Genomic DNA, 57,671 nt, shown 5'->3' with positions numbered 1-57,671 from the left:
CGGGCCAGCCCGGGTCGTTCACGAGGACGTAGACCGAGCCGTCGGGCTGCACGTCGACGCCGGTGACCCACACCGAGCCCATGACGGACGGGTTCTGCTCGATGGGCTCGCCGGTCACCACGTCGCGCATCGGGATGCCGGTCTCGTTGACGTCGACCACCGCCATGACCGGGTCGCCGCTCTCCAGCGCGTTCATGATGGTGTCCATGTCGGCGTCGTAGACCGTCTCGGTCTCGATGCCGTGCAGCTCCAGCAGGCTGCCGACGTCGGTGTTCGTCATGCCCAGCTCGGGGTCGAAGAAGCCGGCGTTCTCGGCCTGCGCGGCCAGCGCCTCCTCGTTGAACGGGGTGCCGGTCAGCTTCTCGATGATCTGGCCCTCGGTCACCAGCGGGGTGTTGACCGGGTTCTCCGCCTCGTGGAAGTACGCGGCGTCGGCCAGCGGGTCGCCCACGCCGTCGAAGTCCGTGACGTTCCAGTCCGGCGTGTAGTGCGCGATCTCCATCGGGCCGTAGGACTCGTACGGCGGGGCCGAGTCGCCGTCCCAGCCCTCGTAGTACACGACCTCTTCCTGGACCACGGTGGTCTCGGTGTAGTCGACGTCCACGTGGGTGTCGGAGGAGTTGTCCACGTAGGTCGTCGAGTTGTCGACGTACGTCGTGGAGTTGTCGGAGTTGTCGATGTAGGTGTCCGAGTCGTCGACCACGTACACGTCCGCGGTCTGGTCGCCGACGACGTACACGTCGCCCTCGACCGTGACGTTGACCTCGACGAAGATCTGCTGGTACGGGTCGTAGCCGAAGTCGCCCCAGCACGGGTCGTACACCACGTCGTAGCCGCCGCCGTACGGGCCGTCCGCGTACGGGTCGTAGCCCGCCTCGCCGTACGGGTCGTAGCCCTCGTCGTAGCCCGGGTAGGCGAACGGGTCGTCGTACGAGTAGTCGGTCGGCGTGTACGCGTCGGGGTCGTAGCCCGTGTAGTCGTCGACCGGCAGCGGGTCGCTCGGCGCCTCGCTGTTGTCGTCCTCGACCGCGGCGTCCGAGACGTCGCTCGGGCCGTCGTACGGGTAGCCGTGCTCGGCGTAGTAGTGGTCGTAGTTCGGGTCGGACGGGTCCAGGCCGACGTTCGGGTCGTTCGGGTCGACCGCGTACGGGTCCTCGGAACCGGCGTCCGCGTACGGGTCGGTGCCGGTCTCGCCGTACGGGTCCTCGCCGGTGCCCTCCGCGTACGGGTCCTCGGCGCCCGGCATGTACGGGTCGAGCTCCTGCTGCGCGCCGGGCTCGATCGGGTCGCCGGTGCCGGTCCCGGTGTAGGGGGGCTCCTCGGTGGGGATGTCGCCGCCCTGCGGCACGTCCAGCGGGTCGGTGTAGTCGGGCAGATCGGGGGCCGGCGCGTCGAGCGCCGGGTCGGCGACCGCGTCCAGCGTCTCGATGCCGTCCGGCGCGGTCTCCCACAGCAGGTCGGTGCTGCCCGCGTCGTCCGCGAGCGTGGTGTCCAGCGACATGTCGTCCAGGCCGTCGGCCGGGAGCTCCGTGTACAGGTCGTCGCCGTAGGGCTCGGTCATATTCGGGTTCCCCCCCGAGTAGAGAGGCGCTCGCGTTGGGAGTTGACCGTCGCGCGTCGCCGTTCCGTCTGCCTGCTTGCGTCCTGCAGCAGGGTCCTGCGCGCCGCGAGGATGGCCTCGCGCCGGTGGTGCTCGGTGACCATGTCGGCGACCGTCTGCTCGTACGCGGCCCGGTACTGCTCCACGTGCTCGCGGACGGTTCCCGCGTAGTGCCCGGTGGCGGACTCGATCGCCTCGTCGATCTGGACGGCGAGGCCGGTCGCGACCGTCTGGAGTGTCTGATGCATTTCGGCCCGTGCGTGGTTCCGCAGCAGATTCATGTCCGTCGAGGAAAGCGAGTCGGCCACGCGCGCCGCGAAACCGCCCAGCCCACCGCGCAGTTGGGCGCCCGGCGGAGGCGGGATCGGCGGGGGCGATTGCACCGGATATGGGACGGGTCTGTCCTGATTCGGCGGGGCGAACTGTCCGGAATGCCGCGGCACCGGGGGCGGCATGTTGGGCGGCACGGTGCCCTTGCGCGGACCCGTCGGCGGGGGCATCGAGGTGAACCACTGGTCCACTCCGGAGCCGATCGGTCCTGATCTTGTTGCCTGTTGGCGAACCGCCCGTAGCTGTTGTGTGACACCCGCGACGTTGGACTCGTACGCCTGCAGCATGCTGTCCGCCAGCGCATGCCCGTTCACCACGGTGAAGTTGGGCCGCAGGACGCGCGCGGTGGTCTGGTCGAGCTTGGCGTACTCGGCCTCGAACGCGCCCTCCACCGCCGCCTCGGCCTGCTTCGCGCCGTCCGCCAAGGCGGCGGTGACCGCGGTCTGCACGACGTCGCCGATACGCGGCAGGTCGCGCCGGATCAGGTCGGGCACATCGGTGCGGATCACCCGGCGCATGTCGTCCGGCGTGACCGCCGCATCTATCGCCGCATCGATCGAACGCCGCGTGTACTGCTGCCATTGCGCGGCCATCGCGCTCACCGCGCGCCGGGCGTTCTCCGCCCCCGCGTCGACCAGCAGGCCGCCGCGCACCGCGTGCCGCTGCGCGAACGCGGCCAGGTCCGGCACCCGCACCGCGCCGAGTTCGGCCTCCTCCTCGGCCAGCCGGCGCTGCGCGTCCTCCAGTTCGCTGCCCATCTCGCCGAGCACGTCCTCCAGGAGGCGCAGCAGATGGTCGGAGACCGCGATGATGCGCTGGCGCTGCATCAGATCGCGCAGCGCGGCCAGCGTGGTGGGGAAGATGTCGGCCCAGTACTCCTGTTCCGGGCCGAGCAGCGGCCGCCCGGTCGCCCGGCGCAGCACCGCATCGGCCGCGACGCCCTGCACCACCACGTCGTCCAGGTCGAGCAGCCGCGCGAACCGGCGCCGTACATGGTTGAGCAGGTCGTCGTGCTCGTCCTCCTCGACGTGGTCCATCTTCGTCACGAGGAAGATGCAGCGGCGCAGCAGCGCGGGATCCAGCGCCTCGGTGAGGAAACCGGTCAGCGAGGACGACGCAGGCGACGCGGACGGGCTCAGCACCGCAGCCAGGTCCGCCTCGCCGCGCATCACCTCGGCGGTGATCTCGGTGTGCCCGACCTCCGCGTTGGTGCCCGGCGTGTCGATGATCACCAGGCCGTCGCGCAGCGGCGTCGCGGGGTGCCGCACCTCCAGGTACTCCAGGTGCGGGGCGATGCGCTCGTCCGCGGTGAGCAGCGACAGGATGCCCGCGGTGTCGGACGGCACGCGCAGGTAAGGCGCGAGGTGCAGCAGCATGCGGCCCAGCGGGCTCGCCGCCCCTTCGGTGCGGCCCGCCGGGTACACGTACCGGATGCCGTCGTTGCGGAAGCGCACCAGCAGGGAGAACTCCGGACCGTGCGTGATCCGGGTCGCCGCCGCGGTGGTGCGCAGCGCGGATGTGGGCAGCAGGTCCAGGCCCAGCAGGGCGTTGATGAAGGTGCTCTTGCCGGCCGAGAACTCGCCGATGACGGCCAGGTAGTACCGGTCGTCCTTCAGGCGCTCCTCGACGCTGCGGATGCGCGCGGTCAGGTCCGCGAGGCGGTCGCGGTCGGCGACCGTGCTGCGCACCAGGCGCAGCGCGAAATCGAGGTGGTCGGACACCTCGGTCAGTGCCTCGATCGTGTCGCGGCGTTCGTCGCGCGCGACTTGGGACCGGTGATCGCCCGGCCCATGAGTGTTCCCCACGTGCATGGCTCCCCCCAGAGTGGGGCCAGTCTGACGGGGCCTGTATACCCGCGTCAACGTGGGGTCCGGAGACAAAAGCAAGGCTTGGCAATGCCGCTCCGAGCAGCCGGAATCCCATGGACAAGCAACCTGTCGATGCGCCACTCTGACGCCCAGTCAGGCCGGCCCGGATCCCCTCCGGCGGCCGGTCGAACCTGTCACAAAGGAAGCCCACTTCATGCGTTTTGCCGGTAAGCGGATCGCCGTCGCCGCAATCGTCCCGCTGCTCGCCCTGGCCACCGCCTGCAGCTCGGACGACAAGAAGGACGACAAATCAGCCACGGCCGGCAACGCCGGCAACGCGGGCGCCACGCCGGGCAGCACGCCCGGCGCGGCAGACTCCCCGGCCGGCAAGCCCGGCGGCAAGGCGCTCACCGAGGACAAGCTCAAGGCGGCCCTGCTGGTCAGCGCCGACGTCCCCGGCTGGACCGCCACGACCGGCGACCCCGAGGACGACTCGGCGTCCCCGGAGAAGACCGACAAGCCCGAATGCCAGCCGCTCATGAACCTCGTGGCGGCCGACAAGGACCACATGCCGTCGCTCACCGCCACCGTGGCCGTGAACAAGGAGACGGCCCCCAAGACCGTGCACATGATGGCGCTCGGCCAGTTCGACGGCGACAAGGCCGAAAAGGCCCTCAAGGACGCCCGCGCCGCGCTCTCCAAGTGCGCGTCGTTCTCCGCCGTCGACCCCGAGAACACCAAGACGGCGTACACGACCAAGGAAGCCAAGAAGCCCGGCTTCGGCGACGACTCGCTGGCCCTCGACTTCTCGATGCTCGAGGACGGCGAAACCGACCCGACCCTCCTCCAGGTCGTCTTCGTCCGCAGCGGCCCCGTCGTCCTGCAGGGCATGGTCCTCGACATGGACATCACCAAAGACGCCCCGTCGGAGAACACCATCGACGCGTCCCTGCTCCGCGCCCAGTACGACAAGCTCGTCAAGGCCCAGAAGAGCTGAGCCGCCGTCGGCCGACCGATCCCCGCGGACCGGTCGGCCGCCCTATTCGATGTGCGAAGGACCTTTCTGCATGCGATTCATCGGCAAGCGTCTCGCCATCGCCGCAGCAATCCCGATGTTCCTGCTCGTGTCGGCATGCGAGTCCGGTGGCAAGAAGGACGACACGTCCGACACGGTGGCCACGAGGCCGGGCAACTCGCAGACCCCGGGCGCGGGCACGCCGGGCGGCAAGGCCCTGACCGCCCGGCAACTTCAGGACGCGCTGCTGACCGGCGACGACCTGCCCGGCTACCGCGCCTTGTCCGATTCCGTCGTCGACGAGGACATTTACTCGGACAAGACGGTCGACAAGGCCGAGTGCCTGCCGTTGGCCCAACTGCTCTCGCCGGCCCGGGGATACCGGCCGCTCGCTGCGGCACAGGTCGCCGTCACCAAGGAAGGCGCACCGCTGGGCCACACGGCCATGGTGAGCACCGCGACCTACGCTGCCGGGACAGCGGAAAAGCTGGTCGCCGAGGCGCGGGCGGCGTTGGCGAAGTGCACGTCGTTCGCGATGACCGACGACGAGGGCGACACGATCGCCTTCGCAGTGCGGCCCGGCCCGGCGCAGCCGGGCGCGAAGGACGGCAAGGGGTACGGCTTCGGCGACGATTCGCTGGTCGTCGAGTTCGTCGCGGACCTTTCCGGTTCGGCGATCGTCTGCCTGGTGCGCAGCGGATCCGCGCTCGTGCAGGTGTACGGCTCGGCCGTGGGGGACAAGCCGTCGGAGTCCACGGCTGCAGCCGCCACGGCTCCCGAGGCGATGGTCCGTGCTCAATACGACAAGCTCGTCAAGGCGCAGCAGAACTGACGTGGGGCGGGCGGCGTCCCAGCACTACGTGATCATCAGTACGTGATCATGGGAACGGGACGGCCACGCACAGGCCGTCCCGTTCTGCCGTCCCCCCACGGAAACGACGAGGTTCTCCCCATGCGCTCTGCCCGCGCACGCATAGCCGGTGCGGCTCTCGTACCGCTGCTTCTCCTCACCACCGCCTGCCTCGGCGACGACAAGGACAAGGACGCGAAGGCCGACAACGCCGCGCAGTCCTCCGCGCCCGCGTCGCCGCCCGCCGCGACCGGATCCGCCGCGCCGACCGGAGCACCGTCCACCGGCGCCCCGCAGGCGCCCGGCAAGGCGCTCAACATCTCCGAACTCCAGGCCCTGCTCGTCACGCAGAAGGACCTGGGCCCCGGCTGGACCGTCAAGCAGGCCAAGAGCACGGTCTACGGCAGCATTGGGATGAAGGCCGTGCCCGCCGCCGCGAAGTGCCAGCCGCTGCTCGACCTGCTGACCGGGTCCACCCCGAAGCCCGCGGTGCACGTCGGCGAGGTCCTGGAGTCCGCGGCGGACAAGGGCAGTTGGGTCGACCTGTCGATCGCCCGCTTCGAGAGCGCCGAGGCGGTCTCGAAGCAGTTGGACGCCGCGCTCAAGATCGCCGGTGAGCACGAGTGCCTGGAGTTCGAGGCGCTCAACACCAAGGACGAGAAGACCGCCTACCAGTTCAGCTTCGGCGACCACCAGCCCAAGATGGGCGATGCCTCGCTGTGGATCAGCGTGACCTGGGGCGACCCGAAGACGATGAAGGACCCCTCGGAACCGGCGATTTCGGCCAGCGTCCAGCTCGTCCGCTCCGGCGCCGTGCTCGTGAAGATGGTCGGCCGCTCCGAAAGCACCGCGTACAACGCCGAGTTCGTGCCGGACGCGCAGGTCAAGACGCAGGTCGACAAGGTCGTCGCGGCGCTGAAGGGCTGATCCGGGGCCCGCGGGGGTCCCCGGAAAACCCACCCTCCGGGCAGGCGGTGCGCGGCCGCAGCGATGCGCCGCGCACCGCCGCAGCCCTGTCCGGCGGCATGCGGACCTGACCCGACGTCAGCGCCAACCAAACGATGCGCGATGATTCCCGCCCGCACGTCTCCTTCCGCGTCCCGCTCAGACAAGAGGAATCCATGCGCCACGCATCGCGCCGCCTGATCACCGTCGCCGCAGTCCCGCTCCTGTTCCTGGCCACCGCCTGCGGCTCCGACGACAAGAAGGAAGACGCCAAGTCGGCCGGCGCCACGGGTGCGCAGACCCCGGGCGCCGAGAGCACGGGCGGCGGTTCCGCGGGCGGGTCCTCGGGCGGCTCCGCAAGCACCCCGGCCGGCGGCGCGAATGCCGGCTCCGGCGGTGGTTCGAACGGCGGCGGCAAGACGCTCACCACCGCGCAGCTCACCTCGGCGCTGGTAGCCGCGGGCGACCTCCCGTCAGGCTGGACGGTCGAGCCGGACGAGGAGGACGAGCCGACCGGCGCGTCGAAGGCCTCCACGCCCGCGTGCCAGCCGCTCGCCGACCTGCTCAACGCCTCCGGTCCCGTCAAGGGCGTCGGCCGGGCCAGCGCCGAGCTGCAGACGACGAGCGCGCCGACCACCACCTACAACGTCGGCCTCCTGTCGTTCCCGAGCGGCGAAGCCGCCAAGGTGCTCGCCGCGGCGAAGAAGGCGGTCCCGTCCTGCGCGGAGTTCACCGCCGACTCCGACGGCACGATGGTCACGTACAAGGTCGCCTTGGCGGCCGGCGCCAAGGCGGGCGACGAGAGCCTCGGCCTGAGCGTGAACATGTCCGCCGAGGGGATGACCTTCGACGCCCCGATCGTCTTCGTGCGCTCCGGATCCGTTCTGGTCGGCGCCCAGGGCCTGGACATGAACGGCTCGTCGGCCAAGCCCATCGACAACGCCGTCATCAAGGCCCAGGTCGAGAAGATCGCCGCCGCGCAGAAGAGCTGACCCCGCGACCGGTACGCCACCGCCGGGCGCGCGGCCGCGGCCCACACCGCAGCCGCGCCCGGCGGCCACCACGGGCAGGTCCGGGCACGCCGTACGCTGGCGGGCACGGCGTCCCCGCCCGTCCGCTGCCCGAGGAAGTCCATGCGCCTGCCGTCCGGCCGTACCGCCCTGTCCGCTCTCCTGACCGTCCCGCTGCTGCTCGCGGTTGCTGCCTGCAGCGACTCGGACGGCGGCAGGACTGCCCCGGACGCCCTCGACCAGAAGGCCCTCGAAGCCGCACTCCTCACCCAGGCAGAGCTGCCCCAGGGCTGGGAGCTGGCCGGCGGCGGCAAGGACGTCGAGAAGGACGAGATCGCCCAGGCCGACCGGGCCGCCTGCCAGCCCGTCATGGACCTGGTGTCCGGCCGCAGCGCCGGGATCGCTCCGACCGCCCAGGTCGACGTCGGCCTCCTCGGCGCGGGCCAGGAGCAGGGCGCCTCGCACCTCGGCATCAACCAGTACAAGGAGGGGGACGCCGCCGCCCTCCTCGCCGCCGCGACCGCCGCGCTGCCCGGCTGCACCGGCTTCGGCATCAAGCAGGAAGGCGGGGGAGTCTCCCCGGCCGCGGTGACCACGGCTCCCGCCCCGGCCCTCGGCGACGCCGCCCTCTACTTCGAACTGGCCGTCGGCGCGGAAGGCGAGACCATCACCATCCCGCACACCGTCGTCCGCAAGGGCTCCGCGCTCGTCATCACCACCACGATGAACGTCGCCCGAGCCAAGTCCGTCCCCATCCCCGAGCCCCTCATCAAGGCCCAGGTGGACAAGCTCGCCGCAGCCCAGCAGCAGTAGGCCCGACTGCCCCCGTCACCCGCCCATGACCAGCGCGGCAATCTCCCGCACCCGGTCCATGGTGATCCCCTCGCGCTGCTCCACGGCCAGCGGATGGTCCGTCGGCTCCAATTCGATGAACGGCCGCTGCCCGACCGCGCGCGTGTGCACGTTGGTCTTGAGGTGGAGCGTGCCCGGACGGTAGCCGGGCAGCGCCGTGCACAGCCAGCCGAAGTACGGGGGCTCCTCCGTGCGGTCGGGATCGTCCCAGAGCTCCTGCGCCCGCACGAAGTTCGTCCGGCTCAGCGAGGCCCAGACGCCCCAGGAGAAGCTCTCGTCGGTTCCGAGCACCGGGATCTCGACGAGCCCGCGGATGAAGAAGTGGCGCCCCTTGATCACGCAAAGGTCCGTGCCCAGCTCGCTCTTCCGGCCTCTGGCGTGGCGCGGCCGCCACGGGGCGGGGGCGTCGGCACCGTAGGACATCGCGGGCCCTTCGTGCTGCCCGCCGCAGCACTCGCACGCGAAGTCCTGATCCTGTCCGCTCGCCATGGGCGGCGAGTCTAGAGGGGCATCGCGTGCGGCCGCGGTCGGGATCCGCCCGGCGCGGATTGCCGGGTGCAGGCCACCTTTCTCGCGGTGGATCTTGCTTCCGGGCCGGAGGTGGGTATCCGATGGGGGCAGTCGAGGCGATCCCTCGCAAGGCGTACCGCAGCAAGCCCGGGCGTACGTGTCGAGCCGTCACCCGCGGCATGTCGGCGCATACTGGGCATAGTGGGCCGGGCGACCACCGTCGCACGCGCTCTGGTGCGGTGCCGCCGTGCGGTTTTCTCCTCATCCACCGGTTCCGTCCGGCCCCACGAGGAGGCGGCGATGTTCGAGGAAGCGCAGTACCTGGCCCCGGTGACCCGGCGTGCCGACGGCAGCATCGAGGTCGAGCTGTCCCGCAGCCACCCCGGTTTCGCCGACCCGGTGTACCGCGAACGGCGCAACCGCATCGCGGAACTTGCGATGCAGCACCAGCAGGGCGAACCGATCCCGGTGGTGGACTACACCCCCGAGGAGCACGAGGTCTGGCGGATCGTGTCGGCCGAGCTGGCCGTCGCGCACCAGGAGCTCGCGGTCGCGGAGTACCTGCACGGGTACGAGCGCCTGAACCTTCCCAAGGACCGCATCCCGCAGCTGCAGGAGGTCAGCGAGTGGCTCGCCCCGCTGACCGGCTTCCGCTATCTGCCGGCCGCGGGCCTGGTCGAGCTGCGCGAGTTCTACGGCACACTGGCCGACTCGTACTTCCACTCCACGCAGTACATCCGGCACCACAGCGTTCCGCTGTACACCCCCGAGCCGGACGTGATCCACGAGGTCATCGGCCACGCGAACGCGCTGGCCAGCGACCGGTTCGCGGCCCTGTACCGGCTGGCCGGTGAGGCCGCCCGCCGAGTGGAGAGCCGCGAGGCCCTCGAATTCGTCTCCAAGGTCTTCTGGTTCACCCTCGAGTTCGGCGTCATGGCCGAGGGCGGCGAGCTCAAGGCCTACGGCGCCGGGATCCTCTCCTCCTACGGCGAGATCCGCGAGTTCCGCGGCATGGACATCCGCCCGCTGGAGCTGGCCGCGATGGGCACGACGTCGTACGACATCACGCACTACCAGGACGTGCTGTTCCGCGCGGAGTCCATGGACCACCTCGAAGACGTGGTCGGCGCCTTCTGGGCCACCTGCGACGACGACTCCATCGCCCGCCTGGCCCTCCCGGTCTCCTGACCGGCACCTATGCCGGCTCCCACGGCCCGCCGCAGCTCCGTCTCCTGCGGCGGGCCGTTGCTTGACCATCGTCACGTCCGCCCCTTGACTACCCGGCGGCTGATCGCCGTGACATCCGCGATGCCGCCGCCTTGCTCTGCGAGCTTTGCCGACTTCCTGGCCTTTGCAACCGCCCGTGCACCCGACATCCGAGAAGCCCTCCAAGCGCGACCAAGCGAGCCTCGCCTGCGCGGGCGAAGTCTCGTAGGATCAATCTACGTAGATTGAATCTACCTAGATGCGATCCACCCTGGAGGTAATCGTGGCCGTGCCATCGTTCGTCGGGCGCCAGGCCGAGCTCGACTTGCTGGCCAAGCGGCTGGCCAGGGTCACCGCGTCCGGTACGGGCGCCGCGCTTGCGCTGCGCGGTCGCCGGCAAGTCGGCAAGTCTCGTCTGGTCCAGGAATTCTGCGACCGGGCCGAGGTGCCGTACGTGTTCTTCGCGGCCACGAAGGGGGCATCGCCGGTCGAGGCGGTCGCCGATTTCATGAGGACGCTGGCCGATTCGTCGGTGCCGAGCGACCGCGAGCTCGTGCCCGCGGGCAGCGGGAGCTGGCCGGACGCGTTCCGTGCCCTGGCCGCGGTGCTCCCGCCGCGCCCTGCGGTCGTGGTGCTCGACGAGTTGCCGTGGCTCGCCGAGCAAGACCCTGTCTTCGACGGCGCGCTCCAGACAGCATGGGACCGGCTGCTGTCGACCCGCCCGGTGCTCCTGCTCCTCCTGGGAAGCGACCTTCACATGATGGATCGCCTCACCGCCTACGATCGGCCGTTCTACGGCCGTGCGGACAATATGGAGCTGGGGCCCCTGAACCCAGGCGAGACCAGGACTGCACTGGGACTGTCCGCGGCGGACACCGTCGACGCACACCTGGTGTCCGGCGGCCTTCCGGGCATTCTCCGCGCCTGGCCGCACGGGACGCCTGCCTTGGACTTCCTCGAAGCGGAGTGCTCCGACCCTGCTTCGCCGGTATTTGGTGTGCCCGAGTCGGCGCTCATGGCGGAGTTCCCGGCGCCGGACCATAGCCGCCGGGTACTGGAGGCGGTCGGGGGCGGAGACCGTACGTTCGCGAACATCGCGGCGACCGCCGGAAACCACGAAGGCGCCGTACCTTCCGGCACCTTGACTCCGGTGCTGCGGCGCTTGGCCTCGGAGAAGCGCGTCCTCGCCATCGACGAGCCGCTCTCCACGCAGCCCGGCAAGCCCTCCCTCTACCGGGTCGCCGACAGCAGTCTGCGGCTCTACCTGGCGATACTCCGCGACGTCGTCGCCCAAGTGCGCCGCGGTCGCCCCGAAGCCGCGTTCCGGCTGGTCGAACGCCGGTGGCCGGCGTGGCGTGGGCGGGCCGTCGAGCCGCTCGTTCGCGAAGCGCTCGAACTCGCCGCACTGGACGGCGCCTTGCCCTGGGAGGACGTCGAGGCGGTCGGCGGGTGGTGGAACCGGAAGTTCGATCCCGAGGTGGACCTCGTGGGTGCGGACCGCAGCCCGGTCGCTCGGCGCATCGGGTTCGTCGGGTCCGTGAAATGGCTCGCCGGGCGGTTCGACGCCCGGGACTTCGCCGCGCTGGCCGCGGCGGCTCCGAGTGTCCCGGGATTCGAAGCCGGGCGCACGGGCCTGGCGGTCGTCTCGCTGTCCGGCGTCCGCGGGGTCGACTCGGAAGCGGCGGACCTGGTCTGGGGGGCCGAGGACGTGGTCGCTGCCTGGCGTTAGCGCGGGGGCAGCACTGCGGCCCGACCCGGATTCGTTCCGGGGCGGGCCGCAGGACCGCACACGATCTACTCGTACGTCGCCGCCGCCTCCCGCAGCGTGCGGAGCACCGTCTCCGGGTCGTACGCCGCCGGCGCGCCGGGGGAGTACGTGACCGCCCGCAGGTCGCCCGTGTAGCGGAAGGAGCCGTGCCGCTCGTACACCGGCCACGACACCGGCGACTTGCGGTCCACGCCCACGCTGATGCCCTGCAGCGGGGCCATCCCGATCAGCAGGTGGACGCCTTCCAGCCAGGCCACGTCGTCGCCGTCCACGGTCACCACGAAGTCCCACCGGAACCGCGGCCGGGTGTGGGCGTGCAGCGCCACCACGTGCGGCCCGGGGGCCAGTTCGCCCGCGTCCACGGTGTGCAGCACGCCGTACTCGTTGAAGGCGAACCACAGGTGCCCGTCCTCGACGTACACGCTGTAGCCGCCGCCCTGGTCACCGTGCGACAGCAGCACGCCCGCGTCCTCGGCGCCGTGCCGGGCGATCTCGATCACCGCTTCGAAGTCGCGGAACGACGTGAGCTTCGCCGAGCGGTAGCGCTCCAACTCCGGGGTGCCCGCCAGGATGCGGACCGGCCGCCGCAGGGCCTCCTCGTCCGGGCCGCGGAAGACCAGCGCGCCGCTGGCATCGGCGAGCGGGAACACGCCGTTGCGCCACGCGGCTTCCTCCCAGGCCTGGGACAGCTCCTTGACGACGTCGGGGTAGAGGTCGGCGAGGTCGACGATCTCGGTCGGGTCGCTCTCGATGTCGTACAGCGCCCATTCGCCGTCGTCGTACTCCGCCCCGAACTGGTGCTGCGTCACAAGCTTGTACGGGTGCCGGTAGTAGCTCCGGTTGCCGGTCATCTCGCTGTACTGCTCGACGTGTTCGGACGGGGCGGAGGGAGACGCCAGCACCGGCGTGAACGAGCCGCCGTCCAGTTCCTGGGTGGGTGCCCCGCCGCGCTCCTCCGGGCGTTCGACGCCCGCGAGGTCCAGCAGCGTGGGCAGCAAGTCGGTGACGTACTGGTACTGCCCCCGCACGCCCGTGTCGTCCGCGGACGCCCGCGGCAGCCCGGCCGGCCAGGACAGCACGAACGGCACCCGCACACCGCCCGCGTACGTCTGCCCCTTGTAGAGCCGGAACGGCGTGTTGGACGCCATGCCCCACCCGCGCGGGTAGTGGATCAGGCTGCGCGGGCCGCCCACCAGGTCCAGTTCGCGTTCGACGTCGCCGTTCCAGTCGTCCGGCAGCCCCGGGTGGTGGATGAAGCGCTTGAAGTACGCCCGGGTGCCCTCCGCGCCGCCCTCGCCCGTGCCGCCGTTGTCCGAGGTGAACACGATGATGGTGTTGTCGAGTTCGCCGAGGTCTTCGAGCAGGGCGGTCACCCGGCCGAGGTTCTGGTCGATGTTGTCGACCATCGCCGCGTACACCTCCATGTAGCGGGCGTACAGCGCGCGCGTCTCCTCGGGTACGTCGTCCCAGGCGCCGACTTCGTGGCCGCGCTCGAAGTTGCGGCGCGGCAGCCGGGTGTCGGACGGGAAGAGGCCGTCCGCGATCTGCTGCGCGAAGCGGGTCTCGCGCAGCGCGTCCCAGCCGCCGTCGTAGCGGCCGCGCTGCCGCTCGATGTCGGCTTCCTTCGCCTGCAGCGGGCCGTGCACCGCGTTGTGCGCGACGTACAGGAAGAACGGCTTGTCGGCGTCGTGCGCGCGCAGCGACTTGATCATGCCGAGGGCTTCGTCGGTGATGTCGTCGGTGTAGTAGTAGTCGTCGGGCAGCTCGTCGATGTCCAACGGGCTGTTGTCGCGCACCAGTTGATGCGGGTGGAAGAGACTGGTCAGGCCTTCGAGGACGCCGTAGTAGCGGTCGAAGCCCTTCTGCAGCGGCCAGTTGCGCCGGTCGTCCGCGGCGTTCGACGCCGAGTCGCGCACCAGATGCCACTTGCCGACCGCGAAGGTCGCGTACCCGGCATCGTGCAGCAGCTGCGGCAGCGTGGGGATGTCGTCGGCGATCTCCATCGCGTACCCGGGGAAGCCGGGGTCGGCGTTCGCCACGAACGAGTACCCGACCCGGTGCGGATTCAGGCCGGTCAGCAGCGCCGCGCGGGCCGGCGAGCACAGCGGCATCGTGTGGTAGTTCGTCAGCCGCACGCCGCGCTCGGCCAGCTTGTCGAGGGTCGGCGTGGGGATCTCCGAGCCGAACGGGCCGATATCGCTGTAGCCCATGTCGTCGATCAGCACGACGACGATGTTCGGCGCGCCGGGCCGGGCCGCGGACTTGCCGGTCCAGGCCGGTTCCGACGCCGCGAAAGTACGCCCGACACGGCCGGCGAAGCCCGCGTACGGGTCGCGCCGCCGCGCGGATCCTGTCGCGGACGGACCCGACGGGCCGGATGTCCCCGACGCGTCGGAAGCGGAGGTCCCGGGGTTCTCTGATGCGGTCATGGTGGACGTGCTCCTTACGCGGCGGCTGCGGTGCGGGCGGCCGGGACGGGACTGGGGACGGCGGCCAACAGCGCCTGGGTGTAGGGGTGTTGCGGATCCGCGCAGAGCTGCTCGGCGGGCCCGGTCTCGACGACCCGGCCGCCGCGCATCACGGTGATGCGGTGCGAGATCTGCCGCACCACCGCGAGGTCGTGCGCTATGAAGATCATCGAGAGGCCCAGGTCGGCCTGCAGGTCGGCGAGCAGGTTCACCACCTGGGCCTGCACCGACACGTCGAGTGCGGACACCGGCTCGTCGCAGATCAGCACGGACGGCTCGGGGGCGAGCGCCCGCGCGATGCCGATGCGCTGCCGCTGCCCGCCCGAGAAGTCGCGCGGGTAGCGGTCCGCGGCGGCCGGGTCCAGGCCGACGCGTTCGAGCAGTTCGCCGACCCGGCGGCGGTGCTCGCCGGGGGTGCCGAGGCCCTGCGAGACGAGCGGGTCGGCGATGATCGCGCCGACCGTCATGCGCGGGTTGAGCGAGGCGTACGGATCCTGGAAGACCATCTGTACGCTGCGCCGCAGGGTGCGCACGTCGGCCCGCGACGGCCGCGTCACGTCCCGCCCGCCGAAGACGATCCGTCCCGCGGTCGGCGGGTGCACCCCGACCAGGGTGCGTACCAGCGTCGACTTGCCCGACCCGGACTCGCCGACCACACCCAGCGTCTCGCCCGGGAACAGCTGCAGCGAGACGTCGTCGAGCGCCACGACCCGGTTGCGGCGCGACTTGAACACCTTCCCGAGCCCCTCGACGGACAGCACGGGCTCCACGTCGCCGGCCTCGTGGACGTCAGCGGCCCGCGCGGCGGCGAACGCCTGCTTCCCGTCCAGGGCTTCCGCGACCTCTGTGCCGGAGGCGCCGCCGGACACCACGGCCCCGGAGGCGGCCAAGGGCAGTGGCAGCGGCCCGTCCGACACCCAGCACGCCACCGTCCGCCCGCTGCCCACCGCCCGCAGCGGCGGCTGCTCGGTGCGGCACTGGTCGGTGGCCAACGTGCAGCGGTCGGCAAACGCGCAGCCTTCCGGCGGCGACGCCAGATCCGGAGGCGACCCGGGAATGCCGTGCAGCCGCTGCCCGTACGGCGCGTCCAGGCGCGGCACCGCACGCAACAAGCCTGCGGTGTAGGGATGTTGCGGTGCGGCCAGGACGTCCTCGGTACGCCCATGCTCGACGACCCGCCCGCCGTACAGCACCATGACGCGCGCCGCGGACCGCGCCACCACGCCCATGTTGTGGGTGATGAGCACGGTCGCCGTGCCCAGCTCACGCGAGAGGTTCTCCAGCAGTGTCAGGATCTGCGCCTGCACGGTCGGGTCGAGTGCGGTGGTCGGCTCGTCGGCGAGCAGGATGTCGGGCTCGTTGGCGAGCGCCAGCGCGATCATGACGCGCTGCCGCATGCCGCCGGAGAACTGGTGCGGGTGGTCGCGCATGCGCTTCGCGGGGTCCGCAATGCCGACCAGGTCGAGGAGTTCGACGGCCCGGGCGGCCCGCTTGCGCTTGTCGGCGACCCCGTGCGCGCGCATCGCCTCGTCGAGATGGCGGCCCACGGTCAGCAGCGGATTCAGCGACGTCATCGGGTCCTGGAAGATCATCCCGATCCGCGCGCCGCGGATCCGCCGCAGCTCGTCCTCCCCGGCCGACGCCAGGTCCAGTACCGGGTCTCCGGGCGCGGGACCGTCCAGCAGCACCGAACCGCCGGTGACGGCGCCTGCCCCCGGGAGCATCTTCGTCAGCGCCAGCGCGGTGGTCGACTTGCCCGAGCCCGACTCTCCGACGATCGCGAGCGTCTCGCCGCGCGCGAGGTCGAAGTCGACGCCGCGCACCGCGTGCACCGGGCCGCGCTCGGAAGTGAACGTGACGTGCAGGCCGCGGACCCGCAGCAGAGCGTCCGAGGAAGAGAGTCCGTGCAGCGTCGCGGAACCGGCCGGGGCGGCGAGCGGGTCGTCGAGCGGCTCGTCGATCGGCTTGTCGAGGGAAATGGTCATCGTCGGGCTCCTCGGTTCAGTGCCTCCGCGATCAGGTTCAGACCGACCACCAGCGCGGTGATGACCACGAGCGGGCCCAGCGCGTAGAACGGGTGGTCCTCCAGGTACGGCCGCGAGGCGGAGAGCATCCCGCCGAGCGACGCGTCGGGCGGGCGGATCCCGATGCCGATGAAGCTCATCGCGCCTTCGAGGATCACCGCGACCGACATGGCCACCGCGACCTGCACGACCACCGGGTCGGCCGCGTTGGGCAGGACGTGCCGGGTGAGCAGCCGCAGCGGCCCGGCCCCGCCGATCCGGGCGGCCACCGCGTACTCGCGGTCGCGGTGCACGAGGATCGCGCCGCGCAGCATGCGGCCGAACGACGGGATCTCGATCAGCACGATCACCGTGACGATCGACCCGGCGCCGAATCCCGCGATGGCGGTGACGGTCAGGCCCAGGATCAGGCTGGGGAAGGACAGGAGAAGGTCGAACAGCCGCTGCACGGCGACGTCCGCGACCCGGTGCGTGACCGCGACGAGCGCCAGCGCGCCGCCGATCAGCAGGCCCAGCGGCACCGCGATCAGCACCACCATCAGGTCGGTGCGGATGCTGTACAGCAGCCGGCTCAGCAGGTCGCGCCCGATCTCGTCGGTGCCGTACAGGTGCCCCGCGCTGCCCGGGCCGACAAGTGCGTCGGCGCTTTGGAAGTTCGGGTCGTGCGAGGTCAGCAGCGGAGCCGCGAGGCCGGCGCCGAGGAGCACACCGACCAGGGCCAGCCCGATGATGCCGCGCGGCGTCATCAGCCCGCGCAGGTAGCGGTTGCGGATCCGGCGGCGCGGCTTGGCCGCGGCCGCCGGACCCGGCCCTGCGCCGGGAGCATGCGCAGGGGCGGGAACAGGACCAGGAGAAGGAGCAGCGGAGAGTACGTCGGTCGCCATGTCGGTCACCTCAGCCGGACGCGCGGGTCGATGAGGGCGTACGCCAGGTCGGTGAGCAGCTGCACGATCACGAACACCGCCACCATGAACAGCAGGACGGCCTGGATCACCGGGTAGTCGCGGCGGGTCACCGCCTGTTCGGCCAGCGTGCCGAGGCCGGGCCACGCGAACACCGCCTCGATGATCACCGCGCTGCCGAGCAGTGTGCCGACCAGCATGCCCAGTACGGTCAGCACCGGAGGCAGGGCGTTCGGCAGCGCGTGCCGCCACAGGATGCGGCGGTGCGGGATGCCGAGCGACTTGGCGGTGCGCGTGTAGTCCTCGCCGAGTGCCTGCAGCAGCCCGTCCTTGACGTAGCGGGCCACGATCGCCGCGGGCGGCAGCGCCATCACCAGCGCGGGCATCAGCAGGTACTGGAAGCCGATCTGCGGATCGGACAGGACCGACACGTGTCCGCCCGGCGGCAGCACCGGCCAGGTGATCGCGAACAGGAAGACCAGCAGGAAGCCGCTGACGTAGGCGGGCACGATGAGCGAAATCGCGTTGATCGCGGACAGGACCGCCTGCCCGGCCCGGTTCTTCACGGTCACCCCGAGCACGCCGAGCACCAGTCCGATGGCCAGGGAGAACACCAGCGCGCCGATGGTGAGTTCGACGGACTTGCCGATCCGCTGGGAGAGCAGCTCGGACACCTCGCCGCCGATGACGTACGAGCGGCCCAGGTCGCCGCGCAGCACGTCGGCCAGCCACGTGCCGTATTGCGCGAGCACCGGGCGGTCCAGCCCGAGGTCGGCGCGGATCGCCGCGACGGTCTCCGGGGAGGGGTCGGACCCGGCGAGCGTGGCCACGGGGTCGCCGGGCACCGCGCGCAGGATGAAGAAGATGGCGAAAGATGCGAGCAGCAGCACCCCGAGGGCCGAGGGCAGCCGCCGCAGCAGATAACCGGTCATGAGGTCGCCTCGCCCGTCACGCGAGATACGCGTCGTCGAGGACCAGCGAGGCGTACGTGTTCTGGCCGACGCCCTGCAGGCTCTTGTCCGCCACGTACAGGTTCGCCAGCACCACCAGGTCGATCACGAACTGCCGGTCCAGCAGCACCTCGCTCAGGTCCTGGTAGGCGGCCTTCGCCGCGGGGCTGTCCGCGTCCGGCTGCCGCCACGCCTTCTGGACGATCTCGGTGTAGGCGGGGTCGGAGAACTTCGAGGTGTTCTTGGCCTCGTTGAACGGGTACGCGCTCACCGCGAGCGTGGCCGGGTGCAGCTGCGCGAAACCGTGCGAGCCGGCCCACAGCGCGGGCATCGTCTGGCCGATCAGCTGGGCCTGGAACTTCGCCGGGTCGAGCGGTTCCAACGTGGTCTTGATGCCGACCTGCTGCAGGTCGAACTGGATCATCTGGGCGATCACCGTGGAGGTGTTCAGGTACGCCAGCGGCACGTCCAAGTTGCTTACCCCGGCTTCGGCGAGCAGCGCCTTCGCCCGCTCCGGGTCGTGCGGGTAGCGCTTGGCGGTGGCGTCCGAGTACGCGGGGGAGGACTTCGGCCACGGCGCCGAGGACGGCAGGCCGAAGCCGCCCAGGCTCTGCTGCACGATCCGCTCGCGGTTGATCGCGTACGAGATGGCCTGCCGCACGCGCTTGTCGTCGAACGGCTTCACGGTGACGTTCGCCCCCACGTAGACCGCGCCCGAACCCGTGTCGTACTGCTGCACGGTGAACTGCGGATCCGTCTTGACCGGCGCCACGTCGCGGCCGTTGAGGCCGATGGCGAGCTGGACCTGCTTGCCACGCAGCGCGGAGACCAGCGAGTCGTTGTTGGGGATGATCCGCACCTCGACGCCGTCGAAGTACGGGCGCTCCGGGATGAAGTACTCGGGGTTCTTCGCGAACGACAGCGACGCCCCCGGAGTCCAGCTCTTGAACACGAACGGGCCGGTCCCGATGAGCTTCTTGCCGGTCACCGCCTCCTCGACCGAGTCCTTGTCCGTGATGATCATGAACTCGAACAGGTCGAACAGGTTGCTCACCGGGTGCGCGAGCTTGAGCGTCACCTCCAGGGGGTTGACCACCTGGATCTCCTGGACGACCGCGGCGGTGGCCCGCAACTGCGCGCTGCGCTTGGGGTCCTTCAGGTTGTTTATCGCGAACACCACATCGTCGGCGGTGAACGGGCGGCCGTTGTGGAACTTCACGCCTTCGCGCAGCTGGAACGTCACGGACTTGCCGTCCGCGGCCACCTGCCAGGACTTCGCCAGTTGCGGCTGCGGCTGCAGGGTCTTCGGGTCGTACGACGTCAGCGTGTTGAAGACCAGCCGGTGCACCGCGGTGAACGCGTTCTGGGTGAACAGCAGCGCCGGGGTGAAATCGGTCAGGCTGCCTATCTGCAGCGTGCCGCCCTTCTTCGGCTGCCCGCTCGCCCCGGCCGGCGACGACTTCTTCTCGTCGACCGCCGACTTGCACCCGGCCAGCCCCAGCGCGACGGCGCCGGCTCCGGCGGCGCGCAGAACCGTCCGGCGGCTGGTGAAAATCGAGGAAACGGGCATGGCAAAGGCTCCTCTGAGCGGTGCGAGGCAGGGGTGAGCGCGCCTACGGAAGCGGCCCGCGCAAATTCCGGGCTGCCGTATGCGGAAACGACGAGAAGAAGGCGAAAACTCGCGCGGAGTGCGCGGAATGCGTGCGGAAGCCGAACCGGCCGGGAAATCCGGGCGGTTCCGGAAGCTGCTTCTACAGGCTTTTAGCGGACGGCACAGATGGCGCCGGCGACACGACAGAAGTCGATGTGGCGGCGCGACACGAGGGCTTGGCGGTCCGAACTCACGAGCCTGACTGTGTCAGGGGTGCGCGAGAGGGTCAACATTCCTGGTGCAGCGTCTCGAAAACTGGACAATTGTTAACGGATTATTGCCGGTTTACTGCACCGATACTTCGCAGGCCCCGCTCAATCTTCGCTGCCGGGCGCCGTCACGAAATCGATGAGCTCCTCGACCCGGCCCAGCAATGCCGGTTCGAGGTCCTGGTACGAATCCACATGGGAAAGGATCCAGCGCCACGTCTCACCCGTGCTCGACGTCCGCCCCAGCGCCGCGTTCACGCCGTCCTTCCAGGCCACGCCGCGCGGCACCTTCGGCCACGCACCGATGCCGAGGACGGACGGCTTGACCGCCTCCCAGATGTCGATGAACGGGTGCCCGGTGACCAGCACATGCGCGCCGTACGGACCCGCCGCGACCTCCGCCGCGATCCGGCTCTCCTTCGACCCCGGCACGAGATGGTCCACGAGCACGCCCAGCGCACGCCCCGGACCCGGCTTGAACTCCCGCACCACCGAGGGCAGATCGTCCACACCCTCCAGGTACTCCACCACCACGCCCTCGATGCGCAGGTCGTCGCCCCAGACCCGTTCGACGAGTTCGGCATCGTGCCGCCCCTCGACGTAGATGCGCCCGGCCCGCGCCACGCGCGCCCGCGCCTCGGGGACCGCCACCGAACCCGACGCCGTACGCGTCGGCCGCACCGGCCCCGCCTGCGCCGCGCGGGGCCGCACCAGCGTCACCACCGCGCCGTCCACCATGAACCCGCGCGGCTCCATCGGGAACACCCGCAGTTTCCCGTGCCGGTCCTCCAGCGTGACGGTGAACCCCTCGGGCGTCTTCTCCACCCGCACCACGGCCCCGCAGAACCCGGTCTCGACCTCTTCGACGACCAGATCCCGCTCGGCCTCCACCTCGGGCACCGGCTTCGGCTTCTTCCACGGCGGGGTGAGGTCGGGGCCGTAACTCCTGCTGCGCATGGCACCGGACGCTATCGGCCGCACCGCCCGTCACCCGTTCAGGCGCGCCGCGCGCGAACCGGCGCGGACCACCTGCTGACGTGCGTCCGGCCTGCGGCCGCTCAGCCGCGCGACCGCACGTACTCCAGCTGCTCCGCCGCGAACCCCGGTCCCACCACGCGCCCGTGGCCCGGGACGATGACCTCCGCAGGCAGCTCCAGCACCCGCTCCAGCGTCGCCGGCCACTCGCCCGGGAACGAATCCGGGCCGTACGACGGCAGGTCCGACTCCTCCAGCAAGTCCCCGGCCAGCAGTACCCCCGCATCGGGCACGTGCACCACCACGTCGCATCCGGTGTGCCCGCGTCCGGGGGCCACCACCTGTGCCGTTACTCCGCCGACGTCCAGGACTGTCCGCTCCCCGGCGCCGACCAGCCGGGCCGGCGGCACGATGCGGACCGCGGCCATGTCCGCCGCGGGCATCCCGAAGCGCACCGCGTCCGCGCGCCCCTCCTCGCCCCACACGGACAAGTAGTCCGGCAGATCCCGGTGGCCGACCACCTCGGCGTCCGGGAAGCGGCGCAGCACCTCCGCATTGCCGTAGCAGTGGTCGAAGTGCCCATGGGTGTTCACCACCGCGAGCGCACGGAACGGCAATCCGTGCTCCCCGAGCACCGCCGCGAGGCCGTCCAGGAGCGCCGCCGTCTCGCGCTCGAACGAGCCGGTGTCGACCAGTGCGAACCCGTCCCGGCCCGCCACGGCCGCCACGTTCAGCTTCAGCGACGGGACCTGCGCCACGAAAACGCCGGGTCCTACCGGGTGCCAGGGAAGGTATTCGTCATCTTCCGCGTGTACCATCCCTCGACCCTTCCACAGACGGCAGGGTACGGACCGATCGGCGTCGCCGTACACTGGCACTCCAGCCAGCGGAGTGCCAGGCAAAGGCCAGGGAGGTGCGCACGGTGCTCGACGACCGCAAGCTCGATGTGCTGCGCGCCATCGTGCAGGACTACGTGGCCACCCACGAACCCGTCGGATCCAAAGCACTCGCAGAACGCCACAACCTCAAAGTCTCCCCGGCGACCATCCGCAACGACATGGCGGCGCTGGAGGAGGAGGGGTACATCACCCAGCCCCACACGAGCGCCGGCCGCGTGCCGACCGACAAGGGCTACCGCCTCTTCGTCGACCGGCTGGCCGGCATCAAGCCGCTCTCCACGCCCGAACGCCGGGCCATCCAGCTCTTCCTCGACGGCGCCGTCGATCTCGACGACGTGGTCGGGCGCACGGTCCGTCTGCTCGCCCAGCTGACCCACCAGGTCGCGGTCGTGCAGTACCCCTCCCTCACCCGCTCCACGATCCGGCACGTCGAGCTGCTGACGCTCGCGCCCACCCGGATCATGCTCGTGCTCATCACCAACACCGGGCGGGTCGAGCAGCGCGTCATGGACGCGCCGGCCCCGATCGGCGAGAACCTCCTCGCCGACCTGCGCGCCCGGATCAACGGCAAGGTGGTCGGCAAGCGCTTCGCCGACGTCGCCCTGCTCGTCCAGGACCTCGGCGAGTCCTTCACGGCCGAGGAGCGGCCGATCGTCACCACTGTTCTCGCCACCCTGCTGGACACTTTGGTGGAGCAGCAGGAGGAGAGGGTCGTCCTCGCGGGCACCGCCAACCTCACCCGGTTCGGCACCGACTTCCCGATGACGATCCGCCCGGTCCTCGAAGCCCTCGAGGAGCACGTCGTCCTGCTCCGGCTGCTCGGTGAGGCCACCGAGCCGGCCATGGTGGTGCGCATCGGGCACGAGAACATGCACGAGGGACTGGCCAGCACTTCGGTGGTGTCCGTCGGGTACGGCAGCGGCGACGAGGCCCTGGCCAAACTCGGCGTACTCGGGCCGACCAGGATGGACTACCCAGGAACGATGGGAGCGGTACGCGCCGTGGCACGGTACGTCGGACAGATTCTCGCGGAGTCGTAGTTGACCACTGATTACTACGAGGTCCTCGGTGTTCGGCGTGATGCCACGCCTGAGGAGATCAAGAAGGCCTTCCGGAGGCTCGCCCGCGAACTGCACCCGGATGTGAATCCGGATCCCAAGACGCAGGAGCGCTTCAAGGAGATCAACGCCGCCTACGAGGTCCTCTCGGACCCGCAGAAGCGGCAGATGTACGACCTGGGCGGGGACCCGCTGGGCGGATCCGGCGGCGGCGCCGGCGGCTTCGGCGCGGGCTTCGGCTTCAGCGACATCATGGACGCCTTCTTCGGCCAGGCCAGCCAGCGCGGTCCGCGCTCGCGCACCCGCCGCGGCCAGGACGCCATGATCCGCATCGAGGTGCAGTTGGAGGAGGCGGCGTTCGGCACGACCCGGGAGATCCAGGTCGACACCGCGGTCACCTGCACCACCTGCAGCGGCGAGGGCGCCGCCCCCGGCACCACCGCCCAAACCTGCGACATGTGCCGCGGCCGCGGCGAGGTCAGCCAGGTCACCCGGTCGTTCCTCGGCCAGGTCATGACCTCGCGGCCCTGCCCGCAGTGCCAGGGCTTCGGCACCGTCGTGCCCACCCCGTGCCCCGAGTGCGCGGGCGACGGCCGGGTCCGGGCCCGCCGCACGCTGACCGTCAAGATCCCGGCCGGCGTGGACAGCGGCACCCGCATCCAGCTGGCCGGCGAGGGCGAGGTCGGCCCCGGCGGCGGCCCCGCGGGCGACCTGTACGTGGAGATCGCCGAGGTCCCGCACCCGACGTTCCAGCGGCGCGGCGACGACCTGCACTGCACGGTCACCATCCCGATGACCGCGGCGGCGCTGGGTACCAAGGTCCCGCTGGAGACCCTCGACGGCGTCGCCGAGATCGACATCCGGCCCGGCACCCAGTCGGGCCAGTCGATCCCGCTGCACGGGCGGGGGATCACCCACCTGCGCGGCGGCGGCCGCGGCGACCTGATCGTCCACGTCGAGGTGCAGACTCCGACGAAGCTGGACGCCGAGCAGGAGGACCTCCTCCGCAGGCTCGCCAAGCTGCGCGCCGAGGAACGCCCGACGGGTCAGTTCTCGCCGGGCCAGCAGGGCTTGTTCTCCCGGCTGAAGGACGCCTTCAACGGCCGCTGACCCGGCGCCCGGCACCCGCAGTCGAACGGCGGGGGGGGGGGGCGGGCGCCCCGGGGGCCCGCCCCCCGCCCCCCGCTTCCCAGGGGCGGGGCCCCCCCCCCCCCGCCGGCCCCCCCCCCCCCCCCGCCGCTGCGTTTCCCGAGGGCCCTGGGGAGGAACACGGACACTGCTCCCCGAGGAGCCCGCTCCGCGCCGCCGCTGCGTTTCCCGAGGGCCCTGGGGACGAACACGGACACTGCTCCCACCCCATCGAGGGACACCCCCACCGGAACTCCCCACCCCCGCCTACCCGTTGAGGCCACACAGGGGACCCAGCGACTTTGCCCGCACCAGACCTCCCCTTCCACTTCCCGCGACCAATCCACCCTGAGATCGCCCCGGCCTCCGCCCTGTCCCACCCGCGGGATGGCAGGGTGGGCAGCGTCCCGCTCCGGACCCAATGGCCGGCCGGCGGAGACTCGTTGCCAAGGAGGCGGCATGGTCGGCGCGGGAACCCACACTGCGGCGTTCGCCTGGCCCACCTCCGTTCCCCTCGTCCAAGCGCCCATGGCCGGCGGTGCCTCCGGCCCCGCCCTCGCCGCCGCCGTATGCGACGCAGGCGCCCTCGGCTTCCTCGCCGCCGGCTACAAAACCGCCGACGCGATGACCGCGGAGATCGCCGAGCTCCGCGCGCTGACCCGAAAGCCCTTCGGCGTCAACCTGTTCATGCCCGGGACGACCGCCCCCGCCGCGCTGGCCGCCCTCCCCGCCTACCGCGACCGGCTGGCCGCCGACGCCGACCGGCTCGGCGTCGCCCTTGGCGAGGTACCCCCGCACGGCGGCACCGACGACTGGGACGCCAAGCTCGCCGCCCTCCTGGCCGACCCCGTCCCCATCCCGGTGGTCTCGTTCACCTTCGGCTGCCCCGCGCCCGCGGACCTCGCCGCACTGCGCGCCGCCGGCACCCGCACCGCGGTCACCGTCACCACCGCCCGCGAGGCCGAACTCGCCGCCGCCGCAGGCCCCGACCTCCTCGTCGTCCAAGGCGGCGAAGCCGGCGCCCACCAAGGCCGCTGGGACAACGACGACAACGACAACAATCACGACAAAGATGACAGTGCTCGCAAAGAGCCGTACGGCCTCCGCACCCTCCTCGCTCTCGTCCGCGCCGCCACCGACCTCCCCTGCATCGCCGCCGGCGGCCTCATGACGGGACGCCAGGTCGCCGACGTCCTCGCCGCCGGAGCCGTCGCCGCCCAACTCGGCACCGCCTTCCTGCGCTGCCCCGAATCCGGCGCAGCGCCCGCCCACAAGGCCGCACTGGCCGACCCCGGCTTCACCGAGACGCGCCTCACCCGCGCCTTCTCGGGCCGCCCGGCCCGCGGGCTCGTCAACCGCTTCCTCGCCGCGCACGACCCGTACGCCCCCGCCGCCTACCCCGAAGTCCACTACGCCACCGCCCCCTTGCGCCGCGCCGCCGCGGCCGCGGGGGAGCCCGGCGCGATGGCCTTGTGGGCCGGCGAGGGCTGGCGCGAGGCCCGCGAGGAACCCGCCGCGGACGTCGTACGCCGCATCGCCGCCGCCCTGCCCGGGCAGCACGGCCGACCCGCCTGAGCCCGCTGCGGCCTCCCCGCCCCAAGATCCGGCAGACTCGTCACCACACGCCGCCACCACACGCCGCCCCCGTACGCCGCCACCACACGCCGCCCCCGTACGCCGCACCACACCCCGGAGCCCGCCCCATGAGCGCCCCCGTCTTCCTCACCGCCGACCCCGCCCTGCGCACCGGCCGACGGGTCGTCCTCGACGGACCGGAAGGCCGCCACGCGGTGACCGTGCGCCGGATCGCGGTGGGCGAGGAAGTGGTCCTCACCGACGGCAGCGGCCTCGCGGTCCGCGGCACCGTCGCCGTCGTCGAAGGCAAGGACACCCTGTACGTCGACGTCGAGGAGCGCACCGAAGAGCCCGCGCCCGCCCCGCGCATCGTCGTCGTCCAGGCCCTCCCCAAGGGCGACCGCGGCGAACTGGCCGTCGAGACCATGACCGAGGTCGGCGTCGACGTCGTCGTGCCGTGGTCCGCGGCCCGCTGCATCACGCAGTGGAAGGGCGAGCGCGGCACCAAGTCGCTGGCCAAGTGGCGGTCCACCGCGCGCGAGGCAGGCAAGCAGGCCCGCCGCACTCATCTCCCCGAGATCACCGACCTCATGACGACACGTCAGGTCGCCGCACTGCTCGGCGGCGCGGCCTTCGCCGGCGTCCTGCACGAGGCCGCCGACCACCCGATCGCCACCGTCGAGGTGCCCGCCGAAGGCGACATCGTCCTCGTCGTCGGCCCCGAAGGCGGCGTCGCCCCGGAGGAACTGGCCGCCTTCGCCGACGCGGGCGCCGCGGCCTACCGCCTCGGCCCGACCGTCCTGCGCACCTCGACCGCAGGCGTCTCCGCCGCCTCCGTGCTCATGGCCCGCTCAGGCCGCTGGTCCTGACCCGCGCACCGCACCTACGCACCGCACCCGCACGCCGCACCCGCACACCGACTCGCAAGACCGACCTGCGAGACCGAGCCGCCCGGCCCTCCCGCGCCATCCCGGAACGGCCCGCCGCAGCCGATAGCATCGCGGCGAATCCGCAACGCTAAAGGAGGCACGCATGGCGGCCGGGGAACCCCAGGCGGACTGCCTGTTCTGCAAGATCGTGGCGGGCGACGTGCCGGCCACCGTGGTCCGCGAGACCAAGGACGTCATCGCCTTCCGGGACATCAACCCGCAGGCACCGATCCACATCCTGGTGATCCCGCGCGCGCACTACGAAAACGCCGGCGAACTCGGCGCCGCCGAGCCCGAACTGGCCGGCATCCTCCTCGCCGAGGCGGCCAAGACCGCCGCCGCCGAGGGCATCGACGAGACCGGCTACCGCCTCGTCTTCAACACCGGCGCCGGCGCCGGCCAGACGGTCTTCCACGTGCACGCCCACCTGCTCGGCGGCCGCGGCCTCAACTGGCCGCCCGGCTGACGCTCAGCACGTCCACCGCCCTGCCGTCCGGGTCGCGCAGCACACTGCGGCCCGGCGGCAGCGTGTCGCTCGCCGCCACGGTCAGCCCCAGCCGCGCCGCGCCCGTCACCAGCGACGTGGTCGCCGGATAGAGCTCGAACACGCCCCCGCCGCCCAGCTCCGCGGCATAGTGCCCATGGCCCTGACCGTGCTTCTCGTACGCGAAATCCAGGCCGAGACCCGCATAGAACCGGCGGCACTCCTCCAGCCGGGTGCTGTAGAGCACCACCAAGGTCATCCGCACGTCGCTCATGGCCGCGAGGGTACCCACGCCACCGCCGCGCACCCCACCCCCGCACAAGCCCCCCACCCACCCCCGACAAGGGAACGCATGTCCGTACGCGAGCTCGTCGTCCTCGGCACCGCCAGCCAGGCACCCACCCGGCACCGCAACCACAACGGCTACCTGCTCCGCTGGGACGGCGAAGGCCTCCTCTTCGACCCGGGGGAGGGCACCCAGCGCCAGATGCTCTACGCCGGCGTCGCCGCGACCGACATCACCCGCATCTGCGTCACGCACTTCCACGGCGACCACTGCCTCGGCCTGCCCGGCGTCATCCAGCGCATCTCCCTGGACCGCGTGGCCCACGAAGTGACCGCCTACTTCCCGGCGTCCGGTCGGCACTTCTTCGACCGGCTGCACCACGCCAGCGCCTTCCACGAAGCCGCCGTCCTGCGCGAACACCCCCTCGGCGGCGATGCCGCGGCCATCCCCCTCCCGGCCTTCACCCTCGAAGCCCGCCGCCTCTCGCACCCCGTCGAGTCGTACGGCTACCGCATCGTCGAACCCGACGGCCGCCGCATGATCCCCGAGCGCCTGCGCGAACTCGGCATCGCCGGCCCGGACGTCGGCCTCCTCCAGCGCGACGGCGCCCTCGCCCTCCCCGACGGACGCACCGTCACCCTCGACGACGTCAGCGAGACCCGCCGCGGCCAGCGCTTCGCCTTCATCATGGACACCCGCGTCTGCGACGCCGTGGGCGAACTCGCCGAGGGCGCCGACATGCTCGTCTGCGAGTCCACCTTCCTCGACGCGGACGCCGACCTCGCCCGCGCACACGGCCACATGACCGCCGGCGAGGCCGCCGCCACCGCCCGCGAAGCCGGCGCCCGCCTCCTCGTCCTCACCCACTTCTCGCAGCGCTACACCGACCCCACCGCCTTCCTCGCCGACGCCCGCAAGCACTTCGACGGCGACATCACCGTGGCCGCCGACCTCGACCGCATCCCCGTCCCCAAACGCCGCTGACCACCCCGGCACCCACCCAGCCCCGGACCGTGCGCCCCCGCGGCAACCCGTATCTGCGCAACGACCCTGCGCCCCACCTGCGCCCACCCTCGCCCTACTCCGCAGCAAGCCCACCTCCGCAGAAAGGCAGTTCCCCCGCCTGCGCGCCTACGCCAGACTGACCGCTGCGCCACGCGCCCACAGCGCGCCCGCGCAAACGCACACGCGCACGCGCGCACACGGGAGAATTCACATGACGGCGGTCCTGCGGGCCCTGACGGCACTCCTGTTCGTTCTGGCAGTGATCGCAGGCTGCGTCGGCGCAGGCATCGGCATACTCCTGCTCGGCCTGCACATGCTCGCCGCCGGCGGGGCATGGCAGCCCGTCGGCACGGCCCTTCTCATCCTGGTCTGGCTGCCCGGCACCATCGCGTTCCTGGTCCGCTGCGCCCGCCCCACCTTCACCGCCCCGCCCCCGAGCCGCCGGGTCACGCGCGCCGACGAACCCGAGTTGTGGAACGTCGTCGACGACCTGGCCCGCGCCGCCCGGGTTCGAGGCCCCGCCGAGATCCGCCTGATCGCCGAGATGAACGCCGGCGTCGACGAGCGCTCGCGCCTGTTCGGCCTGCTGCCCGGCCGCCGCGTGCTGTACATCGGGACCCCGCTGCTGGCCGCCATGACCCGCGGCGGCCTGCGCGCCGTGGTGGTGCACGAACTGGGCCACTACGCCAAAGGCCACACCCGGCTCGGCGTGCTCAACCACCGTGTGGGCGGGGCGCTGGAGCGCATGGTCCGCAGCACGCGCTACGCGCTCACCCGTCGCGTCTTCACCGCCTTCGCAGGCTGCTTCCACCGCCTGACCCTCACGCTCGGCCACCGCCAGGAGTTCGAGGCCGACGCAATAGCCGCCGCAGTCGTCGGCAAGACTCAGGCCGCGGACGCGCTCCGCGAGGTCCACGCCGTCGCGACCGTCTGGCCGGTCTTCGTCATGGACCACGTCCTCCACGCGGCCCAGGTGGGACGCGCCCCGAAGGACCTGCATGCCGGATTCCGCACCCTGCTCGCCGACCTCGCGGACAGCGGCCGCCTCGCCGAACTGCGCGCCGAACCGCCCGAGCTGCCCCGCACGGCCGACGAGCCGCAGTTCGACACGCACCCCTCGCTGCCCGACCGCCTCGCCGCCCTCGCGCGTCTCCCCGAGACCCGGCCCGCCCCCGCCGACGACGACCCTGCGTACGGCCTCCTGTCCGACGGCGCCGCCACACTCCGGCTCGGCCAGGACAACATCTACAAGTGGCCGCTCTTCGCCCGTACCCCGCTCGCGGCGCGCCCCGACGCCTACCCGCGCCTCGACTGGGACGTCCTGATGCGGGTCGCGGACCAGGAGCACCAGCGGGCGGCGGCCGCCGCGGACAGCCGCCCGGCGTGATCATCCGGGCGAAAACCTCAAGAGCGGGTGAAGGTCCACGGGCTACCATTGGCACCAGGACACAACCGTCACCCGAGCCACGGAAAGTAGGCGTGATCAGGCCGTAAGGCCGCCCATGGCTTCCACACGACACGCTCGCGGCGCCGACCAGGGTGCCGAGAACCCGCAGCCCGCCGAGGCCGCGCCGGCCCAGGCCAAGATCGTGATCCCGGCGAAGCACCCGATGGTCGCCCTCCTCGGCTCCGGCGACTCGCTGCTGCGGGTGATCGAGACCGCGTTCCCGGCCACCGACATCCACGTGCGCGGCAACGAGGTCACCACCTCCGGCCCCCGCGAGGACATCGACCTGGTCAAGCGCCTGTTCGACGAGATGATGCTCGTCCTGCGCACCGGCCAGCCGCTCACCCCCGAAGCCGTCGAGCGCTCCATCGCGATGCTCCGCTCCGGCGGCGACGCGGCACCCGCCGAGGTGCTGACCCTCAACATCCTCTCGAACCGCGGCCGCACGATCCGCCCCAAGACGCTCAACCAGAAGCGCTACGTGGACGCGATCGACCGGCACACCGTCGTCTTCGGCATCGGCCCCGCCGGTACCGGCAAGACCTACCTCGCCATGGCCAAGGCCGTCCAGGCGCTGCAGATGAAGCAGGTCAACCGCATCATCCTGACGCGCCCCGCGGTCGAGGCCGGCGAACGCCTCGGCTTCCTGCCCGGCACGCTGTACGAGAAGATCGACCCGTACCTGCGGCCGCTCTACGACGCCCTGCACGACATGATCGACCCCGACTCGATCCCCCGCCTCATGGCCGCGGGAACCATCGAGGTCGCCCCGCTGGCTTATATGCGCGGTAGGACCCTGAATGATGCGTTCATCATTCTGGACGAGGCGCAGAATACGTCCGCCGAGCAGATGAAGATGTTCCTGACCCGGCTGGGCTTCGGCTCGAAGATCGTGGTCACCGGCGACGTCACCCAGGTCGACCTGCCCAACGGCACGGAGAGCGGCCTGCGGGTGGTCCAGCGGATCCTGGACGGCGTCGACGACATCGCGTTCTGCCCGCTCAGCAGCCAGGACGTGGTCCGGCACCAGCTGGTCGGCCGGATCGTCGACGCGTACGGCCGCTACGACGCGGAGCGCCAGAACGGCGAGGCCGTCCCGCGCTCGCGCGGGCGGCGCGGCCAGATCCACAGCACCGGCAACGACCGCACGAGCAACGCAGAACGGGATGTGAACTGACGGCCATGTCCATCGACATCGCCAACGAGTCCGGATTCGAGCTCGACGAGCACGGCATCGTGGACGTGGCCCGCTTCACGCTGGACCGGATGCGGATCCACCCGCTCGCCGAGCTGTCCGTCGTCATCGTCGACGAGGCCGCCATGGAGCAGCTGCACATCCAGTGGATGGACCTGCCCGGCCCCACCGACGTGATGTCCTTCCCGATGGACGAGCTGCGTCCCGGCAAGGACAACGAGGACCCCCCGCAGGGCCTGCTCGGCGACGTGGTGCTGTGCCCCGAGGTCGCGGCCCGGCAGGCCAAGGCCGCCGGGCACGGCACCGACGACGAGCTCCAGCTGCTCACCGTGCACGGCGTCCTGCACCTGCTCGGCTACGACCACGCCGAGCCGGACGAAGAGCGCGAGATGTTCGGGCTGCAGGGCGAGATCCTGCAGGCGTGGCGCGAACGGCGCGGCGCGGAAGACTGATGCGAGATCCCGGACCCCGGGGCCGGACCGCCGGCCCCGGGACACGGCCATTGCCGAAGCTGATGCCGGCAGTGCTGCCGGCGCCGACGAAGGGCGGGGACCCCGGTGTCCTCTGACGAGGTCTTCCGGTTCGTCGTCGGGGCGGTCGTCCTCGTCGTGGTGGCCGGGCTCTTCGCCTGCCTGGAGGCCGCCCTCGCGCGCATCTCCCGGCCGCGCGTCGAGGAACTGGTACGCACCGGCCGACGCGGCGCGGGCAACCTGCTCACCGTCGTCCGCGACCCGGCCCGCTACCTCAACCTGGCGCTGCTGATCCGGGTGGCCTGCGAGGTCTCCGCGGCCGTCCTGGTCACCGTGGTGTTCCTGGACAACTTCACCGAGACCTGGCAGGCCGTGCTCGCCTCGGTCGGCGTCATGGTCGTGGTGTCGTACGTGGTGGTCGGCGTCTCGCCGCGCACCATCGGCCGCCAGCACCCCGTCGCGGTCGGCACCGCGGGCGCCCCCGTGCTCATCGTGCTGGCCCGCATCCTCGGCCCGCTGCCGCCGCTGCTCATCCTGCTCGGCAACGCGGTCACACCCGGCAAGGGCTACCGCGAGGGCCCGTTCGCGTCCGAGGCCGAACTGCGCGCATTCGTCGACCTCGCGGAGAAGGAGTCGCTCATCGAGGACGAGGAGCGCAAGCTCCTGCACTCCGTCCTGGAGCTCGGCGACACCATCGTCCGCGAAGTCATGGTGCCGCGCCCCGACATGGTCTTCATCGAACGCCACAAGACGGTCCGCCAGGCGCTGCGCCTCGCGCTGCGCAGCGGCTACTCGCGCATCCCGGTCATCGGCGAGAACGAGGACGACGTCGTCGGCATCGTCTACCTCAAGGACCTGGCCGAGCACGCGGTCGGCGGCGGCGACGACGCCTGGGCGCACGAGCCGGTCGGCTCCGTCATGCGCCAGGCCACCTTCGTGCCGGACAGCAAGCCGGCCGACGACCTGCTGCGCGAGATGCAGGCCAGCCGCACCCACATGGTCATCGTGGTGGACGAGTACGGCGGCACCGCCGGCCTGGTCACCATCGAGGACATCCTGGAGGAGATCGTCGGCGAAATCACCGACGAGTACGACCGCGAGACGCATCCGGTCGAGGACCTCGGCGACGGCCGCTTCCGGGTCACCGCGCGGCTGCCGGTCGACGAACTGGGCGACCTGTTCGGCCTCGAACTCGACGACGAGGACGTCGAGACGGTCGCCGGCCTGCTCGCCAAGCAGCTCGGCCGGGTGCCGATCCCGGGCGCCACCGCCGAGGTCGAAGGGCTGCGGCTCACCGCCGACCGGCCGTCCGGGCGCCGCAACCAGGTCGGCACGATCGTCGTCGAGAAGGCCCCGCGGAGCGAGGACGCAGAGGACGCGGACGAGGACTGACCTCCGCCACCGCCGCGCGCCGCGTACCGTCTTACCCGAACCGCAGGACACGAGGCGCCGCAACAGGGGTGTGCGGGGTGTACGTACGGGCCTCTGCGGCACCGCCGACGGACCGGGGGGTTCACCGTGCGCACCAACATGTCCCTGCCACGCACCGCAAGCAGGCTGTCCCGCCGCGCTGCCGTGCCCGTCCTGGGCCTCGTGCTCGTGGCCGGCACTGCGTGCACGTCGTCGGACGACGAGGCCGGCAGCACCGCCGGGAACGCCGCCGCCGCGACCGAGAGCGCCGCACCGGCGCCCACCGGGGCCGATCCGCTGCCCAAGGTCGAGCCGAGCGTGAAGCCCAAGAGCACCGCCAAGCCGCCGGCGCCGGGCGCCAAGCCCGGCGGAGTACAGCCGGGCGTCCCGGCCACCAACGCGCAGCTGGCCGCCGCACTGCTCGGCAAGAGCGAACTGCCCGCCGCGGACTACCAGGTGGACGGCGCGGACCGGCTCATGGGCGGCCCGCCCGCCGCGGGCCTTGCCGCCGACCGCGTCGAGTGCGCCGTGTTCGCCCAGGAGTCCATCCACAACGCGGGCGCCGCCGAGGCGTGGGCGCACCGCGAGTACGCCGGCAAGGGCGCCGCGCAGGGCGCCCGGATGGGCATCACCCTGTCCGGCCACCGCGGCGAGGCGGGCGCGAAGCTGCTCGCCGACGTCGACCGGGCCCTGGCCGGCTGCGCGGTGCCCTTCACGGTCGACCCGGTCGCTGCTGGTGCCGCTGCGTCGAAGCCGGAGAAGTGGTCGGTGGCGCCGGTCGACAACGCGCCGCTGCTCGGCGACGAGACCGTCGCGTACCGCGTCGCGGTCCAGGCCGCGGACGGGAACCGGACGTTCACGGTGGTGCTGATCCGCTTCGGCGCGACGGTCGCGCACTTCGCGTACGGCGGCGACGGCAGCCCGAACCACCCGCCGTACGCCGCCTTCATGGCCGCCCAGGTCCAGAAGGCCAAGCCGCTGCTGGGAAGTTGACCGGGCGCCGACCGAGACGTGACCTGCGCGGATCCGGTGATACCCGGCCGGGGCACGGCAGACGTGTCACGGCCGGGAGCATCCCGTCACAGCGAAGTGCCGGGTCCGTAACAGGGGCCGGAATCCGGCTTGGCACCAGATAGCTTCTAGGCACATCACCGACGACGCCGGGCCGGACCAGGGGGGTACGGCCCAATCGCGACGCGTCGTCCACCACACCGAACCGGGGGGTTCACGGTGCGTACTGCCACGTCCCGAAAGCGCTTTGCCGTCAAGTTCGCCATCGTCCCGCTGGCCGCGCTCGCGCTGGCCGGTCTGACTGCGTGCGAGGACAACGACCTGCCCAGCAAGCAGGCGCCGACCGACGCCGCGTCGGCGGGCAAGGATGCCCCGCAGGACGACAAGGACACCAAGGGCGCCAAGGACGACAAGAACGACAAGAGCACGGGCAAGCCCGACGCGAGCGGCAAGCCGACCGGCAAGGCCGACCCGGCCGCGAAGCCGGCGAGCAGCGCCAAGCTCTCCGACACGCTGCTGAACGCGCAGGAGATCCCGGCCGGTTACTCCTCCGGCGCGGTGAACACCGACCCGGACGAGGAGGAGCGCTCCGAGGCGTCCGACGAGCGCTGCCAGCCGCTGGTGAACGGCTCGATGGACAAGCGCGCCATCGGCCAGGCCGAGGTGGACTTCGAGAAGGACGGCGCGGAAGGCAAGGAGCTCGTGTCCGTGGGGCTGGTCAGCCGCCCCGAGGCCGACCTCAAGAGCATCTTCGACGAGTACGTCGCCGCGCTGAAGGTGTGCTCGTCCTTCGAGGCCACGCAGGGGACGGAGACGCTGCAGTACCGCGTGACCGGCGTGCAGACCGGCAAGTACGGCCCGAACAGCGTCGTCTTCAAGCTCGAGGTCACCGACGGCACGGTGAGCAGCTACGGCCACGCCGTCCTCGCCTACCGCGGGTCCACCGGCATCTCGGTCGGCGCCATCTCCACCGAGGGCCTGCCCGCCGTGCCCGACACGTTCGCCCGCGGCCAGATCCAGAAGGTCGAGGAGATGCACAACTGACCCGACCGCCCGGCTGCCCGCCGCGCCCCGGTGCACGGAACCCCCGTGCCCCGGGGCGGTACTGTGCCGGGGATCTTCCCGTCGGACGGGAGGACGCACACGCCGCATCGCGCAGGAGGCACCATGAGCGGGACCACCGTCGACCCCGAGGACGCGAAGATCGTCACGCTGGCCCGGTCCACGCGGGCCCGGAACCGCACTCCCGAGGGCGCCGCGGTGCGCGACGAGACCGGCCGCACGTACGTCGCCTCGACCGTCGACCTGCCCTCGCTCAAGCTCACCGCGCTCCAGACCGCGGTCGCGATGGCCGTCGCGGGCGGCGCCCGCAGCCTGGAGGCCGCCGCGATCGTCGGAGAGGCCGCCGAACTCGCCGACGCGGACCGCGCGGCCGTCCGCGACCTGGCCGGCGCCGGCACCCCGGTCCTGCTGGCCGGCCCGGACGGCACGGTCGGCAGCGTCGTCGAGGCCTGACCTTCGGCACCGCGCCCGCAGCCCGCGGCGCGACAGCGGGACCGGCGACCGCAGCCCGCTGCGGGCGGGCTGCGGCACCGCACAGGCACCGGCGGTCGGAACACGCCCGCCGCTGAGGGACAATGAACGCCATGAGTGATCGCCCCACCTCCGCCGCCGCGCGCCCCGCGGTCCACCGCAGCGGCTTCGCCTGCTTCGTCGGCCGCCCGAATGCGGGCAAGTCCACCCTGACGAACGCACTGGTCGGCACCAAGGTCGCGATCACCTCAGGGCGTCCGCAGACCACCCGCCACACGGTCCGCGGCATCGTGCACCGCCCGGACGCCCAGCTGGTCCTGGTCGACACCCCGGGCCTGCACAAGCCGCGCACGCTGCTCGGCCAGCGCCTCAACGACCTGGTCCGCACCACCTGGGCCGAGGTCGACATCATCGGCTTCTGCCTGCCCGCCGACCAGAAGGTCGGGCCCGGCGACCGGTTCATCGCCAAGGAGCTCGCCGAGGTCCGCAAGACCCCCAAGGTCGCGATCGTCACCAAGACCGACCTGGTGGACAAGAAGACCCTCGCCGAACAGCTCGTCGCGGTGCACCGGATGGCCGCCGACCTCGGCTTCGAATGGGCCGAGATCATCCCGGTCTCGGCGGTCTCCGGCGACCAGGTCGAGCTGGTCGCGGACCTGCTCGCCAAGCTCCTCCCGGAGGGCCCGCCGCTCTACCCGGACGGCGAACTGACCGACGAGCCCGAGCAGATCATGGCCGCCGAGCTGATCCGCGAGGCGGCCCTGGAGGGCGTCCGCGACGAGCTGCCGCACTCCCTTGCCGTGGTGATCGAGGAGATGATCCCGCGCGAGGACCGCCCGGCCGACAAGCCGCTGCTGGACGTGCACGCGTACCTGTACGTGGAGCGCCCCAGCCAGAAGGCCATCGTCATCGGCGCCAAGGGCGCCCGCCTCAAGGACGTCGGCACGCGTGCCCGCCGCCAGATCGAGGCGCTGCTGGGCACGCCGGTCTACCTGGACCTGCACGTGAAGGTGGCGAAGGACTGGCAGCGCGACCCCAAGCAGCTCCGCCGCCTCGGCTTCTGAGCCCGGACAGGGAAAGGCGCCGCCTTCCAAAGGGGAGGTGAAGGCGGCGCCGTGTCTCTCCGGGATCCATTGTCGCCGCGATGCGTGTAAAGGGCACGTGAAAGTGGCGCGATCCACACCCCGGCGGCCCGCGCCGCAGGGGCGAATGTGCATTCGGAGATCAGCGTCGGGTAGGGTGTCGGGCATCATGCGTCAGTGGCAGCTTCTTCTTAGCCGCCGCGGCGAGGGCTCGCCCAACTGATCGGAACGGGCCGGCCTCCCTCGCCGCGGGGTTGAGGCATTGCCTGTTGCAGGTTCACGCGCCGGCCTATCGAGTCCCACCAGTACGCCAGCCGATACGCCAGCCGACGCGTTGCGCAGCCGCAGCGCCGTTCTTCCTTCGAGGAGCCTGCCGCATGTCCTCCATCGACCGCGCCACCCCCGTCACGGCCGCCACTGTCACGCAGAAGCCGTCGGGCATGCCGATCCACAAGTACGCGCCGTTCCAGGGCGTGCAGCTGCCGGACCGCACGTGGCCGTCCAAGACCATCACCACCGCCCCGCGCTGGCTGTCCACCGACCTGCGGGACGGTAATCAGGCGCTGATCGACCCGATGAGTCCGGCCCGCAAGCGCACCATGTTCGACCTGCTGGTGCGGATGGGCTACAAGGAGATCGAGGTCGGCTTCCCGGCCGCGTCGCAGACCGACTTCGACTTCATCCGCAGCATCATCGAAGACGGCGCGGTACCGGACGACGTCACCATCTCGGTGCTGACCCAGGCCCGTGAGGAGCTGATCGAGCGGACCGTCGAGTCGCTGGTCGGCGCCCCCAAGGCGACCGTGCACCTGTACAACGCCACCGCGCCGATCTTCCGCCGCGTGGTCTTCAACGTGGACCGCGACCAGTGCCGGACCATCGCCGTCGAGGGCACCGAGCACGTGATGCGCTTCGCCGAGAAGCACCTGGGCCCGGAGACCGCGTTCGGCTACGAGTACTCTCCCGAGATCTTCATCGACACCGAGCTGGACTTCGCCCTGGAGGTCTGCGAGGCGGTCATGGACGTCTGGCAGCCCGAGGCCGGCCGCGAGATCATCCTGAACCTGCCGGCCACCATCGAGCGGTCCACGCCCAACGTGTACGCGGACCAGATCGAGTGGATGAGCCGCAACCTGACCCGCCGCGAGCACATCGCCATCTCGGTGCACCCGCACAACGACCGCGGCGCCGCGGTCGCCGCCTCCGAGCTGGCCGTCATGGCCGGTGCGGACCGCGTCGAGGGCTGCCTGTTCGGGCACGGCGAGCGCACCGGCAACGTCGACCTGGTGACGCTGGGCATGAACCTGTTCAGCCAGGGCATCGACCCGATGATCGACTTCTCGGAGATCGACGAGATCCGCCGCACCGTCGAGTACTGCACCCAGCTGCCCGTGCACCCGCGCCACCCGTACGCGGGCGACCTGGTCTACACCGCCTTCTCCGGCTCGCACCAGGACGCCATCAAGAAGGGCTTCGAGGCGCTGGAGCGCGACGCCGCCGCGGCCGGCAAGACGCGCGACGAGATCCTGTGGGGCGTCCCGTACCTGCCGATCGACCCGAAGGACGTCGGCCGCACCTACGAGGCGGTCATCCGGGTCAACAGCCAGTCCGGCAAGGGCGGCGTGGCCTATGTGATGAAGGCCGACCACAAGATGGACCTGCCGCGGCGCCTGCAGATCGAGTTCTCCCGGATCATCCAGGGCAAGACCGACGCCGAGGGCGGCGAGGTCACCCCGGCGCAGATCTGGTCGGTGTTCCAGGACGAGTACCTGCCCACCCCGGACGCCCCGTGGGGCCGCCTGGCGCTGCGCGCGCACTCCACGCAGTCGGTGGACAACGACCGCGACGCGCTGGCGGTCGACATGAGCGTCGACGGCGCCGACACCACGCTGGAGGGCGTCGGCAACGGCCCGATCGACGCGTTCGTGCGGGCCCTGGGCGACATCGGCTTCGACGTCCGCGTGCTGGACTACACCGAGCACGCCATGAGCGGCGGCGAGGACGCCCGCGCGGTCGCGTACGTCGAGTGCGCGGTCGACGGCCAGGTCCTGTGGGGCGTGGGCGTGGACGAGAACATCGTGCGCGCCTCGCTGAAGGCGGTCGTCAGCGCGGTCAACCGGGCGGCCCGCGGCACGAACTGACGCGGCACCGGGCAACCTCTGCACCACACCCGCGACCTACGCGCGCCACGCGTAGCGGACGCACCCGCGCGACTGCGACGGCCCCTGGCATCCGCCGGGGGCCGTTGCGCTTTCCACGCCGCCCGCACCGCGGGTGAGCCTCGCCGTCCGCCGGGCGGCCGGTCCGGCCGCAAGCGGCCCCGCACTTCCCCCGCGGCCCCGCAGCCGCCTCCTCGGCTCCGGCGCGTTGTTGCCGCGGCCTTGCCGAAATGCGGCCGCGATGCTGCCGAATTGTTTCCGGATCGGATGTGCCTCTTCCTAAGTTAAGTCACGTGTCTTAATCTCCCGGCAGGCACATCGCCGCGACCGGGAGGGCTTGCCATGACCACGATCCGCAACCGCATCGGAGAGCGCCGCACCGCGATCGGCTCGCGCGTGCTGCGCCGGCTCCCGGCGGGCGTCGAGCCGGCGCCGTACGAGCTGTTCGAGCTGCGTCCCAGCGGGCCGCTGATCGGTGCCGAGATCCGCGGCGTGGACCTGCGCGAGCCGGTCGGCCCCGAACTCTTCGCGGAACTCGACCGCGCGCTGCTCGAATGGAAGGTCCTCTTCTTCCGCGACCAGCCCATCGACTCCGCGCAGCACCGCGCCTTCGCGCGGCTGTGGGGCGACCTCGAAGTGCACCCGTTCCTCGCGCAGGGCGACGTGCCCGAGGTGGTGCGGTTCGCGAAGGACGCGGACAGTGTCGGCGTCGAGAACGCCTGGCACACCGACGTCACCTGGCGCGCCGAGCCGGCCCTCGGCTCGGTGCTGCGCGCCGTCGAGGTCCCCGAGTTCGGCGGCGACACGCTGTGGGCCGACCTCGCCGCGGCGTACGACAACCTGCCCGCGGACATCCAGGAGCGCATCGAAGGGCGCACCGCGGTCCACGACTTCGCGTTCTCGTTCGGCATGTTCATGGACCCCGAGCGGTTCGCCGCGATGCGCGCCGAATACCCGCAGGTGGAACACCCGGTCGTCCGCACGCACCCGGTGACCGGCCGCAAGACGCTTTTCGTGAACGAGTTCTTCACCGACCACATCGTGGGCCTGCCGGACGAAGAGAGCGAGGAACTCTTGGCGTTCCTCTTCAAGCAGACCACGTACCCCGAGTACCAGGCGCGGTTCCACTGGACGCCGGACTCGGTCGTGATCTGGGACAACCGGGCGACCGCGCACTACGCCACCAACGACTACCACCCGCACGTCCGCGTCATGGAGCGCGCCGCGATCCTGGGGGACCGGCCGTACTGACCACTCCCGCCTCTGCAGCACCACCGGAATCCCGGGCCCCGGCCACTCGCAGCAAACTGTAGCTCTGTGTGCCTATCTGATGACGTGTGGTGAAAACTGTGCCACCATCGAACGCGAGAACGCGCGGGCGCGTCGCGGCCGAGGGGTGCAGGGGAGCCACGCCATGGTGGTCATCGTGGGGGTGCGGAATGTCCGGACCGTGCTCGACGACGGCGAGTTCCACTGCCCGGAGTGCGGTGGCGACCGGCGGTACCAATACGGGCTGGGCCGCCGGTACTTGATCGTGCTCGGCCTGCACGTGATGCCGCTGTCGCGGGCCGCCGGAAGCGTCGAATGCGCGGTCTGCCGCCTGGGGTTCGACCGCGGTGTCCTCGACGTCCCGACCGGCCGCCGGCTGACCGTCCTGCTGCGCGACGTCACGCGCGCCCTGGCCGTCGGCGCCCTGGTCGCGGGCGGGGAGTCCTCGCCCGCTGCCCGGGCGGCCGCGGTCTGCGCGGTGCGCGACGCCGGAGTGGCCGCCTACACCGACGAGTTGCTCGCCGCCGACCTGTACGCGCACGTCGGCGACGACGACGCGGCCGAGGCGCTCGACGCGCTCGCCGACCACCTCGTCCCCGAAGGCCGCGCCCGCCTGGTGTCGGTGGCCGCCATGGTGGCGCTGGCCGACGGCCCGTACCGCACCCTCGAACTCGACATGCTGCTCTCGGCCGGCGCCCGGCTCGGGCTCACCCGCGCCGAGACCGACCGTGTTCTGGACGAGGCGGCCGGCCACATGCCGCTGTGAACGCGCGCCCGGACCCGGCCGAGGGCGCCGAACGCGCGCTCCGGGTCCCGTGTCGGTCCCGGCGGCCGATAATGGACCCATGGGTCTCTACCGCGACGAGGGTGTGGTGCTGCGCACCCAGAAACTGGGTGAGGCGGACCGCATCATCACGCTGCTCACGCGTGGCCACGGCCGTATAAGGGCCGTCGCGCGCGGCGTGCGCCGCACCAAGTCGAAATTCGGCGCGCGCGTGGAGCCCTTCGCCCACGTCGACGTGCAGTTCTTCGTCAAGGGCAGCGACTTCCCGGGCCGCGGCCTGCCCGCCATCACGCAGGTGGAGACCCTGGCCGCCCACGGCGGCTCGCTGGTCAGCGACTATCCGGCGTACACGGCCGGTACCGCCATACTCGAGACCGCCGAGCGCCTGACCGACCACGAAGGCGAGCCGGCCCTGCAGCAGTACCTGCTGCTTATCGGGGCGCTGCGCACCCTCTCGGTGCGCTCGCACGACCCCGGCCTCGTTCTGGACGCCTTCCTGCTGCGCTCGCTCGCGGTGGCCGGCTACGCGCCCAGCTTCGCCGACTGCGCCCGCTGCGGGCTGCCCGGGCCGCACCGCTTCTTCTCCGTCCCCGGCGGCGGCGTGGTCTGCGGAGACTGCCGTCCGGCCGGATCCGTCGTACCCTCTCCCGAGACCCTCGACCTGCTCGGCGCCCTGCTCACCGGAGACTGGGCGGGTGCCGACGCGAGCGAATCGCGGCACCGGCGCGAGGGGAGCGGCCTGGTGGCCGCGTATCTGCAATGGCACTTGGAGCGGGGTATCCGCTCGTTGAGACTGGTGGAGCGTTCATCGTGAGTCAGGCACGCGGCCGAAGCCGATGGGGACTGCCCTCCTTCCGCAAGGGGACGCAGCGGCAGGCCCCGCGGCCCGGAGCCCGGCAGCCGCACGAATACCGCGACCCCAAGCCGCACGCGGGCGGCGCGCAGCCTCCGGTCTTCCCGGCCGACGCGGTGCCCAAGCACGTCGCCCTGGTGATGGACGGCAACGGCCGCTGGGCCAAGGAGCGCGGCCTGGCCCGGACCGACGGGCACACCGCGGGCGAGGCGTCGCTGTTCGACGTGGTCGAAGGGGCCGCGCAGATCGGCGTCGAGTACGTCTCCGCGTACGCGTTCTCCACCGAGAACTGGAAGCGCTCGCCCGAGGAGGTGCGCTTCCTGATGGGCTTCAACATCGAGACCATCCACCGGCGCATCGACGAGATGGACGACCTGGGCGTCCGGATCCGCTGGTGCGGCCGGCGGCCGCGGCTGTGGAAGAGCGTGATCCGCGAGCTGGAGATCGCCGAGGAGCGCACCAAGGACAACACGCGCCTCACCCTCGCCATGTGCATCAACTACGGCGGCCGCGCCGAAATCGTCGACGCCGCCTCGGCCCTCGCGCAGGACGTGCGGGACGGCAAGATCGACCCGAAGAAGATCGACGAGAAGCTCTTCGCCGCCTACCTCGACGAGCCGGACATGCCGGACGTCGACCTGTTCATCAGGTCCTCGGGCGAGCAGCGCACCTCGAACTTCCTGCTGTGGCAGTCCGCGTATGCCGAGATGGTGTTCGACGACGTGCTCTGGCCGGATTTCGACCGCACCCACATGTGGAAGGCGGTCGAGTCGTACGTGGCCCGCGACCGGCGCTACGGCGGCGCGCTGCCGAACGTGGTGACCGCGGCGGGGACCGACGCCGCGGCTGCCGAACCTGCCGAGGCCGAATCCGCCCGCTGAGCCGGTGTCCGCCCGGGCCCGGGCGGTCGCACGAGCGACCGCCGCGCACGCCCGGGCGCCCTCCGAACGGGCGTCGCCCGTAAGGCTGGAACGCGGTAGCCGCGGCGAGTTTGCCGGGACTCCGGTAAAGCCCGGCCAAAACGCCCCGAATCGCAGCGGCAGATGGCCGCGGCACGGCCCGGCTGATGCCAGCATGAAGGCCATGTCCGAGCAAACTGCGCCGGCCCACGGCATCCCACCCGCGGCATCCGCGCCGCCCGACGCCGGCCCGGCGGTCCCCGACCAGGGCGGGCCCGCCGGCGCTGCCCCGGGGCCCGGCCCCGGCACCACTGCGGGCAAGCCCGGGGGCGGGCCGGGGCAGGCCGCGCCGCCGCGCCTGCGGCTCGGCCAACTCGAGCTGTTCGTCCTCGGGTTGCTGCTCCTGCTGGTCGGCCAGTCGTGGATCGCGGACCGCCTCGACGCCCGCGCCGTGCAGACCTGGAGCACGGTCTTCGTGGCGATCGCCGTCCAGGCGCTGCCGTTCCTGGTGCTCGGCACGGTCATCTCGGCGGCCATCACGGCCTTCGTGCCGCCGTCCGTCTTCACCAAGGTGCTGCCCCGCAACCAGGCCCTCGCGGTGCCGGTCGCGGGCGCCGCGGGCGCGGTCCTGCCCGGTTGCGAATGCGCCTCCGTACCGGTCGCGGGCGGCCTGATGGCCCGCGGTGTGGCGCCGGCCGCGGCGCTGGCGTTCCTGCTCTCCGCGCCGGCGATCAACCCGATCGTCATGACCGCGACGGCCGTGGCGTTCCCGAACCAGCCCGAGATGGTCTTCGCCCGGTTCGGCGCCTCGCTGGCCACCGCGGTGATCATGGGCTGGCTGTGGGTGCGGTTCGGCAAGGCCGAGTGGCTGCGCATCCCCAAGCGCTTCAGCGAGCCGTCCTCGGGTTCCCGCTGGGAGGACTTCCGGGTCGGCATGCAGCACGACTTCCTGCACGCGGGCGGGTTCCTGGTGGTCGGCGCGATCACCGCGGCCACGCTCAACGTGACGGTGCCCAAGGACGTCATCGACGCGGTCTCGGACAACTGGTGGATCGGCGTCCTGGCGCTGGCGTTCCTCGCCGTGATCCTGGCGGTGTGCTCGGAGGCGGACGCGTTCGTGGCGGCCAGCCTCACCGGCTTCTCGCCGACCGCGAAGCTGGCGTTCATGGTGGTCGGGCCGATGGTGGACGTGAAGCTCATCGCCCTGCAATCCGGTACGTTCGGCCGCGCGTTCGCGGTCCGGTTCAGCACCGCGACCTTCGCGGTCGCGGTCCTGACCAGCCTTGCGGTGGGATGGTGGCTCCTGTGAAGCGCGACGTGCAGTCGATCGTCCTGGTCCTCATCGGCGCGGCCCTGCTGCGCATCTCGCTCGACGACGCGATGTACCTGCGGTACGTCAAGGAGGGCCTGCGGCCTGCCCTCATCGCCTCGGGAGCCATCCTGCTGGCGCTGGGCGCGGTCGGGGTGGTGCGGGACGGCATCCTGCGCAAGCACGAACGCGCCGCGCACGCGGGGGCGGACGGCCACGTGCACGCCGACGGACACGCGCATCACCACGAACACGAGCACGGCGGCGAGCACGGCAATGGCGATGCGCACGGCAGCGGGGACGCGCACGGGCATGACCACAGCAAGGGCCCGCACGTCGCCTGGCTGCTCTGCCTGCCGGTCATCGCGCTGTTCCTGATCGCGCCCCCGGCGCTCGGCTCCTACACCGCCGAGCGCTCCGACAACACGATCGCCAAGCCGGCCGCGAAGACCGTCGACGCGGGCTTCCCGGCCCTGCCGCCGGGTGACCCGTACGACATGACCCTGGGCGACTTCGGGGTCCGCGCGGTGTGGGACACCGCCGAGACCCTCAAGGGCCGCAACGTGCGCCTCATGGGCTTCGTGACCCCGGGCAAGGACGGCTCGTGGTTCGTCAACCGCCTGGTGATCAGCTGCTGCGCGGCCGACGCGGTGGCCCGCAAGGTGGAGGTCCGCGGCGTCCCGGCACCGCCCACCGATGCGTGGGTGCAGGTCACCGGCACGTGGTTCAAGAACGGCGAGACCGGCTCGGAGAACGCCACCCCGGCCCTCACCGCGGCCCTGGTGGAACGCATCGCGCCACCGAAGGAGCCGTACGAGTAAGGCGGTTCCCCTGAGCCCGGGCAGCTGTGCCCGGGCAGCAGGAAGCGCGTGCACGAGGGATTCGTGCACGCGCGTGGCTTACGGGGTGGACCCGGAGGTGGTGGGAGCGCGGAGGCTTCGGCGTACAGCTTGTGCGGTGGGCGGGTCAGCCGCGCGCGGCGAGCGTGCAGGGCCCGCAGGTGCCGAAGATCTCCAGCTCGTGCGAGACGTCGGTGAAGCCGTGCTCGGAGGCGATCCGCCCCGCCCAGCGCTCGACCGCGGGGCCCTCGACCTCGACCGTGCGGCCGCACGCGCGGCACACCAGGTGATGGTGGTGGCCCTGGCTGCAGCGCCGGTAGACGGCCTCGCCGTCCTGGGTGCGCAGCACGTCCACCTCGCCCGCGTCGGCGAGCGCCTGGAGCGTCCGGTAGACCGTGGTCAGCCCGACCGACTCGCCCCGCTGCTTGAGCAGGTCGTGCAGGTCCTGCGCACTGCGGAAGTCCTCGACCTCGTCCAGGAGGCTGGAGACGGCGGTGCGCTGCCGCGTGGACCTGCCACGGGCTTGGCTGTTCGCGGTGGTCACCGGGGCTCCTCCTCGACGGCGTTCTCGACGGCAGCGGGGGCACGGCTCGTCCCCGACATTGTGCCGGAAGCGGCGAGGTCGGCGTCGGGGTGCGCGTTGCCGGCCATATCGAGGTCGTCCTCGGTCGCGGCGGCGGACGCTCGGTGCGCCCGGCGGACCCGCAGCGGCGTGGCCAGAATGCCGACCACGATGAACAGCCCGATGGCCAGCAGCACGATGGTCGGGCCGGGCGGGGTGTCGCTGTAGTAGGTCACCGCGGTGCCGGAGACCGAGACCAGGACGCCGATGCCGATCGATGCGGCCATGGTGACCGCGAAGTTGCGGGTCAGCTGCTGGGCGATCGCCACCGGGACCACCATGAGCGCGCTGACCAGCAGCAGGCCGACGACGCGCATCGCGACGGTGACGGTCACCGCGGCGGTGACCGCGACGAGCAGGTTGAGGGCGCGTACCGGAAGGCCGGTGACGCGGGCGAATTCCTCGTCCTGCGAGACGGTGAACAGCGCGCGCCGCAGCCCGATGGTGACCGCGAGCACGGCGATCGCCAGCACCACGATGATCTTGATGTCGTCGGGGGAGACGGACACCAACTGGCCGAAGAGGTACGCGTCGAGATTGGCGCCGCTGTCGGACTTGCTGGCCAGCATGACGCCGCCCGCGATGCCGCCGTAGAAGAGCACCGACAGCGCGACGTCCCCGCTCGCCTTGCTCTGCTCGCGGATGAGCTCGATGGCGACCGCGCCGGCCGCGGCGGTCAGGACCGCGAAGAGCACCGGGGACTGGTGCATGATCAGCCCGAGCCCCACGCCGGTGAGCGCGACGTGCCCGATGCCGTCGCCCATGAACGCCTGGCGGCGCTGCACGAGGTACACGCCGACCGCGGGGGCGGCCATGCCGACGAGCAGCGCGGCGAGCAGCGCGCGCTGCATGAAGTCGTAGTCGAGCATGCTCACGTCGGCAGTTCCAGGAAGGCATCGGGCAGGGCGGGCCTGCGGTGTTCGGGCGAGGGGGACGCGGCAGCGGGGGGCGGGCTGCCGGTCATGACAGCAGCCCCGGCGTGACGCGGTGGTGGTGGTCGTCCGCGTGCGGGTGCACGTGGTCGTGGCCGGGCAGCGCGTGCTGGCCGGTGGCGGGCGGCGGGGCGCCGTCGTGGCACACGCAGCCGTCGCGCAGCACCACTGCGCGGTCGATGAGGGGCTCCAGCGGGCCGAGTTCGTGCAGCACGAGGAGGACCGAGCGGCCTTCCTCCTGCTGGCGGCGCAGCGTCTCGGCGAGGATCTCCTGGTTGGCCAGGTCCACGCCGGCCATCGGCTCGTCCATGATCAGCAGGTCCGGGCGGCGGGCCAGGGCCCGGGCGATCAGCACGCGCTGCTGCTGGCCGCCGGACAGGTTCGCGATGCCGTCGCCGGCCCGGTCCAGCATGCCGACCGCGGTCAGCGCCTCGTCGACCGCCGCGCGGTCCTCGCGGCTCAGGCCGAACATCCGGCGCCGGGTCAGCCGGCCGGATGCGACCACCTCGCGCACGCTCGCCGGGACGCCCGCGGCGGCGGTGGTGCGCTGCGGCACGTAGCCGATGCGCGACCAGTCCTTGAACTTCGCGTACGGCGTCCCGAACAGGTCGATGCTGCCGCCGGTCAGCGGCACGAGCCCGACCAGGGTGCGCACCAGGGTGGACTTGCCCGAGCCGTTCGCGCCGAGCAGGGCGACGACCTCGCCCGGGCCCACCTTGAGGTCGACGCCGCGCAGCACGGGACGGCCGCCGAGCGCGGCCGTGCCCCCGGTCAGGCGGACGACGGGAGCGGTGGATATGTCGGTATCGGTCATGGTGGCACCACCCTGGCACGGGGCGGGTCCACCCGCATCGGGGCGGTCGCCCGAGCGGGTGGACTGGGCGGGGAGGGCGGTCCGCCCCCGCGACTTCACGAGCATCCGAGGGCCTTCCGCAGAGCATCGAGGTTGGCGCGCATCACGGAGAAGTAATCGTTCTTGGACTCGTCCTTGATTCCCTCGATCGGGTCGAGGACGGCGGTGCTCACGCCGGTGTCGCGGGCGAGCGTCTCGGCGGTCTTGGGGCTCGCGAGGGTCTCGAAGAAGACGGTGGTGACGCCCTTCTCCTTGACCAGCTTCTGCAGGTCGGCGATGCGCGCGGGGGAGGGCTCCGACTTGGGGTTGACGCCGTTGATGGCGATCTCGTTCAGGCCGTAGCGCTCGGCGATGTAGCCGAAGGCGGCGTGGCTGGTGACGAAGTCCTTCCGCTGGCAGGTTGCCAGACCGGTCTTGTACTCCTGGTCCAGCGCGTCCAGCTTGGTCTTGAACTCGGCGGCGCGGGTGCGGTAGCCGTCCGCGTGCGCGGGGTCGGCCTTGGCGAGGGTCTCTCCGACGCCGGCGGCGACCGCGGCCAGGCGCTCGGGGTCGAGCCAGATGTGCGGGTCGGCGCCGTCCGCGACGGAGTGGTCGTGGCCGTCGTCCTCGGTGTGCTTCTCGCCTTCGCCTTCCGCGTGGCCGTGCTCGTCCGCGCCGTCCACCTCGGTGCCGTGCTCCTCCAGCGGGCTGAGCGCGGCGGCGTCCACGACGTTCTTCGGCTTGTTCTGCTCGACGGCCTTGTCCACCGCGGGCTGCAGGCCCTTGAGGTAGACCATCACGTCGGCGTCGGAGACGGCCGCGACCTGCTTGGGGTTGAGCTCCAGGTCGTGCGGCTCGGCGCCGGCCTTGGTGAGGCTGGAGACCTTCACGTCGGGGCCGCCGACCTGCTGGGCGACGAACTTGAGCGGATAGAACGCCGCCACCACGTCCACCGAGCCGCTGCCGGAGGCCGCATCCGCCTTGTCGCCCGAGCCGCAGCCGGTGAGCAGGAGCACGGAGGCGGTGGTCGCGGCGAGCAGCGAGACGGGGACGGCACGGCGTATGTTCATGACAATCATTCTCAACTCAGATGACAATGATTGTCAATTGCGTCCGGCCTCGGCGGAGCGCTCCTCGCGCGCCTCCGTGCGCGGTCACCGTGCGCTCTTACGGCGTCGCGCGGGCCCCCTTGACGCCGGTACCCTGTGCGAACACCGTCACTGACCGCATCGTCGCACCGAAGAGAGCATCGTGGCCGCCGACAAGATCGACACCATCGTCCAGCTGAGCAAGCGCCGCGGGTTCGTCTTCCCGTGCAGCGAGATCTACGGCGGCCAGAAGGCCGCCTGGGACTACGGACCGCTCGGCGTGGAGCTCAAGGAGAACATCAAGCGCCAGTGGTGGCGCTCGATGGTCACCTCGCGCGACGACATCGTCGGTCTCGACTCGTCGGTCATCCTCGCTCGCGAGGTGTGGGAGGCATCCGGCCACGTCGAGGCGTTCGTCGACCCGCTGACCGAGTGCACCTCGTGTCACAAGCGCTACCGCGCCGACCACCTCGAAGAGGCGTACGAGGCCAAGCACGGCAACCCGCCGGCCAACGGCCTCGCCGACCTCAACTGCCCGAACTGCGGCAACAAGGGCACCTTCACCGAGCCGAAGCTCTTCAACGGCCTGCTGACCACGTACCTCGGCCCGGTCCAGGACGAGTCCGGCCGCGCGTACCTGCGCCCGGAGACCGCCCAGGGCATCTTCGTGAACTTCAAGCTCACCGCGGACGCGGCCCGCAAGAAGCCGCCGTTCGGCATCGCGCAGGTCGGCAAGAGCTTCCGCAACGAGATCACGCCGGGCAACTTCATCTTCCGCACCCGCGAGTTCGAGCAGATGGAGATGGAGTTCTTCGTCAAGCCGGGCGAGGACGAGCAGTGGCACGAGTACTGGCTCCAAGAGCGCTGGAACTGGTACACGGGCCTGGGCCTCCGCGAAGAGAACATGCGCTTCTTCGAGCACCCGAAGGAGAAGCTGTCGCACTACTCGAAGCGCACCGCCGACATCGAGTACCGCTTCCAGTTCGGCGGCAACGAGTTCGGCGAGCTCGAGGGCGTCGCGAACCGCACCGACTACGACCTGTCGACGCACTCCAAGCACTCCGGCAACGACCTCTCCTGGTTCGACCAGGAGACCAAGGAGCGCTGGATGCCGTACGTCATCGAGCCGGCCGCCGGTGTCAACCGCGCGATGCTCGCGTTCATGATGGACGCCTACAGCGAGGACGAGGCGCCCAACGCCAAGGGCGTCATGGAGAAGCGCGTCGTGATGCGCCTCGACCCGCGCCTCTCGCCGGTCAAGGCCGCGGTGCTGCCGCTCTCCCGCAACGCCGACCTGTCGCCCAAGGCCCGCGGCCTCGCCGCCGACCTGCGGCAGTTCTGGAACGTCGACTTCGACGACGCGGGCGCCATCGGCCGCCGCTACCGCCGCCAGGACGAGATCGGCACGCCGTTCTGCATCACCGTCGACTTCGACACCCTCGAGGACAACGCGGTGACCATCCGGGACCGCGACACCATGGGCCAGGAGCGCGTCGGCCTCGACCGCGTCCGCGAGTACCTCGCCCCGCGCCTGATCGGCTGCTGACCAGCCGCTCGACACGTGCCGGAGGGCCCGGCGCACGACTGCTCCCGAGCGGTCGTGCGCCGGGCCCTCCGCCGTCACGCCGCCTTGCGCCGCGGGCCCGGCCCGTGCGCGAGCACCGGTACGCCGGGCCCGTCGTCACCCGCCCTGTGCGGCGGACCCCTGCCCGGTGCCGCAGGCCCTACGCGTGGTTGCTCGTTTCAGCGCTTCTCCGCTTCCCCTCCTCACGCGCTGTCGATCATGAGAACCTGGGCCGCGCGCCCCGCGCCCGGCGGTGCGCGGAGGGGGAGCGCCCATGGCCCACATCGACCTCGGCAACCAGGCACCCGGCATCGCCGCCCTGTTCGCGTACCGACCCGAGACCGCCGCGCCGATCAACCAGCTTGTCGAGACCCTGCTGCGCGGCCCCGGGACGCTCGCCCCCGGCGAGCGCGAACTCATCGCCGCCTACGTCTCCGAGCTCAACGACTGCCAGGTCTGCGCCCCCGGCCACAGCGCCATCGCCGCCGTCCAACTGCCCGGCGGCGCCGACCTTGTCGCCCAGGTGAAGGCCGACCCCGACCGGGCCGACATCACCCCCAAGCTGCGCGCCCTGCTGCACATCGCCGCCCTGGTCCGCGAATCCGGCAGCGCGGTCGCCGCCAAGGACATCGACGCGGCCCGCGAAGCCGGCGCCGACGACCGCGAGATCCACGACGCGGTCCTGATCGCCGCGGCGTTCAGCATGATCAACCGCTACGCCGACGCCCTGGGCGCCGCACCGATCACCGACCCCGGCATGCTCGCGGGCCTGGCCCGGCGCATCACCGCACGCGGCTACACCGGCTGACCGCGGCGTTCGCGCGTCGGCGCGGACCGTTCGCCGCTCGCACGGAACCGCCGGGCCGCCCCCTTCATCAGGGGCGGCCCGGCGGTTCACCAGAGCGATCGGCCGCAGGCTGCCGACTACGCCTCCGGCGGCGCGTTCCGCAGCCGCGTCCGCGCCTCCATCAGTGCGAAGCCGAGCAGGTTGAGCCCGCGCCACTGCGCCGGATCATCGGCGCGCGGGTCCGCCGCCGCGAGCCCGATGCCCCAGATGCGGTCCATCGGGCTCGCCTCGACCAGCACGCGCGTGTTCGTCCCCAGCAGATAAGCCAGCAGGTCGGGGTGCTGCCCGAACTTGGCCACGTTGCCTTCGACGACCAACGCGAACCGGCCGGCCACCCACGTCGCCTCGTCGAAGCCGCGGACCTGGCGCCCCACGGCCTTCGCGGCCTTGGGGTGCGATGCGGCCACGGCACGCCGCTCGGCCTCCGCATCGCCGAACTTGCGCGCCTTGCCGGCCATCATCCAGTGCTCGGCCGTCGCGTACTCGACCCCGTCCACCGTGAACGGCGACGGCCACCACTGGCTCAGGCACCCCGCGCCGACCGAGCCGTCCGCCTGCGCCTGGTGCCCCCAGAAGTGCAGGAACTTCACCCGCCGCTCCGGCGTCGCGAACTCCATCAGCGACGCCACATCACGCGGCTCGGCAAGCCCCCCGGGCGCCTCGGACACCTCAGACACCTCCACGGAATCGCGCACGTCCGCCGCCTCCCTCGCCTCGAGTCCCATGTCGCCCCCAGCCCATCCCGTCCCGCACTGCTCCTGCGCTCTCATCGTGGCAGCGCGTCCCGACGCCTCGCCACTGGTTTTTCTCGATCTGAGGACAACTTGCGCATCGCGGGTGCGAAACCGGATGGACCACGTGGGTGACAATGGAGGGATCCGTCCGCCGCCGATCCGGAGCTGCCACCGCCATGACCACGACTCCCGCCGCCGCGACCCCTGCGGCGACCGAGTTCGCGCCGCTGCGCCTCGGCCCGGTCGAGGTGTGGCCGCCCGTCGTCCTGGCCCCGATGGCAGGCATCACGAACGCGCCGTTCCGCACGCTGTGCCAGGAGCAGGCCGAAATGGCCACCGAAGCCCGGCCGGCGGGGCTCTACGTCAGCGAGATGATCACCACGCGCGCGCTCGTCGAGCGCGACGACAAGACCATGCGGCTGATCCGCTTCGCCGAGACCGAACGCCCGCGCAGCATCCAGCTGTACGGCGTGCACCCCGACGTCGTCGGCCGGGCCGTCGCGATGATCGTCGACGAGGACCTGGCCGACCACATCGACCTCAACTTCGGCTGCCCGGTACCCAAGGTCACCCGCAAGGGCGGCGGTTCCGCACTGCCGTACAAGCGCAACCTGCTGCGCGACATCCTGCGCTCCGCGGTCAAGAACGCCCGGCATCTGCCGGTCACCATGAAGATGCGCAAGGGCATCGACGACGACCACCTGACCTACCTGGACGCCGGCCGCATCGCCCAGGACGAAGGCGTCACCTGGGTCGCGCTGCACGGCCGCACCGCGCAGCAGCACTACGGCGGCAACGCCGACTGGAGCTCGATCGCCCGGCTCAAGGAGTCCGTCGACATCCCGGTGCTCGGCAACGGCGACATCTGGGACGCCGACGACGCCCTGCGCATGCTGCGCGAGACCGGCTGCGACGGCGTCGTGGTCGGCCGCGGCTGCCTCGGCCGCCCGTGGCTGTTCCGCGACCTCGTCTCGATCTTCGAGGGCAGCGAGGACCGCGCCCGGCCCGCCCTGCGCGAGGTCGCCTCCGTCATGCGCCGGCATGCCGAACTGCTCGGCGAGTGGATGGGCGAGGAGCGCGGCGTCACCGACTTCCGCAAGCACGTCGCCTGGTACACCAAGGGCTTCTCGGTCGGCTCCGAGATGCGCCGCGGCCTCGCCATGGTCGGCAACCTCGCCCAGCTGGACGAGCTCATCGCCGGCCTGCACCTCGACCAGCCCTGGCCGGCCGGCGCCGACGGCCCCCGCGGCCGCACCGCAGGCGGCAAGAAGGTCGTCCTCCCCGAAGGCTGGCTCGACGACCCCGAATGCGCCATCCCGCCCAGCGACGCCGAACTCGACCACTCCGGCGGCTGACCCCCTCCGCGCCCCCTCCGCGCCCGCTCCGGCGCCGGCCCGCGGCCCGCCGGTCCTGACCGCAGGCCGCTCGGGATGCCGGACGTCGGCGGTGGCGCGATCCTGAGGGGAGGGCGTGGCCCGCCGGTCCGGACGGGTACGCTCCGGGCCATCAGGGCAATTGGGCCGCGCGGGCACCGCCGGTTCTTGGACGAAGCCTCCCTCGGCTTCGTGCGGCGGTGGTCAGGCGGCCCTCCGTCGTGCGCGAGGGGGATACCCGTGCCGAACACCCCGAACAATCCGAGCGCTCCCGGCATCACCGGCGCTCCGCGAACCACGAACACCCCGAACCCTCCCAAGCTCGTCTACGCCTTCGCCGAAGGCAACAAGGACCTCAAGGACCTGCTCGGCGGCAAGGGCGCGAACCTTGCCGAGATGACCAACCTCGGACTGCCCGTGCCGCCCGGGTTCACCATCACCACCGAGGCTTGCCGCGCCTTCCTCGAGGCCGGCCGGGAGCCCGCCGGCCTGCGGGCCGAAGTGGACGCCCATCTGGCCGACCTGGAACGCGAGATGGGCCGCACGCTGGGGCAGCCCGACGACCCGCTGCTGGTGTCGGTGCGCTCCGGGGCCGCGTTCTCCATGCCCGGGATGATGGACACCGTCCTCAACATCGGGCTGTCCGACGCCTCCGTGGCCGGGCTGGCCGCGCAGGCCGGCGACGAGCGGTTCGCGTGGGACTCCTACCGGCGGCTCATCCAGATGTTCGGCAAGACCGTCCTGCACGTGGACGGGGAGTTGTTCGAGGAGCGCCTGGAGGCGGCGAAGCGCGCCAAGGGGGCGGCGTCGGACCTGGACCTGGACACCGCGGACCTGCGCACGCTGGTCGCGGTCTACAAGGACCTGGTCGCGAAGGAGGCGGGGGAGGACTTCCCGCAGGATCCGCGCGTCCAACTCGACCTGGCGGTCCGGGCGGTCTTCTCGTCCTGGCACGGCGACCGGGCGCGGTTGTACCGGCGGCAGGAGCGGATCCCGGACGACTTGGGCACCGCGGTCAACATCGTCGCGATGGTCTTCGGCAACCTCGGACCCGACTCCGGCACCGGCGTCGCCTTCACCCGCGACCCGGCGACCGGCAAGCAGGGGGTGTACGGCGACTACCTCGCCAATGCGCAGGGGGAGGACGTCGTCGCGGGCATCCGCAACACGGTCCCGCTCGCCGAACTCGAACGCCTCGACAAGGCGTCCTACGACCACCTCCTGCGCATCATGGCGACCCTCGAAGCGCACTACCGCGACCTCTGCGATATCGAGTTCACCATCGAACGCGGCACCCTGTGGATGCTGCAGACCCGCGTCGGCAAGCGCACCGCCGAGGCGGCGTTCCGTATCGCCGCCCAGTTGGTCGACCAGGGGCTCATCGGCGAGGACGAGGCGCTGCGCCGGGTCACCGGAGCCCAGCTCGCCCAGCTGATGTTCCCCCGCTTCGCCGACGACACCGGCGAAGCTGCGGAGTCCGCCGCGGCCGAGGCGCCGGTCCGCCGCATCGCCCAGGGCATCGCCGCGTCCCCCGGGGCCGCGGTCGGCCGCGCCGTCTTCGACCAGGAGACCGCGGTCCGCTGGGCCGAGCGCGGGGACCGGGTGATCCTGGTCCGCCGGGAGACGAATCCGGACGACCTCGCCGGCATGGTCGCCGCCGAGGGCATCCTCACCAGCCGCGGCGGCAAGACCTCGCACGCCGCGGTGGTCGCCCGCGGCATGGGCAAGACCTGCGTGTGCGGGGCCGAGGCGCTCACCGTCGACCCGGTGCAGCGGCGCTTCACCGCACCCGGCGGCGTGGAGGTCGCCGAAGGCGACCTGATCTCCGTGGACGGCACCAGCGGACACGTCTACCTGGGCGAGGCCCCGGTCGTCCCGTCCCCGGTCGTCGACTACTTCGAAGGGCACCGCAGCGCGGCGGACGACGAACCGGACGGGCTGGTCGGCGCCGTGCACCGGATGATGGCGCACGCCGACCGGTCCCGCCGCCTGCTCGTCCGCGCCAACGCCGACACCGCCGAAGACGCCGCCCGGGCCCGGCGGTTCGGTGCGCAGGGCATCGGACTCCTGCGCACCGAGCACATGTTCCTGGGCGAACGCCGCAAGTACGTCGAGCGGTTGGTCCTCGCCGACAGTGACGACGGCCGCGCCGCCGCACTGGAGTCCCTCCTCCCGCTGCAGCGCCGCGACTTCGCCGGGATCCTGGCCGCCATGGACGGCCTGCCGGTCACCATCCGGCTGCTCGACCCGCCGCTGCACGAGTTCCTGCCGGACCTCACCGAACTGTCCGTCCGGGTCGCCCTCGCCGAGGCCCGCGGCGACGACCGCGCGGAGGACCGCACGCTCCTTGCCGCGGTACGCCGGCTGCACGAGCAGAACCCCATGCTCGGACTGCGCGGCGTCCGCCTCGGCCTGGTGATCCCGGGCCTGTTCGCGATGCAGATCCGGGCGGTGGCCGAGGCCGCCGCCGAACGCCTCCGCGAGGGCGGCATGCCGCACCCCGAGATCATGGTCCCGCTGGTCGGCGGCGTGCAGGAGCTGGAGATCATCCGCGACGAGGCGCAGCAGGTCTTCGCCGCGGTCGCCGCGGAGACCGGCCTCGACGCCGCCCTTCTGTCCTTCCCGGTCGGCACGATGATCGAGCTGCCGCGTGCGGCCCTGACCGCGGGCCAGATCGCCGAGGCCGCCGAGTTCTTCTCGTTCGGCACCAACGACCTGACGCAGACGACCTGGGGCTTCTCGCGCGACGACGTGGAGGCGTCGTTCTTCACCGCCTACCTCGCGGCCGGCATCTTCGGGGTGTCGCCCTTCGAGACGCTGGACCGCGACGGTGTCGGCCGCCTGGTCGCGCTGGCCGCCGAGGAAGGCCGGGCCGCCCGGCCCGGGCTCGGGCTCGGCGTGTGCGGCGAGCACGGCGGCGACCCCGAATCGGTCCGGTTCTTCCACGAGACCGGCCTGGACTACGTCTCCTGCTCGCCCTTCCGCCTGCCGGTCGCCCGGCTGGAGGCCGGGCGGGCCGCAGTCATGGGGGACGCAGCCCGCGGAGGAGGCGACACACGCTGACACCGACGGCCCGGCCGGCCCGCGTGGCCCCGCCACCTGCGCCGGCCGGGCCGACCCCGCAGCGCCTACCGACGAGACCGGCCCTGCGGTGATCGCCGACTCGACGGACCCCACCCGGTCCGCCGACCGCGCCGACTCCTTCGTGACCGTCGGGCCCTCCGGCTCCGCGGACCCCACCAGGCCCTCCGACTCCACCAACCCCGCCGACCTCGTCGACCAGGCCGAGCCCGCGGACTTCACCGACCCCCTCGACGCCGACGAGCCCGCCGGCTTCGTCGGCTTCACCGGTTCGTCGGGCCCTGCTCGCTCGGATGCCGACACTTTCGGGGGGAATCCGTCGGCTTGGCCGCAAAACATGCGCGATGCGGCCACCCTTGGAACCCTGCCGCGCCGACGCTCTACAGTGATCCCGTGCCGAAGATACGAGCAGCATCCGTCGCCGAGCACCGCGCCATGCAACATGCCGCGCTGCTCGATGCCGCCCGTGCGCTTCTGGACGAGGGCGGGTTCGCCGCACTGACCTTCCCCGCCCTCGCCGAGCGCACCGGCCTGGCCCGTTCCTCCGTCTACGAGTACTTCCGTTCGCGCGCCGCCGTCGTCGAGGAACTCTGCGCGGTCGACCTGCCCGCCTGGGTCGCCGAGGTCGAGGACGCGATGGCCGCGGTGGACGACCCCGCCCAGAAGATCGCGGCGTACGTCCACCGGCAGCTCGAACTGGTCGGGGACCGCACGCACCGCGTGGTCGTGGCGATCTCCACCGGCGAACTGGACGCCAACGCCCGCGAGCGGATCCGCGCCGCGCACGGCCGCATCGTCGAGCTGGTGGTCAACGCGCTGGCCGACCTCGGCCACCCGGACCCCATGCTGGTCGCCTCGCTCGTGCAGGGCATGGTCGACTCCGCGGTCCGCCGCATCGAGTGCGGTGCGGACGGCGCCGAGGTCACCGCCGCGACCCTGGGCCTGGTGCTCGGCGGTGTCGCGGAGGTCCGGCTGCCGGACCCGCCCGCCGCGGACCCGGCCGACACCGCCGACCCGGCCGCCGGCACCGACGCCGACAGCGAAGAGCCGGTGCCGACCGCCGGCTGACCGGCGGCGTGCACGTCCGGTGCCCGCAGGCGCCGGGAGCCCTCGCAGCGGCAGGGTCGGCAACGGCCCGTACGGCGGATACAAGCGGACCCTGCGGCCGCGCAGCAGCGCCAGCGGATCCGCGTAGCGCGGCGGCCCGTGCGCCGCTGCGCCCGAGGGGCCGTCGATCAGCCCCCAGTGCAGGCACACCTGCGCGCAGTGCGGCGGTGCCGACGCGAGGGTCCCCAAGGTGCCGCCGACCGGCACGACGTCTCCGGCTCGGACCGCGGCCGCGACCGGTTCGTACGTGGTCTGCAGACGCCCGTGGCGCACCGCGACCACGCCCTTGCCGCCGATGACCCCGGCGAACGCGACCACCCCGGCCCCCGCCGACCGCACCGGCTGCGCCGCGGACCCGGCCAGGTCGACGCCGCGATGCCCGGCCAGCCAGTCGTGCTCGGGCGGCGCGAAGGGCCGCAGCACCTCCGGGCGCGGCGCCAGCGGCCACACCCAAGGGCCGGACGCTCCCGCGCGGGCTCCCGCGGAGGGAGAGGCGGGCGCCGCGGGACCAGGCCCGAGGCCGGTGTCCGCGACCGCCAGCGCGACGACCGCAAGCGGCACCCCCGCGGCCGCGGCAGCGAGCGCGCACACCACGAGGGCACCCACCGCGACTGCCGCGGGTGAACCGCGAACGAGGCGGAGGCACCCACGGGCGGACCGCATGGGCACAGTGCACCGAGCGGATTGAACGGATCGAGCGGATCGAGCGGACTGAACGGCCTGGAACGGCCTGCCGGGCTTCGGCGTATCGGGCGTCATGACCTGAGAATGCGGGATTTTCCCGAGGCCGACCG

General features: G+C 71.8%; 50 protein-coding genes and 1 pseudogene (1 of these 51 cut by a window edge). 33 read left to right on the top strand and 18 right to left on the bottom strand.

What is annotated here, in order from left to right; genetic code table 11:
• Both LZ495_RS25895 and LZ495_RS25890 read right to left on the bottom strand, forming a co-directional pair.
• A protein-coding gene (locus LZ495_RS25895; RefSeq protein WP_235055291.1) for a hypothetical protein crosses the window boundary here: on the bottom strand, positions 1–1,561 show its 5' portion. It extends 86 nt beyond the left edge of the window; 1,561 of the gene's 1,647 nt are visible here — the first part of the coding sequence; the start codon lies at positions 1,559–1,561; the stop codon falls past the left edge of the window.
• On the bottom strand, positions 1,558–3,735 hold the full coding sequence (locus LZ495_RS25890) for a dynamin family protein (RefSeq protein WP_235055290.1): 2,178 nt from the start codon (positions 3,733–3,735) through the stop codon (positions 1,558–1,560). The genes LZ495_RS25895 and LZ495_RS25890 overlap by 4 nt, the downstream gene beginning before the upstream one ends.
• Before the next feature lie 217 nt (positions 3,736–3,952).
• On the opposite strand from LZ495_RS25890, the gene LZ495_RS25885 reads away from it, so the two are divergent.
• The 5 genes from LZ495_RS25885 to LZ495_RS25865 all read left to right on the top strand — a co-directional run bounded on the left by LZ495_RS25885 (position 3,953) and on the right by LZ495_RS25865 (position 8,371).
• Positions 3,953–4,735, top strand: coding sequence for a hypothetical protein (locus LZ495_RS25885; protein ID WP_235055289.1), 783 nt, complete (start codon positions 3,953–3,955; stop codon positions 4,733–4,735).
• A 70-nt stretch (positions 4,736–4,805) separates the two neighbouring features.
• Positions 4,806–5,585, top strand: coding sequence for a hypothetical protein (locus tag LZ495_RS25880; protein ID WP_235055288.1), 780 nt, complete (start codon positions 4,806–4,808; stop codon positions 5,583–5,585).
• A 120-nt stretch (positions 5,586–5,705) separates the two neighbouring features.
• Positions 5,706–6,530 (top strand): hypothetical protein, encoded by an 825-nt coding sequence (locus tag LZ495_RS25875; protein ID WP_235055287.1) that lies wholly within the window; start codon positions 5,706–5,708, stop codon positions 6,528–6,530.
• Between the two features lie 194 nt (positions 6,531–6,724).
• Entirely contained in the window at positions 6,725–7,540 is an 816-nt protein-coding gene (locus tag LZ495_RS25870; RefSeq protein ID WP_235055286.1) for a hypothetical protein, read from the top strand.
• A 141-nt stretch (positions 7,541–7,681) separates the two neighbouring features.
• Entirely contained in the window at positions 7,682–8,371 is a 690-nt protein-coding gene (locus LZ495_RS25865; RefSeq protein WP_235055285.1) for a hypothetical protein, read from the top strand.
• Between the two features lie 15 nt (positions 8,372–8,386).
• Here LZ495_RS25865 and LZ495_RS25860 read toward each other — a convergent pair whose 3' ends face one another.
• Positions 8,387–8,899, bottom strand: coding sequence for a DUF2199 domain-containing protein (locus LZ495_RS25860; RefSeq protein WP_372498647.1), 513 nt, complete (start codon positions 8,897–8,899; stop codon positions 8,387–8,389).
• A 321-nt stretch (positions 8,900–9,220) separates the two neighbouring features.
• On the opposite strand from LZ495_RS25860, the gene LZ495_RS25855 reads away from it, so the two are divergent.
• Together LZ495_RS25855 and LZ495_RS25850 are read left to right on the top strand one after the other, a co-directional pair.
• Complete coding sequence (locus LZ495_RS25855; protein WP_235055284.1) at positions 9,221–10,108, top strand: phenylalanine 4-monooxygenase; 888 nt, start codon at positions 9,221–9,223, stop codon at positions 10,106–10,108.
• Between the two features lie 277 nt (positions 10,109–10,385).
• Positions 10,386–11,855: an AAA family ATPase gene (locus LZ495_RS25850; protein WP_235055283.1), complete on the top strand. Its 1,470-nt coding sequence runs from the start codon at positions 10,386–10,388 to the stop codon at positions 11,853–11,855.
• A 65-nt stretch (positions 11,856–11,920) separates the two neighbouring features.
• On the opposite strand, the gene LZ495_RS25845 is transcribed toward LZ495_RS25850, so the two are convergent.
• The 8 genes from LZ495_RS25845 to LZ495_RS25815 form a co-directional block, all read right to left on the bottom strand.
• Positions 11,921–14,323, bottom strand: a complete 2,403-nt coding sequence (locus LZ495_RS25845; RefSeq protein ID WP_235055282.1) for an arylsulfatase — start codon at positions 14,321–14,323, stop codon at positions 11,921–11,923.
• 14 nt (positions 14,324–14,337) lie between these two features.
• Entirely contained in the window at positions 14,338–16,347 is a 2,010-nt protein-coding gene (locus tag LZ495_RS25840) for an ABC transporter ATP-binding protein (protein WP_235055281.1), read from the bottom strand.
• Entirely contained in the window at positions 16,344–17,270 is a 927-nt protein-coding gene (locus LZ495_RS25835) for an ABC transporter permease (protein ID WP_308268645.1), read from the bottom strand. Before LZ495_RS25835 ends, LZ495_RS25840 begins: the two co-directional genes overlap by 4 nt.
• 5 nt (positions 17,271–17,275) lie before the next feature.
• Positions 17,276–18,220, bottom strand: coding sequence for an ABC transporter permease (locus tag LZ495_RS25830; protein WP_235055280.1), 945 nt, complete (start codon positions 18,218–18,220; stop codon positions 17,276–17,278).
• Between the two features lie 16 nt (positions 18,221–18,236).
• Positions 18,237–19,808, bottom strand: a complete 1,572-nt coding sequence (locus LZ495_RS25825) for an ABC transporter substrate-binding protein (protein ID WP_235055279.1) — start codon at positions 19,806–19,808, stop codon at positions 18,237–18,239.
• A gap of 191 nt (positions 19,809–19,999) precedes the next feature.
• The gene (locus LZ495_RS45360) at positions 20,000–20,122 is read right to left on the bottom strand and encodes a putative leader peptide (protein ID WP_372498646.1); all 123 of its coding nucleotides are present in this window, start codon (positions 20,120–20,122) and stop codon (positions 20,000–20,002) included.
• Positions 20,123–20,203: 81 nt separating this feature from the next.
• Positions 20,204–21,055, bottom strand: a complete 852-nt coding sequence (locus LZ495_RS25820) for a DUF3097 domain-containing protein (RefSeq protein WP_235055278.1) — start codon at positions 21,053–21,055, stop codon at positions 20,204–20,206.
• Positions 21,056–21,156: 101 nt separating this feature from the next.
• Positions 21,157–21,831, bottom strand: coding sequence for an MBL fold metallo-hydrolase (locus LZ495_RS25815; RefSeq protein WP_235055277.1), 675 nt, complete (start codon positions 21,829–21,831; stop codon positions 21,157–21,159).
• A 164-nt stretch (positions 21,832–21,995) separates the two neighbouring features.
• On the opposite strand from LZ495_RS25815, the gene hrcA reads away from it, so the two are divergent.
• The 5 genes from hrcA to LZ495_RS25790 all read left to right on the top strand — a co-directional run bounded on the left by hrcA (position 21,996) and on the right by LZ495_RS25790 (position 27,128).
• A complete protein-coding gene (gene hrcA / locus LZ495_RS25810; RefSeq protein ID WP_235055276.1) occupies positions 21,996–23,012 on the top strand; it encodes a heat-inducible transcriptional repressor HrcA in 1,017 nt (338 codons plus the stop codon).
• Positions 23,013–24,140 carry a molecular chaperone DnaJ gene (gene dnaJ, locus LZ495_RS25805; protein ID WP_235055275.1) on the top strand — a complete coding sequence of 376 codons (1,128 nt, stop codon included), beginning with the start codon at positions 23,013–23,015 and terminating at the stop codon, positions 24,138–24,140. It abuts the gene before it with no gap.
• 477 nt (positions 24,141–24,617) lie between these two features.
• Positions 24,618–25,733: a nitronate monooxygenase gene (locus LZ495_RS25800; RefSeq protein WP_235055274.1), complete on the top strand. Its 1,116-nt coding sequence runs from the start codon at positions 24,618–24,620 to the stop codon at positions 25,731–25,733.
• Between the two features lie 128 nt (positions 25,734–25,861).
• The gene (locus LZ495_RS25795; protein ID WP_235055273.1) at positions 25,862–26,602 is read left to right on the top strand and encodes a 16S rRNA (uracil(1498)-N(3))-methyltransferase; all 741 of its coding nucleotides are present in this window, start codon (positions 25,862–25,864) and stop codon (positions 26,600–26,602) included.
• Positions 26,603–26,765: 163 nt separating this feature from the next.
• Positions 26,766–27,128, top strand: coding sequence for a histidine triad nucleotide-binding protein (locus tag LZ495_RS25790; protein WP_235055272.1), 363 nt, complete (start codon positions 26,766–26,768; stop codon positions 27,126–27,128).
• On the opposite strand, the gene LZ495_RS25785 is transcribed toward LZ495_RS25790, so the two are convergent.
• Complete coding sequence (locus tag LZ495_RS25785) at positions 27,109–27,420, bottom strand: VOC family protein (RefSeq protein ID WP_235055271.1); 312 nt, start codon at positions 27,418–27,420, stop codon at positions 27,109–27,111. The two genes, LZ495_RS25790 and LZ495_RS25785, sit on opposite strands and share 20 nt — an antisense overlap.
• 78 nt (positions 27,421–27,498) lie before the next feature.
• Between LZ495_RS25785 and LZ495_RS25780 the strand changes: the two genes are divergently transcribed.
• The 16 genes from LZ495_RS25780 to LZ495_RS25705 all read left to right on the top strand — a co-directional run bounded on the left by LZ495_RS25780 (position 27,499) and on the right by LZ495_RS25705 (position 44,679).
• Entirely contained in the window at positions 27,499–28,416 is a 918-nt protein-coding gene (locus tag LZ495_RS25780) for a ribonuclease Z (RefSeq protein ID WP_235055270.1), read from the top strand.
• 232 nt (positions 28,417–28,648) lie between these two features.
• Entirely contained in the window at positions 28,649–29,824 is a 1,176-nt protein-coding gene (locus tag LZ495_RS25775) for a M48 family metallopeptidase (protein WP_235055269.1), read from the top strand.
• Positions 29,825–30,047: 223 nt separating this feature from the next.
• Positions 30,048–31,061, top strand: coding sequence for a PhoH family protein (locus LZ495_RS25770; RefSeq protein ID WP_235055351.1), 1,014 nt, complete (start codon positions 30,048–30,050; stop codon positions 31,059–31,061).
• 5 nt (positions 31,062–31,066) lie between these two features.
• Positions 31,067–31,531: an rRNA maturation RNase YbeY gene (gene ybeY / locus LZ495_RS25765; RefSeq protein WP_235055268.1), complete on the top strand. Its 465-nt coding sequence runs from the start codon at positions 31,067–31,069 to the stop codon at positions 31,529–31,531.
• A 105-nt stretch (positions 31,532–31,636) separates the two neighbouring features.
• The gene (locus tag LZ495_RS25760; RefSeq protein ID WP_235055267.1) at positions 31,637–32,941 is read left to right on the top strand and encodes a hemolysin family protein; all 1,305 of its coding nucleotides are present in this window, start codon (positions 31,637–31,639) and stop codon (positions 32,939–32,941) included.
• A gap of 138 nt (positions 32,942–33,079) precedes the next feature.
• Positions 33,080–33,952, top strand: a complete 873-nt coding sequence (locus LZ495_RS25755) for a hypothetical protein (protein WP_235055266.1) — start codon at positions 33,080–33,082, stop codon at positions 33,950–33,952.
• A 237-nt stretch (positions 33,953–34,189) separates the two neighbouring features.
• Positions 34,190–35,014, top strand: coding sequence for a hypothetical protein (locus tag LZ495_RS25750; RefSeq protein ID WP_235055265.1), 825 nt, complete (start codon positions 34,190–34,192; stop codon positions 35,012–35,014).
• Positions 35,015–35,137: 123 nt separating this feature from the next.
• Positions 35,138–35,485, top strand: a complete 348-nt coding sequence (locus tag LZ495_RS25745; RefSeq protein ID WP_235055264.1) for a cytidine deaminase-like protein — start codon at positions 35,138–35,140, stop codon at positions 35,483–35,485.
• A 122-nt stretch (positions 35,486–35,607) separates the two neighbouring features.
• Positions 35,608–36,567 carry a GTPase Era gene (gene era / locus LZ495_RS25740; RefSeq protein ID WP_372498645.1) on the top strand — a complete coding sequence of 320 codons (960 nt, stop codon included), beginning with the start codon at positions 35,608–35,610 and terminating at the stop codon, positions 36,565–36,567.
• A 395-nt stretch (positions 36,568–36,962) separates the two neighbouring features.
• Positions 36,963–38,726 carry a 2-isopropylmalate synthase gene (gene leuA / locus LZ495_RS25735; RefSeq protein WP_235055262.1) on the top strand — a complete coding sequence of 588 codons (1,764 nt, stop codon included), beginning with the start codon at positions 36,963–36,965 and terminating at the stop codon, positions 38,724–38,726.
• Positions 38,727–39,086: 360 nt separating this feature from the next.
• Positions 39,087–39,995, top strand: a complete 909-nt coding sequence (locus LZ495_RS25730) for a TauD/TfdA dioxygenase family protein (RefSeq protein ID WP_235055261.1) — start codon at positions 39,087–39,089, stop codon at positions 39,993–39,995.
• A gap of 163 nt (positions 39,996–40,158) precedes the next feature.
• Positions 40,159–40,779 (top strand): TerB family tellurite resistance protein, encoded by a 621-nt coding sequence (locus LZ495_RS25725; RefSeq protein WP_235055260.1) that lies wholly within the window; start codon positions 40,159–40,161, stop codon positions 40,777–40,779.
• A 79-nt stretch (positions 40,780–40,858) separates the two neighbouring features.
• Positions 40,859–41,611: a DNA repair protein RecO gene (gene recO / locus LZ495_RS25720; RefSeq protein WP_235055259.1), complete on the top strand. Its 753-nt coding sequence runs from the start codon at positions 40,859–40,861 to the stop codon at positions 41,609–41,611.
• A gap of 29 nt (positions 41,612–41,640) precedes the next feature.
• The gene (locus tag LZ495_RS25715; protein WP_268823370.1) at positions 41,641–42,531 is read left to right on the top strand and encodes an isoprenyl transferase; all 891 of its coding nucleotides are present in this window, start codon (positions 41,641–41,643) and stop codon (positions 42,529–42,531) included.
• Between the two features lie 193 nt (positions 42,532–42,724).
• Positions 42,725–43,858, top strand: a complete 1,134-nt coding sequence (locus LZ495_RS25710) for a permease (RefSeq protein ID WP_372498644.1) — start codon at positions 42,725–42,727, stop codon at positions 43,856–43,858.
• On the top strand, positions 43,855–44,679 hold the full coding sequence (locus LZ495_RS25705) for a TIGR03943 family putative permease subunit (RefSeq protein ID WP_235055256.1): 825 nt from the start codon (positions 43,855–43,857) through the stop codon (positions 44,677–44,679). Before LZ495_RS25710 ends, LZ495_RS25705 begins: the two co-directional genes overlap by 4 nt.
• A 145-nt stretch (positions 44,680–44,824) precedes the next feature.
• On the opposite strand, the gene LZ495_RS25700 is transcribed toward LZ495_RS25705, so the two are convergent.
• The 4 genes from LZ495_RS25700 to LZ495_RS25685 all read right to left on the bottom strand — a co-directional run bounded on the left by LZ495_RS25700 (position 44,825) and on the right by LZ495_RS25685 (position 48,153).
• Complete coding sequence (locus LZ495_RS25700; RefSeq protein ID WP_235055255.1) at positions 44,825–45,241, bottom strand: Fur family transcriptional regulator; 417 nt, start codon at positions 45,239–45,241, stop codon at positions 44,825–44,827.
• A complete protein-coding gene (locus LZ495_RS25695) occupies positions 45,238–46,194 on the bottom strand; it encodes a metal ABC transporter permease (protein WP_235055254.1) in 957 nt (318 codons plus the stop codon). Before LZ495_RS25695 ends, LZ495_RS25700 begins: the two co-directional genes overlap by 4 nt.
• 85 nt (positions 46,195–46,279) lie before the next feature.
• Positions 46,280–47,065 carry a metal ABC transporter ATP-binding protein gene (locus tag LZ495_RS25690; RefSeq protein WP_235055253.1) on the bottom strand — a complete coding sequence of 262 codons (786 nt, stop codon included), beginning with the start codon at positions 47,063–47,065 and terminating at the stop codon, positions 46,280–46,282.
• 95 nt (positions 47,066–47,160) lie between these two features.
• Positions 47,161–48,153: a metal ABC transporter substrate-binding protein gene (locus LZ495_RS25685; protein WP_235055252.1), complete on the bottom strand. Its 993-nt coding sequence runs from the start codon at positions 48,151–48,153 to the stop codon at positions 47,161–47,163.
• Positions 48,154–48,334: 181 nt separating this feature from the next.
• Here LZ495_RS25685 and LZ495_RS25680 point away from each other — a divergent pair, with 181 nt between their 5' ends.
• Positions 48,335–49,717, top strand: a complete 1,383-nt coding sequence (locus LZ495_RS25680; protein ID WP_235055251.1) for a glycine--tRNA ligase — start codon at positions 48,335–48,337, stop codon at positions 49,715–49,717.
• A 292-nt stretch (positions 49,718–50,009) separates the two neighbouring features.
• Complete coding sequence (locus tag LZ495_RS25675; protein ID WP_235055250.1) at positions 50,010–50,543, top strand: carboxymuconolactone decarboxylase family protein; 534 nt, start codon at positions 50,010–50,012, stop codon at positions 50,541–50,543.
• 116 nt (positions 50,544–50,659) lie between these two features.
• Here LZ495_RS25675 and ybiA read toward each other — a convergent pair whose 3' ends face one another.
• Complete coding sequence (gene ybiA, locus LZ495_RS25670) at positions 50,660–51,199, bottom strand: riboflavin biosynthesis intermediates N-glycosidase (RefSeq protein WP_235055350.1); 540 nt, start codon at positions 51,197–51,199, stop codon at positions 50,660–50,662.
• Positions 51,200–51,492: 293 nt separating this feature from the next.
• Here ybiA and dusB point away from each other — a divergent pair, with 293 nt between their 5' ends.
• From dusB to LZ495_RS25655, 3 genes are all read left to right on the top strand, one after another.
• Positions 51,493–52,671, top strand: coding sequence for a tRNA dihydrouridine synthase DusB (gene dusB, locus LZ495_RS25665; RefSeq protein WP_235055249.1), 1,179 nt, complete (start codon positions 51,493–51,495; stop codon positions 52,669–52,671).
• A 294-nt stretch (positions 52,672–52,965) separates the two neighbouring features.
• A complete protein-coding gene (gene ppdK, locus LZ495_RS25660; RefSeq protein WP_308268646.1) occupies positions 52,966–55,752 on the top strand; it encodes a pyruvate, phosphate dikinase in 2,787 nt (928 codons plus the stop codon).
• Between the two features lie 453 nt (positions 55,753–56,205).
• A complete protein-coding gene (locus LZ495_RS25655) occupies positions 56,206–56,838 on the top strand; it encodes a TetR/AcrR family transcriptional regulator (protein WP_372498650.1) in 633 nt (210 codons plus the stop codon).
• A gap of 180 nt (positions 56,839–57,018) precedes the next feature.
• Here LZ495_RS25655 and LZ495_RS45355 read toward each other — a convergent pair.
• Positions 57,019–57,540: pseudogene (locus LZ495_RS45355) on the bottom strand (peptidoglycan DD-metalloendopeptidase family protein); the annotation flags it as partial.
• Positions 57,541–57,671: the final 131 nt, after the last annotated feature.

The organism is Yinghuangia soli (genome assembly GCF_021502675.1).
Taxonomy (GTDB): Bacteria; Actinomycetota; Actinomycetes; order Streptomycetales; family Streptomycetaceae; genus Yinghuangia; species Yinghuangia soli.
Note: the sequence above shows the minus strand (reverse complement) of the source record. Positions and strands in the feature narration are given on the sequence as shown.

Excerpts from the sequence above, each read along its gene's own strand:
- LZ495_RS25845 (WP_235055282.1), bottom strand. The coding sequence starts at position 14,323 with ATGACCGCATCAGAGAACCCCGGGACCTCCGCTTCCGACGCGTCGGGG.
- LZ495_RS25655 (WP_372498650.1), top strand. The coding sequence starts at position 56,206 with ATGCAACATGCCGCGCTGCTCGATGCCGCCCGTGCGCTTCTGGACGAG.
- LZ495_RS25800 (WP_235055274.1), top strand. The coding sequence starts at position 24,618 with ATGGTCGGCGCGGGAACCCACACTGCGGCGTTCGCCTGGCCCACCTCC.
- era (WP_372498645.1), top strand. The coding sequence starts at position 35,608 with ATGAACGCCATGAGTGATCGCCCCACCTCCGCCGCCGCGCGCCCCGCG.
- LZ495_RS25780 (WP_235055270.1), top strand. The coding sequence starts at position 27,499 with ATGTCCGTACGCGAGCTCGTCGTCCTCGGCACCGCCAGCCAGGCACCC.
- LZ495_RS25860 (WP_372498647.1), bottom strand. The coding sequence starts at position 8,899 with ATGGCGAGCGGACAGGATCAGGACTTCGCGTGCGAGTGCTGCGGCGGG.
- LZ495_RS25730 (WP_235055261.1), top strand. The coding sequence starts at position 39,087 with ATGACCACGATCCGCAACCGCATCGGAGAGCGCCGCACCGCGATCGGC.
- recO (WP_235055259.1), top strand. The coding sequence starts at position 40,859 with ATGGGTCTCTACCGCGACGAGGGTGTGGTGCTGCGCACCCAGAAACTG.
- LZ495_RS25675 (WP_235055250.1), top strand. The coding sequence starts at position 50,010 with ATGGCCCACATCGACCTCGGCAACCAGGCACCCGGCATCGCCGCCCTG.
- LZ495_RS25690 (WP_235055253.1), bottom strand. The coding sequence starts at position 47,065 with ATGACCGATACCGACATATCCACCGCTCCCGTCGTCCGCCTGACCGGG.
- LZ495_RS25885 (WP_235055289.1), top strand. The coding sequence starts at position 3,953 with ATGCGTTTTGCCGGTAAGCGGATCGCCGTCGCCGCAATCGTCCCGCTG.
- LZ495_RS25685 (WP_235055252.1), bottom strand. The coding sequence starts at position 48,153 with ATGAACATACGCCGTGCCGTCCCCGTCTCGCTGCTCGCCGCGACCACC.
- LZ495_RS25775 (WP_235055269.1), top strand. The coding sequence starts at position 28,649 with ATGACGGCGGTCCTGCGGGCCCTGACGGCACTCCTGTTCGTTCTGGCA.
- LZ495_RS25850 (WP_235055283.1), top strand. The coding sequence starts at position 10,386 with ATGCGATCCACCCTGGAGGTAATCGTGGCCGTGCCATCGTTCGTCGGG.
- LZ495_RS25875 (WP_235055287.1), top strand. The coding sequence starts at position 5,706 with ATGCGCTCTGCCCGCGCACGCATAGCCGGTGCGGCTCTCGTACCGCTG.
- ybiA (WP_235055350.1), bottom strand. The coding sequence starts at position 51,199 with ATGGAGTTCGCGACGCCGGAGCGGCGGGTGAAGTTCCTGCACTTCTGG.
- LZ495_RS25745 (WP_235055264.1), top strand. The coding sequence starts at position 35,138 with ATGAGCGGGACCACCGTCGACCCCGAGGACGCGAAGATCGTCACGCTG.
- LZ495_RS25855 (WP_235055284.1), top strand. The coding sequence starts at position 9,221 with ATGTTCGAGGAAGCGCAGTACCTGGCCCCGGTGACCCGGCGTGCCGAC.
- LZ495_RS25830 (WP_235055280.1), bottom strand. The coding sequence starts at position 18,220 with ATGACCGGTTATCTGCTGCGGCGGCTGCCCTCGGCCCTCGGGGTGCTG.
- LZ495_RS25725 (WP_235055260.1), top strand. The coding sequence starts at position 40,159 with ATGGTGGTCATCGTGGGGGTGCGGAATGTCCGGACCGTGCTCGACGAC.
- LZ495_RS25870 (WP_235055286.1), top strand. The coding sequence starts at position 6,725 with ATGCGCCACGCATCGCGCCGCCTGATCACCGTCGCCGCAGTCCCGCTC.
- ybeY (WP_235055268.1), top strand. The coding sequence starts at position 31,067 with ATGTCCATCGACATCGCCAACGAGTCCGGATTCGAGCTCGACGAGCAC.
- LZ495_RS25840 (WP_235055281.1), bottom strand. The coding sequence starts at position 16,347 with ATGACCATTTCCCTCGACAAGCCGATCGACGAGCCGCTCGACGACCCG.
- LZ495_RS25880 (WP_235055288.1), top strand. The coding sequence starts at position 4,806 with ATGCGATTCATCGGCAAGCGTCTCGCCATCGCCGCAGCAATCCCGATG.
- LZ495_RS25835 (WP_308268645.1), bottom strand. The coding sequence starts at position 17,270 with ATGGCGACCGACGTACTCTCCGCTGCTCCTTCTCCTGGTCCTGTTCCC.
- LZ495_RS25795 (WP_235055273.1), top strand. The coding sequence starts at position 25,862 with ATGAGCGCCCCCGTCTTCCTCACCGCCGACCCCGCCCTGCGCACCGGC.
- LZ495_RS25710 (WP_372498644.1), top strand. The coding sequence starts at position 42,725 with ATGAAGGCCATGTCCGAGCAAACTGCGCCGGCCCACGGCATCCCACCC.
- LZ495_RS25770 (WP_235055351.1), top strand. The coding sequence starts at position 30,048 with ATGGTCGCCCTCCTCGGCTCCGGCGACTCGCTGCTGCGGGTGATCGAG.
- LZ495_RS25790 (WP_235055272.1), top strand. The coding sequence starts at position 26,766 with ATGGCGGCCGGGGAACCCCAGGCGGACTGCCTGTTCTGCAAGATCGTG.
- LZ495_RS25825 (WP_235055279.1), bottom strand. The coding sequence starts at position 19,808 with ATGCCCGTTTCCTCGATTTTCACCAGCCGCCGGACGGTTCTGCGCGCC.
- LZ495_RS25785 (WP_235055271.1), bottom strand. The coding sequence starts at position 27,420 with ATGAGCGACGTGCGGATGACCTTGGTGGTGCTCTACAGCACCCGGCTG.
- LZ495_RS25820 (WP_235055278.1), bottom strand. The coding sequence starts at position 21,055 with ATGCGCAGCAGGAGTTACGGCCCCGACCTCACCCCGCCGTGGAAGAAG.
- leuA (WP_235055262.1), top strand. The coding sequence starts at position 36,963 with ATGTCCTCCATCGACCGCGCCACCCCCGTCACGGCCGCCACTGTCACG.
- LZ495_RS25865 (WP_235055285.1), top strand. The coding sequence starts at position 7,682 with ATGCGCCTGCCGTCCGGCCGTACCGCCCTGTCCGCTCTCCTGACCGTC.
- dusB (WP_235055249.1), top strand. The coding sequence starts at position 51,493 with ATGACCACGACTCCCGCCGCCGCGACCCCTGCGGCGACCGAGTTCGCG.
- LZ495_RS25755 (WP_235055266.1), top strand. The coding sequence starts at position 33,080 with ATGTCCCTGCCACGCACCGCAAGCAGGCTGTCCCGCCGCGCTGCCGTG.
- LZ495_RS45360 (WP_372498646.1), bottom strand. The coding sequence starts at position 20,122 with ATGTTGACCCTCTCGCGCACCCCTGACACAGTCAGGCTCGTGAGTTCG.